Source organism: Pseudomonas sp. KH_050 (genome assembly GCF_057838875.1).
The window spans coordinates 2,505,484-2,559,049 of the sequence record NZ_CM174478.1; the positions used below are offsets into that span (position 1 = coordinate 2,505,484).

Below are 53,566 nucleotides of genomic sequence, written 5' to 3' on the forward strand. Positions count from 1 at the left end.
AACCATCTCACTGAGACCAGGTTGTATGTGCACGACATGGGTAAAAGCGCCTGGGAAAAACCCGACGACAATTATCTGATCGATGCGACCAAAGCCTGGTATGTGGTCGGGACCCAACTCAAAGGTTCTATGGGCGTGGTCCTTGCGTCATTTTCCGAGGAGGCGGCCGCGGGTAAACTGGCCAGCGAACAGGGGGGCAGGGTACTGCGCTTTGAGGATATCGACCTGGCCCTGTTGCAGCAAACTCCTGCGATGTAGCAGGCCAACATGCGGTTTGAAATTCCCGGGCCAGGAAGGGGGCAAGGCACGCCAGCCTTTAACAAACCAGCGAGACCTCAACGCAAAAGGGAGCGAGCTCGCTTCTGCGTTGAGGATGCTTTTAGTTCAGAAGCTACAGCCGCGAATGTTGCATCGCTTTTGACTTGGGTAATCTTATTTCAGAGTTAGAATCCAGTCAGCCAGAGTCTTGGCTTCTTCGTCGGTCACCTGGTTGGCCGGCATTGGTATCGGACCCCATTTGCCGGTGCTGCCTTCTTTGATGCTCTTGATCAGAGTGGCGGAAGCGTCGGCCTGGCCAGCGTATTTGGCCGCTACTTCCTTGTACCCCGGACCGACCAGTTTGGCGTCGATTGTATGGCAGGCAACGCAGGTTTTGCTCTTGAAGAGTGCCTCGCCGTCAATGGCCAGAGCTGATTGAAAGGTCAGCGCTGCACCCAGGGCCAGCAGTGGAGCCAAAATTCTTTTCATCAGTGTTTCCTCAGACTACGAAGCAGATTCGAAACGATCCGCTTCCGGTTTATCCAACAGGCATCGTGTTGGATTTAATTAAGGTTGAATTTACCGACCAGGCAAACTCATTTTTACAGGTATAGCGGCAGCCCCGCCACTTCTTCAAGTTTTAGAGAGTTCCATGACAACCAATCAACCCCCTTGTCAGGTTGAGGTCATAGAGGTTTGCGGGAAACGTCAGGCAATGCAACGACTAACCCTAGTCGAGATTCGAGTTGCTCGCATGACGCTGACCTAAAGTAAGCGTCTGCCCAACACACCTTGCGTGATTAAACGGGCGCCCACCGATGCGGCAGAAGCTCGGTAATCTCACTCGCCCGCTGCGTGGGCAGACGCGTGAGAACGTCCTTCAAGCAAGCATACGGATCATACCCGTTGAGCCGCGCCGACTGGATCAAACTCATGATCGCCGCCGCACGTTTACCGCTGCGTAACGAACCCGCGAACAGCCAGTTCGAACGCCCAAGAGCCCACGGCCGGATTTGATTGTCGGGTAGTCAGACGCGGTCACCCGCGCCCAACCCTCTAAGAACCGTGTATGCGAGTTTCCCAGCAACATTGGCGTACTGCTGATCTCTGGGACAACGCAGATGGTAGATCTCAAGATTGACTGCCGCGTCCGTTCCGCCATTAGCCAGCTTAACGATGTGGCGACTGTGCCACGGCGTGTCTTTGGTAACGGGCTTATGGCAGGCAGAGCACAGGCCGTCTTGCTGCCGCCAGACGCGATACATCTTCGCTCGTCCCTTCGTCGATTTGAGCATTTTCTTGCCCCAGCGGAACTCGAAATACTCATCCCAATTGGGGTCATGCGGATTGGCAGCGGCCTTGATCTTGATGTGCCGCACGATCGGCGTATCCGACTCTTTCAGTAAGGTGTATTCCTTGCCTTACCGTCTGCATGTTTTTCAACGGTGGAGAACACCCACCGGCGTGATCCTCGGACTTTGAAATACCTGTCCTTGACCCACCGTGTTCCTTTGCGCGGATGCCGTCTCACAGCCCAGCGCCAGAGCATTGTCCAGACTTCGCTGTCTACCTGATTGAAGACTTTCTTGGCGACCACGTGGCTATGATAGTTCGCCCCCCCCTCGTAAAGTCGGATTGAGCAGCCCTTTCAAATTGACCTGTTTGGTCGCCTTGTTGGTCTTGATCACTTCCCGGAGCTTGGCGAGGTGTGCCCTGATGTTCGCTTTCGATGGCTTAATCAGGAGCTTGCCGTTGTACTTGCGCAAGTTCCATCCGAGGAAGTCGAACCCGTCCCCTATGTGCGTTATTTTGGTTTTTTCCGGAGAGAGGATAAGTCCGCGCTCTGCCAGGAATTCAACCACTGCGGGCCTGACCTCATTCTCCAACCATTCTTTCGAACAACCGGTAATGATGAAGTCATCCGCATAGCGCACCACGCGCATTTTTCGGGCTGTCCACTTCGCGTTGGGAAATTTCTTCGCCAACATCGTTTCCAACCCATCCAGCGTCATGTTGGCCAACGCCGGGGATATGATGCCTCCCTGCGGGGTTCCGGCATGGCTGGGGAACAGCTCATTCTGGTAGACGTAACCGGCCTTGAGCCATTTCTGCAAAATCGCCTTGTCCATGGGGATATTGGCGATCAACCAGTCATGGCTGATGGCGTCGAAACAGCCTTGAATGTCACCCTCTAACACCCACTCCGCGTTTGCTTTTCGTGACAGCACGCCAAAGCACTGTGCTGCGGCATCCGCAGTTGAGCGTTCCGGTCTGAACCCATAAGAGTTCGGATCGGCGGTGGTCTCCGCTATCGGTTCCAGAGCCAGCAGATGGAGCGCCTGCATGGCCCGGCATTTGATGGTGGGTATTCCGAGAGGTCTCGTCTTGCCGTTTTTCTTCGGAATAAGGACTCTCCGAAGCGGAAGCGGCGAGTAGCCTCGCCGCTTCAACGACGCTATCGCGCAGATCTTGGCCCTCGGTGTATTCCAAGTAACCTTGTCCACGCCGGGGGTATTTTTGCCTTTGTTTTCAGACACCCGTTTCACGGCCAATGCTTTGCCGCTGAGCGAGTGAGTCAGCAGCCATTGCAGGGCTTTCGCCTTGTTATGCCTACCGTCTTGTACAGCCTTCACAATACGTGCTTGCAGCCCTCTTACTCGACGTTGAGCGTCGGCCCAATTGATGCCGTCCCACGACGTGCCGGAAGGTGCACACGCCAATGCTGCTGCGTTCATTTGCTCTCCTTCCGTTGAAAGGGTTCTACAAACTTTCTTGTGAGGAGAGACCATGAGGACGTCTGCCCGCTTTCGCGTGAAGTAATGTTTCAACTTCTATCCAGCCCGTTACAGGCTGACGTTCGCTTTTTCCTCGTTCCTTCGCCCGCACCGCCATGGGCAGTTTTTGCAAACGGCTTTCCCCGGAGGGAGCGATACGGGATGTCCACGTTCCGCTTACTGAAGTACGTCGGGTTAGGTGCCTGCTATCGACCGGGAGGTATATGGGTCATGAACGCGCATGCGAAAAACGCTGTTCCCACCTCCGTTACCGTTTTGGTTCGAGCGTGTACCACCCAAGAAGAGCGCCCAGTGAGCTGCTTTTCCTGGTTGGGGGCTTTATCTCGGTAATGGCTGGATTTTCCAGCCGACCGTCCATCACTTATCGATTTTCATGAATAGGAAAGGAGAGTTACCTACAAAACCTACAGAATTGGCTTTCGTAGGTTTTGTAGGCGAGATCGCAGGCCTTTTTGAGTAAATCGGACGGGTCCAGCCTACGTTCTCCGCCAAACATATCGTGTTGACGGACGTCCTCCTTTCTCGCCGGCAACCTCGTAACCAACAATGAAGTCGTGTTCCAGCAGAATTGCGAGTGCATTGTTCACCGCGTCCTGGGAACCCAATCCCGTCCAGTCCTTCTGGCGTACCTCCCGTGGGGTAAACGGCTCGGGCAATTTCTGCTGTCGCTCCAGGATCAACCGTGCCCCTAGTAGCGGAGCGTTGATTGCAGCGCCGTATAACCTCTGGGCGTGGCTCATAAGATAACCCGCCCACTTGACCGCTCGTGTGGTTGCAGCGCTACGTACCTCCTGCCTTCCTCCGTCGATTAGCTCAAACAGAAGGGCCAATCCAGCAATGGTTTGCGGCATTTTCATGTAGTGAGATTGCAATGCTGTATGCAAATCTCCGCATCTGATTTGCTGCATGTGACGGGAATACCACCCGTTAAATATCTCCTGCGCCTCAGTGCTGAATCGGAGTTCGGAGCGAGGTGCATCGGGGAGTTGGTCTAGTTTTTCGATAACCCTCTCTGCTCGTTCAGCAGCGGCTTTATTGGGCATACGGTCCACGAGTCGCCATTCACGACCATCGTCGGGATACACGGCGAGTTGCATGCGTTGAATGAGACCATCATCCATTTCACCGTTGATTGCTGCACGTACAAGGGATTCCAATCGGGATGGTTGAATACCTCCTATCAACGACAAGCAGCATGACTCGATGAAAATGGTGCCGCGACCGATTCGGTCGTAGGTGAACGATCCATTTCCATCAAAGCACTCCAGGTAGAAGGCCCTGGCTACGGAGCCTTCATCACTCTGTATTGTTGCCAACCAATCACCGAGCTCGTCACGCGCGAGCAACAGTCCATCGGGGTTCTCGTTGAGCAGCTCTCCAAGCTTCTCAACGGAAGAGTCGTTGACAATGTATCGGCGCGGGACGGGAGCCTGCAGGGTACTGGAAAATCTGTTCAACTCAGCCAGTGCTGCACTTTTGTCTCCGCTGTTGAGAAGTTTTTTTGCTTTCTCTCTGGCGCTCTTGCGCTCCATCTCAAGCAGTTCGCAGTTTGCATTGTGGTCGGCGTCAGCTTGACAGTGCTTTGTTCGCTCCCTTGATTCCAGTGCTTCCAGAGGACGTAAAGCTAGCTTTAACGCGGGCGACTTCATCGCTGATGGGCGACCAATGATGACGCCCCACTGGTTGGGAATCACAGTCCAGTCATCATGTTGCTTCGGGCGGATGGAAAACTTGCGACCGACCACAGCGCTGATAGCAACCACCAGCGCCACGCCAACAAAATCTGGCGGACATTGGGTGCGTTCAGCTACATCGCTGACGTGCTCGCACAGGTCCATTGGCAGGAGTTCATCGTACCAAGGCATGACCTTCGGAAGACCGCTTGGGAGTGGGATTGGAACAATGCTTGGGTTCAAAAACAAGGAAAGCGCAGGCTCAGGCATCTCCACTGTACAAGCAGGGAGCTGCTCGTATTTGGTCATTGCTCATCCCGCCTTACGATGTCGAGTGCATCTCCATCTCGCTCGAGAATTTTGTTCTCCAGCCAGGCCTCCACCTCCGCGACGACAAAATATATTGCAGCCTGTTTGCTCTGCCCGAATTTGATTGGGCGGGGGAAGCTGAGATCTGATTCGCGCATTTTTTCTAAGCCGGAGCGGCTTTTGTTAAAGCAACGCTGCAGGGTGGCATGGCTGATTAGATACTTTTTTGTGGGTATGTGTCGGCATGTATGGGTCTCTGTGAGTAAGCCGACACCCATTAAATACGCCCTTCCGGTAGCTGGGGTGCTATTTCACAACACAAAAGCGACTGAAAACATTCGTGAGGACGTGAGGCGGTGAGTGGTTCGCAGGGTAGGTATAGAGGCTGTCATTAAGCTGGCATAACCGAGCCAAAACACCCATTCAGGCACAAAAAAAGGCACTTGCGATAAACGCTAAATGACTGATTTTTATAGATGGCCAAGTGATTGATATCAAGCAGAGCCAAGGATTAGCTCACGCGCGCGGTGACCTCTACGGAACCGCGCTCTCCGATCTATGCGGCGATGTCCTCAAGCGCCAATCCTATTAGCCTCCTGGCTTTCCGCGAGCTTGAGCAGTAATTGACGAAGTTCGGTGTTACGACCCGGCTGGATCAGTTGTGGAAGGTTTCGTACCGGTAGTTTTCGGGTGGTGTTCGGTTGACAGGATGCCGGGGGAGGGAGGGGAGTTGCGGAAATGGCCAAAAAGATGCGGAAACGATCAGCTCTTGACTCGATGGCAGGCCAAACCCCAGAAACGAAAAAGCCCTGAATAATCAGGGCTTTAACGTACAAATATGGCGGAGGCGATGGGATTCGAACTCATGGACCTGTTACAGTCGACGGTTTTCAAGACCGCTATTCAAAGCCGCTGAAACCGTGGATTGTGGCTCTTTTTCGTTACATTACTTTTGTTTTTCAGCCCCTCTGTAGACCGCATTCTACAAGAGGCTCAGTTTGAGTTTTGTAACGCAATTTCCGACTATTTTGACGGCTTCGCAATAGCGCCGATGCGGCGATAAACGCGCTCCGTGATGTCGCCCTTGGTGTGACCCAGGAGCAGGCTAGCCTCTCCGACGTCGATGATCTCTGACGCGGCTTTTGGCCTGATATCTCTAAACTGGAAGCTGCCGATCCTTCCGGCGAGTAGCGTGTCGCCTATCTCTTCAGCCTCCTTCTTGGCTTTTTCTCGTGCCTTGTCCCACCTGTCGCGGAGCATCTTTGCGGTCATGCGCTTGCCGCGCGCACTTACAATCAGATAGCTGCAAATGTGCTGAGCATTGCGCTCGGCCATTTTTGCGATCAGCAGGCCCAGGCTGTTTGCCTCGCCGCCAGCGGTCATCTGAATTCGAAGCTTCTTGTGCGTCTTGTTCTGTTGCACCCCCAAATATCCCCCCTCGATATCATCCTTTCGCATGACTAGAACATCTGCCGGCCGTTGCCCGGTCAGATAAGCCAGGTCCATTGCGTCTTTCAGCTCTAGAGCTGCCTTCTTGTAAACAGCATCCCAAACCACGTCATTCGCATAATAGTCCCGCGGTGTTTCCTTGTTTTTGCGCACTCCTTGGCACGGATTTTCCTTTGTAGTCAGCCCCCATTCCCGGGCGATATTGAAAACGTGGGAGAGGGTGGCGATCTCGCGGTTTGCCCGAACCTTTGCCGTCCGTGCATCCCGGTACCCGGCGATCGTCGCCGGAGTGATCGAGTCAATGGGGGCGCTGTCGAACATCGGTCGCAGTTGCTTGATCTCCGAAAGGTTGTCCTTCTGGGTGCGCGGCGCTTTCTTGGAGACGATGTCGCGGATGTATCTGTCGAAGATCCCCTTCATGGTGCGCAGGTCGAGCGGCTTTTCCTTGGCCTCAAGTTCAGCCCATTTGATCCTGGCTAGGTCCAGATCTTTGCCCAAGGGGATCGCCTTGCCGGTAAGGTCCAGATAGTAATAGGCAATCCAGTCTTTTCCGCTTTTCCGTGGCCGGGTCCACTGGTACATCCGGGGCGGTAAATTGCGTGTTTCGGCCTTGCGGGGTCGCATATCAGTTCACTCGCGAAAAGTCGGGCGTCCATGCCGGCGCCGTGGGAGTAGGGTTGGGGGCGGTGATGGTCGGGGAGATCACGCCCAGCTTTAGGCGGGCGTACATCCGGCCAACCAGTGGGCGTTTGCCCCGGCTTTCAACGAACACCCACTGGCGATCCACCAGCCAGCGCCGCTGGTACGCCCTGGCCTTGTAGCCGGTGAGATCCGCCAGCTCTTCGTCCGAGAGAATTTCAGTTTCCATAGGGATGCTCCGTGCCGCGCGTAGTGGAAGAAGGTGGGGAGGGGGGTTAGGCTGTCGCTTCGAACAATTCGATTTGCGTTTCCGGCGTATTGCGAAGAGTCACCGCGCCGGCGATCCGCTCTTGTGCGGTACCGAAGATCTCGGCGTCCTGCTCGATGCCGATGAACTGGCGCCCGAGCTGCACACAGGCCACGCCGGTGGTGCCACTACCCATAGTGTTATCCAGTACCACCTGCCCGGGCTGTGTATAGGTGCTGATCAAGAAAGCCATCCAGGCGACTGGCTTCTGGGTTGGGTGGAAGCTCCCGGTCTGCTTGTCGCTCGAGAAGAACTGCACCGAGCGTGGGTACCGCTCAGTTGAGTCGTACTCGGTGAGCGCCAGGGCCTTGCCGTAGCACTCCGAGTTGACCGTCTTACGCTTACTAGTTTTGCGTTCGTGTCCGCTCGACATCTGCGGGTTGTACACGGGCTGTTGGCGGTAGAAGACTTGGGCGCTTTCGTGGGCGCGGAGTGGTTGCTTCTTGGCGTTCAGGAATCCAGTGGCGTTGCCTTTCTCCCAGATCCATTCATACCGGTAGTGCTTCGGGTTGCTGGCTACGACCATCGATGCAAACGGCTGGGCCGCGCACAACACAATGGCCGCCTCGGGCTTGGCGATCCGCAGATACTCACGCCAGAGTGGTTCGAAGGGGACGATCACGTCCCAGGCGCACTGGGTTGTTCCGTAGGGGAGATCGGCCAGCACCATGTCGACGCTGGCATCAGGCAACTGCCTCATTACCTCCAGGCAGTCGCCGAGCAGGAGTTGCTGATCCTTCATCGCCAAGGCCCCGTGTAGATGTGCCATGCCATGAAGGCGAGGGCGGGGAGGATCATGGCGTCACCTGATCTGCAACGATTTCGTCGATGAAGGCCTGCGGGAGCGCTGCGCCGAACTTACCCTGCGACCAAGACAGTGGCTCGGACTTGCGGATCATTTCATTGAGCAGGTCGAATGCGGCCACGAGTTGGTCGTCGCGTATCTCTCCATCCTCTGGCAGGTCATCACAGAAATGGTCGGCTGGGTCTATTTCACTTGGATAGTTCGGCTCGCAGATGCACAACTGCAGGTCTGCCAGATCGATTTCGCTGTCGATGATGTAGTCACGCAAACTGCCCGCATCGAAGAAGTACTGGTCGCCGTCGAAGACAACCAGCGGCTCGCCTGCCCATTCCTTGACGGGTAAGGCGGCGAAATTCGCCTGGCGGCTTTCTTGATGGCACTGTGCGCAGTAGCTGCGCACCCCATAGATTGGGTGGTCAGGGTTCTTCTCGCAGCGGCGATGAGTAGCTCCGCAGAATCGGGCAAGGCTCTCGTCCTGGCCGAAGAAGCGACCATCCGCAGTAACCCAACCGGTTACGGTTTGAACACTGGCCGCGTCCGGGGCGTCGAACATGATGATTTGCTTTTGTGCAGGCATGACTGTTCCTTTTCCGCTATAGCGGCTGACTTTGATGGGGGAGGGAGTTACTTGGTATTGAGCCGGGTTACTTCGTCCAGCGCTTCGTTGTAGCCCTTGTTCTTGCACTCCAGTCGCGCGCGCATTTCGTTGTTTGGTGCGGATGCAGATTCTGGTCTGCGCTCAGGCAGCACCACCACAACCGGCGTCACGTGCCCATCCCTGAATCCTTGCGCCGCGGCGGTGGACATGTCGATGGCGGTGAAGTGGGCCGCCTTGTCGAGAGCGCCCCGCGCCTGCCATGCCCACCACGCAGACTGAACCCATTTGCATTCGTAGCGATCCTCGGCGTTTCGCTTGAAAGCCTCTTTGGCATCGAAGCGGTCTTCTCCAAAAGCGGTATAGATCTCCTGCATTTCATTTTTGTATGCGGCTTCGAATGTTGCTCGCTCGACCGGCGCTGGTTGGATCAAAACAGTTTCTTCAGGCATGACTTCGTCCTTTACCGCTATAGCGGCTGACTTTGAAGGGGGAGGGAGTTACTGCGGGGTATTGATAGTGAGCTAGCTGCTAGCGTGGTCTGCGATGGCTTATCGCTTTTTCTAAAACCGAGGGAGAAACCCCTGAAAAGAGGTCTCCTCGAATGCGTCAGTTACAGCCGTATTGGTTGCAGGTGTAGTTGTAAGGGTTTCCTTCGGAGTCCATGCCGTTGTGATAGGTCGTATTTCCGATGGTTTGGCTTGTTCCATTCCATGAATTACCGTCTGCTGACGTGCCATTCTGATAAACCGTATTGCCTATTTTTTGGCTGGTCTGATTCCAGGTGGAGCCTGATGTACTAGACCCCTGAACGTTGGTGGTGTTTCCAAACCGCTGAACGTTGTACGTGTTGCCGCTGTTATCCGTGCATGTCTGAAAGCCCGGCGAGCCGAAACAGCCAGCAAAAGCCAAGTGTGGAGCTAGCGCCAAAAGCGCTCCGACTAGTATTTTTTTCATTAGGGTCGTCCGTGTGATTAACAACCGATGCTAATCCGGAATGTGGCATTTTGCTATTTCAGGTAGATGGACGGAGGGCCTCCTTCCACGGCCTAGCTGTCTTCAGCAATCTCCATCGATACCAGATCATGGGCATTCACAACTGTCGTGTAGATGATTCGGTTTTCTGTGGGCATAGAGGGTCCTCGTCTATATTCAGATGTCTAGTCAAAGGAGTCGCGGTGATGCCGGATTTGGAGCGGCAAAGGTGCTTTAGGCAGAAAACTACTTTGTACTTTGCTCTAAGCGCTGGGATGTTGATTCTTGCAGCGGGCGCGCCAGTTTTCTCGGCGCTTGCGCCTGTGCGACCTGCGGATGAGTTGGTGGCGATCTGGTTTCAGAGGAGCGGCTCTGTGACGACCGTCTTCTCTTTGCTTGCGACAACTGTTCTGACTATTGCCACAAATAAGCTGCATGTACCTGGCACATGGGGAGATGAGGATGGCGCCGTGGTTCTGTACGAGTTTAGGGGTCGATTTAACCTAATTGAATGGCTTTCTTTTTTGCTCTCGATCGCTGGCACTGTCATCTGGGGATACGGAGATGTGCTCATGAGAGCGCTATTCCTTCTGTAGCTCCCGCAAAATCCGCATCCCAATCCACCGAACGACGGTTACCGCCTTGCTGTTCCCGATCGCCTTGTAACGCGGGCCGTCTGGGCATTCCTCAGCAGGCTTGCCGCGCCAAGGGATCAGCGTGTAATCGTCGGAAAATCCCTGGAGGCGTTCGCACTCGCGAGGTACAAGGCGTCGGACGGACGAGCCAACTTGCGCCGACGGCATACCCTGGCCAGCTTTGCCGCCTCCACCGCTGAGTGCGCCAGTGATTCCGCCATCGCCATCCTCATAGCGAAGTTCGGTCCGGGAGTTCTCGGCGAAAGCTGCAATTATGTTGGGCCCGAGTGCTGAGTTGGTATTGTTGAGCTGCTTGCCGTAGTTGCTGGTTATCGTCTGCGCGACATCGCGGCAGAAAAGAACGTTCTCCTGGCCGCTGTTCCGGCCGAGCGTGTGAGCCTGTTCAATTCTGATATCGGGATCTTGTGTGCCGTGGATAACCAGGTGGCTATGACCGTGGTTGGCGTCTTGATGACTGCAACCTTGAAGGCGACCATAACTCGCATCGAGGGGCGGCACCACAAAGAAGGTTTCGCTCTCCATGTCGAGACGAGAGTCTTTTGCGGTCAGCGTGGCAGATCTCTCGATCGAGCCGCCCAGGCTGTGCCCGCCAAAGGCCGGTATGCCGCCGAACATGGTTATCGCAGGCCCGAAGTCGCCTTCGCACTCCGGGCAGCCGTAATGCCCTAGCGCTTCGGGGAAAACGTATCCGCAGCCTTCGCCGCACTGGAGCGCAGGGCCGAAAGGAGCTGTGCCGGTAACGTCTTGCCCCTCGCCTCGGCGCGGCGCAGTATCCCGGCGCACGCCTTCTCGCTCAAAAAGTACTTCGAGGGGATCGAACCCTCTTCGAGCACTTGCGACAACGAACACACGACGGCGTCGTTGGGCCAGGCCGAAATATTGGGCGTCCAGGATCCGCCATGCGATTGTTCTTTTGGGTCCATACACACAACCAGCGTCCGGCCACCGCTTCCCTGAAGGCTGCAATTCGCAGTCTTCCCCAGCAAGCGCACCAAGAAAGCATCCGAAGGCGTTGCCTTTGTCGGAGAGGACACCAGGGACATTTTCCCAGACGAGAACGCAGGGAGGCTTTCGACGGCTGGCGCGAACATAGTCAGTTGCATCTGCAAGCTCCACGTATTTGATGGTTAGGGTGCCGCGTGGATCGGCGAGGCCTTCGCGCATGCCGGCGACACTGAAGGCCTGGCACGGGGTTCCGCCGACCAGCATGTCCGGCGCTTCGATTTTGCCGGCCAGTACCTGGGCAGCGAGCCGGATCATGTCGCCGAGGTTCTTCGTGTTCGGGTAGTGGTGAGCCAGCACAGCGCTGGGGAAGGGCTCGATCTCGGCGAACCAGGCGGCACGCATGCCGAGCGGATGCCAGGCCATGGTCGCGGCCTCGATGCCGCTGCAAACGCTTCCGTATGAGATCATGGTCATCCCGTTTAGTTGAATGAGTTGAGAGTAAACATGTCGATGCTTGCCTATCTGAATCCCGCTACCTTGAGCTGCGCATTTGCGTTTATATCTGCAATGGCCTGGACTAGGTCGGCAACGGTACGGGTGCCTTATAGTCTTAGGAATGCAAATGGAGAGCCCTTGCAGGCGCCAAGCATGGGGATTGATAAGCAAGGCAGATTCAACCTTCAGGGAACTATGTATAAACAAGCATATTGGAATCGGTTGGCCGCTGGCTTCGGGGCAGTGGCTGCCATGTGTCAGGCTATAAAAGAGTTTCCCCTTTGACTGGTCCGTCTTCGCCGACTGGCGTGATTCGTTGAAGTGAGGTATTTATTGCCGCTCTAAAGGGGATAAAGCGTGATAACGAAAAAGATCACTGTGAAGATGACGAGCAAGCTGCTCAGGATTTTTTACAAGGACTACGAGAAAAAGCATGGCCACGGCTCTAGGCACCTTAATGCCTTTCCAATTCTGACCACCGCTGCTGAGGTTTACTTGAAGCGAATGCCGGAACTGGCCGAAACCGAAGGAAACATGGTTAGGCACCGATTGCTTGACGTCCTAATTGAGCTTGAAAAAAAGGGGATGATGAGATCCGAAGGTGGTGTCAGATATTTCCTCACCGACCTGGGATATGAGGAAGCATCTAAGTCCCTGTGGTGCAGGTTTATTGACTATTGGAACAAAAATCCAGGACTTAACACGGTTATCGCAATCTTGAGTATGGTCATCTCCGGCATCAGTTTATGGGTTGCAGTTCTTGCCTTGAACAAACCGGGTTCATAGTTCGCACACCCAACAAGGCGCCGCCCTCCGTGACCGGATGCGACAGTAGGAATGGTGGCAATTTGGTTTTTTATGGGGTATTTGTTGTCGATTGCTTCAAATGGTTTTTGGTTTCTTTGATGAGGCGGAAAGGATGAAATATGTATTTTTACGTTGATGAAAGTGGGCAAACAGGCCTAAATCTCTTCGATGAATCTCAGCCAATTCTTTATTATGGTGTGCTGTCATCTCCGGTTGATTTAAATGTTGAAGCGAAAAAATATATTGAGTCTCTACGTGCAAAGTTAGGCGTTGAGAGATTGCATGCCAATGAATTAGGTATAGATAAGTTGACGTCTATTGTTGGTCAGCTAGATACTATTCAAAGAAAGAACAAAATTTGCTTCGATATCTATAAAATTAAAAAAATTGATCATGCGGCAATTAGCTTTTTTGATCAGGTTTTTGATCAAGGCCTAAATAAAGCGGTCCCTTGGTCTGCTTACTGGACACCGCTCCGTTACATTCTGCTTCTGGAGGTCTCCTCTCTTTTTGATGAAGATACTTTAAAGCTGGCGTGGGAGGCGCGGATAGAAAGAAGACCGGAGCGGGCGAATGAAATTTTAATTTCTGTACTCGAAGTATTGCTGGGTAGGGTTGATTGGCTGGAAGATGTAAGAACGAAAGAGATAATTAGCGATTCATTGCGTTGGGCTATAAAGTTTCCGGAAGAGATTCACTATAATATTTATAGTAAGAAAGATTCCCTGCAGATTTCTCCTAATTTAATCGGTTTTCAATCAGTGTTGCATGGTATCTCCTCGCGTCTAAAGCGGGAAGGCGCCGGGGCCTCGAGCATAATTGTTGATCGTCAATCTCAGTTTAATCGGGCGCAAGAGTGGATTACAGACTTTTACCGAAGCGCAAGAGAGATTCCAATGGAGGTCGGACCTGGTTTGCCGGTAATGGATTTGGCCCACATGCCTGATATTCCAATTACGTGTACGGCGGGGACGGATAATGTTGGGTTGGAAATAGTTGATATATATCTCTGGTTGTTTAAAAGGTTCTTTGAAGGTAAAGATCTCGGCGACCCCCTATATGGACTTATCCAAAAGCAATTCAATGTTGGCTATACAGATCAGGTGTCATTGTCTGCAATCGCAAAACGTTGGAGTGATCATTTTGCAAACCTCCCTGATCTAACTGAGGAGGATCTTGAAAGAGGGCGTCAGTTCAAAGCGCTGCAAGAGGAGGGTCGTAAGAAACACTTGGTAGATCTTTAGTCTGGTAATTTAGTGCTTTGTAGGTACATTAACTTATCAGGTTCAGGTCGAATGATCTCGTCGCCTGGATCACGCTTCAGTTCCGCCAAGCTCTCACTCCGAAATGACCGCGACACCTTTTCGCTAATCTCGTAAGGTGTCGTGACACACTTGAGCATCCGTGCGGCCGTATCGAATTCAGCATTGATCAGGTTGATTAGCAGGCGCTGGTGAATGTCCTGCTGACTGTTGATGCCGTGCTCTTTCATCACCCGCTTGAGGTCAGCTTTGAAAACCCCGGCGACCTCTACCGTAAACTTCTCGATGCCCAGCGCGGCATTCTTGGCTGCTTCCTTCTCGCGCTTTTTGCGCTGCTTTAAGGCTTCCGCCGTCGGCTCCTGCTGTTCCTCGGCCATGGCCGTGTTGGCCGGTATATCCAGCCATGTCTGTCGTTTGCGTTGCTGAACCCTGGTGCTGAATCGGCGCATCAGCAGATCGCCAGCGGGTAGGGGATGTCGTAGTTCTTGATCAGCCTGGTCAGCAGCGAAAAACTGATATCCAGGTGCAGGCGGGCTTTGTTGCGAGTCATGCGCTGGTCCATGCATTCGCGGATGCGAAGGACCAGGGCGGCCTAGGTGATCTCGTCCATCTTCAGCGCCGTCTTGAAGTTGAACCTGTTGTTCGCCGAGATCGTGTAGAGCTGATTGCGGGTGAGCCCGGTCTCGGCGGTGATCTTGGCCTGGGTCATGGTCTTGGCCATTTCCCTGATCTTGGCGATCAGTGCCGACTTCTCGTTGATCGGTACCGGCTCCAGCTCCTGCTTTTGTCGGGCCGGTGGCATCTTGGTGCTGTAGGTGATCGGTCGGGGCACGTAGCCGAATGACTTGGCTTCTTGGATCTCGCCGCCCATGGCCAGGAACAGGGCGACTTTCGCCGCCAGTCCTTCCGATGCCGGCCGGAGCTCGTTGATCATACTGAGGTTATTGCTGATCATGCTGCCGCCTTTGCCAGGGTCACCCCGGCCATGCTGAAGGTTGATCCCTGCTCGGCGACCAGCGCGTCGAGCGCTTCCCAATTGACGGTGAGCACGGATATCGAGGCCAGGCCATCAGCCACAGCCCGAACCAGGGCCACAAGGTCTGTGACTTGAGCTTGCAGATTGACGGGCTTGGCTGCCGGGGTGGTCGCCAGCTTGGTGTGCACTACCGGAGCGGCAGTTCTGGCCGTCGCCGCTTCGCGAACAGGCTCAGGAGCTTTCTCGGCAACCAGCTCAGGCTTGATTGCTGCCAGGCGCTCAGCATCCTGCTCGTCGGCGATGCGTTTCAACTCTTCGGCGCGAATCTTCTGCCGGGTCGCCTCTGCTTTCGCATCTTCGGCCGCCTGATGCTCGCTGATGCGAACTTTTATCAGTGCGATCAGGTCGTCGTTGGCCTTGAGGACCAGTTGCTGGACGTCATTGAACAGGAAGGTGTGATCTGCGGCGAGTTCGTCCAGGCTGGCCAAGTTGGCGCGGATGCTGTCGCCGGCTTGGCTGGCCTCGATCTTCGCCCGGGCCAACTCCGAATCGGCGGCGTCACGCAGGCTGCTGATGCTCTTCTTACCCTTGATGGCGCCGGCGAAGTCAGCGCGCACAGCCGGCATTCGAGCCTTGCCGCTCAGTGAGGTGTTGATCTGATCGATATGAGCCTGAAAAGCCTTTGCTGCATCCATGACGATTTCTTCGCGGATGCTGACCTTGCGAGCCTTGACCAGTTTGTCCAGCTCCAGCCGCTTAGCGCGCGCCTCGGAGCTGATCTCGTCAATTGCGCGAAATAGGGCGTCGATGCTTTCTGTCTGGCTCAGCGCGTGTTGCTTGGCCGCTGCCAGGCGCTCTTCGACATCACCGCGCCACTTGACGGTCTTCTCTGCGTCAGCGAAGTCCTGATCAGTCTGCAGGTCGGTATTGATGGCGCCGAACACTGCCAGCGAGTGAGCCTTAAACTGCTCAAGGTTGCTGGCGGTGACCATGCCGGTGACTTCGATGCGAAGCGCTGGTAGCGACTCAGGAGTCTTGCCGACAGCCTCGATCACTGCGGGAGCTGGTTCGTAAACCGCAAGATCTGCCTCAAACTGCTTCCAGCCCGCAACCAGCTTGACTGCACGCCCTGGAACGGGCATGTATTCCATTGAAACAAAGTTGCTCTCGGTGCCATCCGAGCAAACGAAAATCACTTTTTCAGCCCCGCTCACCAGCAACTGCTGCTCAAGCTGCCAGTAGTAGTGAGGGCCAAGGTCGCCCGCCAGAACATCGGTGGCAAGCTGCTCATTCCACATTTTGTGCTCGAACAGCGTTTCGCCGAGCATGGTGCAGCCGTCGAGCGAGGCCAGAAGGTCGCCTTTTGTGCCGACGATAGGGAAAAGATCTTCGCCCATTCGGGCTTCCAGAATAGGGCGGGCCAAGGCCTCAGCCTCGTGCCCCTTATCGAAGAGGTACTTTTGCACCCACCACGAAATATCCCGGTCCAGGCCGGTCTTTTTGGAGTTGAGCAGTTCCGTGCGCTTCATCTGCTTGGATTCGCCCATCATTGCCGGGGCTTCAGATGCGGTGTGGAAGTCGGCGCGAAGGGCGTGCCAGGCGTCGGAACCTTGCGCTACGTTATGGATGATCATGCGGCTTCCCCTTCGAGTGGTTTCAGCTCGTTAATGGAGTCAATTTGTTCGGCGGTCAGCGTGTACTTGCTGCTGACCGTGGCGATAAGGTGTTCCGGTGACGACTTGCCGTTTTCGATTGCCTTGCGCCATTTCGGCAGGTTTTCGGCCAGCTTCTCGCTTGGGTAGGCAGGCAGCACCATCGGAGCATCGATCTTCGCAACGCTGGCCAGGGTCGCGCCCGCCTCACGCTCTTTCGGAATGTCCATCAACTCTTCAGCGACCGGCATGCCGCGCAGCACGTCCGGGAAAACGTCGCGCAGGGCGAATGCCCGGGCCCGCATCTGGCGCATACGCTTCGGATGCTGCGTCCACGGGCCTTGCTTGCCGGCCAGGCCTGCCGTTTTGGCGTCGTCCATATCGAAGGTGCGACTCTGCTCGTCTTCGCCGCGGCGCTTTACCCGGCAAGTAGCCGTATGTCCGTCGTCGCTTTCGTAGACGTATTCGCAGAGTGGCGAGCCGCGCACCAGGGCGATCACTGCGTCGCCCCAGAGCGCCGGGCGCCCGTTGATGACTGCGATGTTCTGCATTGCCTGAAGAGGTTGCAGGCCGAGCTCAAGGCCCCACTGGATCGCGACCAGAATGTTGCCAGGGTTGCCGAGGAACTCTTTCGGCACGATGGTCGAAGTGGCGAGGATGTCGGCGAACCGCATGGCCTCGTCGAGTGATTGCGGTGTGAGGCTGAAGCTTTGTTTGAGCGCCAAATCGGACACAGGTATTCTCCCGCCGCGCCGAGGCGCAGCCTTGAAAAAAGTGTGGTTATTGAAGGGGTTAGGCGATTTTTAATCGGACGGAAGGGCGAAAATATCCTGTTACAAGTTCTTGGAATCAGATAATATTGCTCTGCGTTCACCACCACGGTTTATGCATTTTGAGTCCCAAGCGTCCATCAGCTGCTTGGGCTTTTTTTTGCCTAAAATTTGCCAATGGCTGGGATCGCTCATACCGCATTTTCACGATGCGGCTCTATAAGCTCGGCTGCTCGGTCAGCAGCGAGCTCTTCAGCGCGGGCCCGGCCATACTCCTCGGCCCAAGGCCGTATTAGTGCTTCGGCGACGTCGTGCAGGGCAGTGGGACCGTGCTTGCCTTTCGGCTGGCCGAGCGCCTCACACACCAGGTCATAAGCCTTTCCGTGAGTCCGGCGGCCGTCGGCGATGATCTCGCACAGCAGGCGCTCAATCGGGTACTCGCGATTGTCGGTCAGCAGTGGAGCAATGTGTTCCTGCGCACCCAGGTGTTCGGCCAGCGCCACCCACAACGATTGCGGAGTGACCAACGCAACCGACTTGCCATGGGCCCGCGGCGCCGTGACATTCTCTCCGCAGATTAGCGTGTTGATTGCGTCATGGAGCCAGTCCGGCCCTTCGACGCTATCGAGAAAATCGGACATAGCAGTTACTCCTGAGATTGCTCGAGCTTTTGTGCATGCACGCAAGCAGCATTGTGTTCACGGCGAAATCCGCGGACTTTGCCGGTGCTGCTATCCACGATATGAAAGAACGCCCTGCCAGCTGGCCGCACGATGAAGCGCGGTTTTGCTCCTGGTGCTTCTTGGCCGATTAGCGCGTAGAAATCCGCGGTGGCAATCCTTGAGCGTTGACGCAATACCGCACGAACCTCGTTACCGAGCTGGATGCTTGGGTGCATGGCAATCTCCGTTTGGTGTGATGGTTCAAAACCACTCGGCTGCACTCATCCGTTCCGCTGGTTGCCGTTGGGCGCGGATGGGAGTGCATGCGGGTGATGTCGGAAGGGAATGGGTGCCGGCGCCCGGAGCTGCCCGGGATGCGTCGAATCTGGCGAGCTATGCCCTCGGACTCGCCTGCGGTACATCGTCGTCGTTTCGTTTGGGCCTGCCAGCTCCCTGGCTGATGCGCGGTCACATCGTCGGTCCTGCTTTCCGCTGCCTGATTAGATGACGGGCGCAGCCTTCAGGCTTTCTGCGCCACACGGGTTTTGGGGCGAGGAAGTCAGTGCCAGAACGCTACGACCCCGATGGATGTTCGCCAGCGCTCACGCACTCGACGCAATGGATCGGCTGGCACACTTCCTGTGCTCTGCGATTCTGGCCGCGTGTCGCTGAGCGTGGCGCCGATCAGGATGATCTGGAGCATGTCGTTCTCCGGTTAGGGGCAATGCAGGTGGCCGGTGTAAGCCGGGGCTTCGTCCGCATCCCAAAGCCCACTCAACGAATGGGCAGTGGTGATGCTGGTGATCAGTCGTCTTCGCCTTGATTCAACATCTTTTCGATTTGCTCGGCCGTGGGCTTCTGCCAGTTCTTGATCTGGCCGGTTTCCAAATCGATGCTGAGGATCAGGTAGTCGCCGTAGTGCTGGCCCGGGAAGAAATCGGGCACATAGCCCTCATAGCTGCCGACCTCGTCGCCCTGCGCATCCTTCAGGCCGGCAGTGAACTGGTCGCGCACCTTGATGTGCAAGTGCAACTCGGTAACGTCGACCTTCTCCGTTTTCTGCTGATTGATTTGCATGCTGCCGTCCTCCGTTGATTTCCAATGCCGCCTCATCGAAGCGACATCAGTAAATCTGTGGGTGTTGCCGTCTCGCTACGCTTATCTGGGTCATTCGCCAGTTCTGTATCCCTCGTCCGCCGCAGGTTCTCCCTGCGTTTCCCTCCAGCACCCAAGTCACTCCCTAGGCGGTAGGTCAAATCGGATCGCCGGTCTCCAGTAGAGGCGTAGCGGCAAATAGTTAGGTTTTTGTTGAGAGCCTTTGCACCGACCCTCCCTGTCTTTGCCGGACAGGAGGCCCGCAGCATCTCAGCTGCGGTAACCTTCTCGGTTGTTAAAGAGCGGCGGGTGTCTCGACCCTTCGCTGCCAGTCCCGATGTGAGGCTGGGTTGCGATGAAGCAAATATAGGCATTCCCATAATAATAGTCAATGGGTATTCCCATATTTTTATGGGTACAATAAAAAGCCCGCTCAGTGGCGGGCTTTGTTCACGCTTCGCAGTACTGTCGCCATCCGATTCTGACGGCACCACCCTCCAACGATTCCACCATCACGCCCGCAGTCTCGCTGATCTCATCGATGAGCCGCTGCCAATCCTCGGCGGTCTCGTGCTCTAGCCTGGACACCGTTACTGCCTGTACCTTTTGAACGCCAGGCGCGGCAATGAGGGCTTGAAGACGTCGGCCGGTTAGCTCATAGGACGTCCGAGTTTTTGTTGTAGGAATCGGGGAGGGGAGCATGCGGTTTTCCTTGCCGTGACTGTATGAATATACAGTATTGGTGCGGATCCAGTTTTGCAAGCCGCTAGGAGTACATCTGTACTCCTTTAGATGGCAGGCGTGAAAAAGCCCGCGAGAGGCGGGCTTGATATTGGTATGGAGGAGCTATCCTTTGGCAGGTTTTTCCTCCTGCGCAGACGCTACGCTTTTCTTCATGGCTACCACAGCGTCTTGGGATAGGCCCTTGTCGGCACCAAAAGCAGATTTCACCGAATCATCTGCAGCAATGAGCCTTTCGATCTTTCCTTTGTTTTCCTCGAGGCTGCTGATCTGCTTATTGAGGACTTCAATCAGCTCGTTACTCGCTCGCTGGTATCTCTTGTGAGCCCAGTCAATTGCAATGGTTGAATCAGCATCATCCAGCTCTTTCTTTGCAGCCTCGGTTGAGTCCCTGGCGCTGCTTTCATCCATGACGAGGCGGGTCTCAGCTTGATCAGCTCGTATGATTGCCTTGCATAGCTCAATGAAAGCCACCGCAACGTCGCGATCTGATGGCTTATGCTCCCATGCCCGAGCATCAAGCCCAGAAATTGTCTGATCAAGTCCTTCCACGGTTGCTGTGCCGCGCTTAAAGTACTCAGCGAAGGTTATGCCGTCCTCGTTCCTTGCTTTCAACTGTCGCTCTGTCTGTTGAGCAGATGCCTGAACCGCTTGGGCCGCAAATTTGGATTCCTGTCCGCTCTGGTACATGGTCCAGCCGAACCAGCCAGCACTAGCGATTGCGATGGCCAGAACTCCCGCCATGACTGATTTCATACCCAAACCCCTCCCTGTTATTGAGCCCGCACTTTACCATTCGTGGCGCACGGCCACCATTAGCGGGCAGGGAAGGGCGGATACGAAAAGCCCGGCGCTGGGCCGGGCTGAGGAATTGTAGGTCGGCTAAGCAACGGCCAATAAACGCTCAGCTGCCTCTGCTGCACTTTGGACTTCCGTGACCCTTACCCTGTGCTCGTCACAAGCCTCTTCGAGGGTATAGAGAGAACGTTTTAGGGAGTCGATTTGCTTCAAACTATAGGTGGGATCGTCAAAGCTCGGGCGGAACACAACTAGCTCAAAGTGGCTCCTTTCAAGAAGATGCTGCTTTTCTCGCGCAACCCGCAAGTCCAAGATTCGGGCTTTATTGTGCTCAAGGTAGCTCGATAGGCCGCGTCCCGGGATAAGGCGCCCAGTATTCATCGCCACCTTTTCGCTCAGAAAGAAAAAGCTAAGCGGCTTAGATGGTTCGGAAATAGAAAATTTCTGGTTGAAGAATCTTTCGAGCCGAGCGTCGCGGCGTACAGCTTCTGCCTGGAATTGCTTAGGCCACCTGTCATCTGTCGTGTTGATGACCAATTCGCCGGGCTCTGTCTCTCCGATATCGTTTAGGTCGAGGGCGGCCAAGCTTGCAGTCATTGAGACCGCTTGGCGCAGCAATCCCGCAATGCTGGACGAGCGAGTTTCCCTCGGAGGCCCCAGCGTTACTCCCGACATCGGAGGCTTCCAGCCGGCAAAGCCTCCAGCAGTGCGAACATGGGCGTTCAGGCTGGAGATCACGACGCCGATCAATTTTGAAAAGCCGGCGTTCTGCGGGCCGAACATGGATTCAAGAACGTGGGGCCGTATTGCTTGGCGCACTTCAATCTCGCCAGACTCCCCAATAGCCGCTACAGCTATCGTCAGACGTTCTCCAGATCCCATCATTGGCTCAAGATAGATCGGCGCCCATTGACCTGCATAGGATGGAGGAGGTGGCAAAGAACCAAGCAACGAATCGAAGTTAATCATTAAGCCTTAACCTCCCTTGCTGGCTGGGCTTGATCCTGTCGTGTAGCAGGTCGCCCAGTATGGCGATCCTGTTTCTTAGAAACGATAGTAGCTCTTCCTTAGGTTTGAGCTCTATACGTTCGACCATTGCTTGGTCAGCCAATTCAATCGAGGATGTTCCAGAGTTTATTGCCCACTCGCGCGCTCCCGAAACAGCTCGCTGCGTTGAGATGTCATCGTTGCAGGTATCAATCTGCAGCTCCAGAAGCTGGTTATTATGGTAATCATCCGATGTGTCAGTAGCTGACATATTGTGCGGAATACACATGCCGTGATCGATTAGGAAGAAGCCAGTACCATCGTAAAGAAGGTTGCCGTCATGTCGATCAGGATTCGCAATAAGCTCGTCAAAGCAGGCTGCATGAAGAAGCGCCGGCCATTTTTCCAGCTCGCCCAAAATTGAAGAGTCGCTAGCGCTCACATACTGGGCAAGATTGGGGTGGCCCATATCCACGCTGCCATAGTGCCAGGCCTGCTGGTCATCCAGGAGCAGCAGCGGCTCAGGGATTGGTAGCCCTGCCGCCCTGCCCACAGCCGCACAAACAACTTCCACAGCAATCTCGCGTACTGGCAGCCTCTTCGCAATGACCGTTACCTCGCCGGAATGAGTCGCCGCAACACAGCGCACCGGCCGATTAGACCCCTCTCCAACCTCGGTTCCGCCGGGTAAAAGGCGGCCAATTCGGACCAAAGAAACACCAGAATTCATCAGAGCATCCCTTGCCAGATATTTAATTTTTGTTCATGCAAGCGCAACAACTTCTGCGCGATATGCAGGATCGCCTTGGCGGGGTGAGACGCTCACCCTATTACTACTACAGACCGGCCCCCTCACCACCTCTTCCGCATAACCTGCCAGCTGATCATGGAGCCCATGATTGCCTTCAGTGAAGAGTCTTAATCCTGCGACTTTCGCCAATCCTGATCCGGTCCAATGCTCGATTCAAAGCGTCCAGGGCATCGAGTAGGGCTTTCGCCTCGGCTTCTCTACCATCTCCCCAAAGACGTTCAGCCATTTTATTCAGGGCTTGGATAGACCTTTCAATGTCTGCAGAGGTTGTTGTCGTGGCGTCTGCCGACGGTTTCTTTGGCATTGTCAGAGCTTCTGAAGCGCTCGAACGACAACACCGACAATCCGGCAGTTCTCCGCGCACATCTCAGTCGGGTATGCAGGGTTGAGCGGCTTCAAGAAACGCCGGCCACCATCGTCGACAAGCTTTTTAAACGTGGCTTGGTCGCTATCTGCCAGCTTCGCCACAACCAGCTTTCCTGACTGAGCATCAGCCTCTGTGTCGACCAGGATCAGCGTTCCCTCTGTGATGCTCGTCCCGACCGGCGATGTCATCGAGTCGCCTTTGACCTCGAGCCAGAATGCCGGACCTTTTGAGTCGTAGTCCGACAATTCGTACCGATCTGAAAATCCTACAGGGTAGGGTTCGACTGCCTCGGCCCAGGCACCGGCGGCGACCCAGCTGATTACTGGATAGCGGAAGGACTCTACAGGTTGGCGTGTTTCGCCTACATTTGAATGGCCAGCGTTGGAGGTGGCGTCAGCCGGTTTCATCGGGCCGATTTCGTCGGAAAGCCACTTGGCACTCACTCCACAGGCGTCAGCAATTTTCACCACATGGGCAGTGGCTTTTGATTTACCGCGCTCAAGGTCAGAAATAGAGGTCTGGGTGATGCCCGCTCGCACAGCCAGTTCTACCTGATTGAGCCCCGCATGCCGCCTTGCGGCCTTTAATCGATCTTTGAATTCCATCACGCGAGTATTACGGGTGCTCCCATATCCTTGCAAATCGGCATTCCCATAAACTACTATATGGGTATTCCCGTATGGAGGGGCGATATGAATACCATCTACAAGGACCTCGTTGCCTTCTTCGGCACTCAGGAGGTCACGGCTGAAAAGCTCAAGGTTGATCAGAGCACTGTTTCCGGCTGGGTTAGGGAAAAACACGGCATGTCTCCAGTGATCGCCAAACGAGCAGAGGCTTTGACCGGAGGCGTGTTCAAAAAAGAATTCCTTTGTCCGTCGTTTCCATGGGCCGAAATGGCCGCCTAAGCGACATCCCTGTCCGCCGGTCCATTGAAGCCAGATTAGAAGAGAGTAGTCCCAATGGAAACGTCCAGTTCAAGACACAGCGCGCAGACCCGTGACCAAGTGCTGGTCGCGCATGCAGCAAACCAGATCGCGCGTACCAGCCTGAGCCAGGACGATTTTGCTCAGGCGCTGAGCCGCGAGTTGCATCTGTCTTGCCCAGAGAAGGCGATCGCCAAAGAGGTTCCTGACTTTGCCGCGCTTACCGAGCAGAACAATGTTGGCGAGTTCGTGAAGGCGACAGGGCGCTGGCTGAAGCGTGTGCAACGCTGGCTTTCCGGCGACCAGGACATGCCGTCCTGGCTGGAAGAGTCGTGGGTGAATGCTCTGGAGTCTGAGTTTCGCGATCACTGCATCAATGAGTTGGCCGGTCGCCACGGCTTGATCGGTGCCCGCCACATGGTGAGCGAGCAGTGCGCGAACAAAAGCTTCGGCGCGCTGATCCGTGCGCTGGGCGACGTGATCGATACCGGCAGCGAAGTGTTCGACGACCAAGTGATGTGTGAAGAAGACTTGCCGCACCTGCCAGCTTTCGTAAAGCAGTGCCGCCAGGTTGAAGCGCGGGCAGGGGAGTTGGGCCGGAAGGCCGACACACTGCTTGCCAAGCACCGACCGAATTTGAAAGTTATCGCCTGAATCCCAGACACAAAAAAGCCGGGATTGCGCCCCGGCTGATTCATTACCACTTGATGAGGCCGATTATGCAGAGCCAACCTAACTCAAGCAATACCCCGTCGCATGTCGCGACACGTTTTGCGAAATCTGAAAACGTGTCGCGTGCCAATTTCATTGGCATCGTGTCGATAGTCGATGACGAAGCCGTGACCACCACGCTGGCAATCGCCACTGGATGCAAAGTCGATCACGCGAGCGTCATCAAGCTTGTTCGCACGTACCAGTCAGACCTTGAAGAGTTTGGTTATGTCGGATTTGAAATCCGACATAACCCGCAGGGTTCAGCCACTGAATACGCCGTCTTAAACGAGCAGCAGTCGACACTGATCCTCACCTACATGCGGAACAGTCCTATCGTTCGCACCTTCAAAAAAATCTCGTAAAAGCATTCTGGAATCTCGTTCGCGGCCAAGCTTTCTCTGTACCCCGGACCCGAGCCGAAGCATTGCGCCTTGCCGCCGATCTGGAAGAGCAGAACGCTGTCCTCGCCATCGAGAATCACCAGCAGGCCGAGAAAATCGCCAGCCTTGAATCGATCTTCCAGGTAGGTATGACGCCTACGCAGTTCTGCAAGCGCCTGAATGGGGTGAACTGCCAGCAGATCAATAACACGCTATTGGCCCGCAACTGGATCTTCAACTCTGAGCGCGACCAGAAGCGCTCAGTGAAATACCGGGTTGGCTGCCAGGCGCGCGACAAGTACCTCACCGAGCGCGTCACCATCATTGAGCAGGAGGGCAAAGATCCATTCCTGAAGTACAGCCCGGTCCTACTGAAGGATGGTGCCAAGCGCCTGCACGATCTGTACATGAAGCAGAAACTTCCGATGAAGACCGCTTGGAATGGTGAGTTCTGCCACACCAAAGTAACTGATCAGGAGGTCGCGTAATGGCCCGAATACGCACTATCAAGCCTGAGTTCTGGTCGAGTGAGCAAGTAATGGCAAGCCGCCCATTGGCGCGGCTCCTGTTCATAGGTATCTGGAATTTCTGCGACGACGGCGGAAATCATCCTCTGGCGCCGCGAACCATCAAGGCCCTGGTATTCCCTGGTGACGACATCACTACCGAGGAGGTCAGCGAACTGCTGGGCGAGCTTGAAGGTTCCGAACTGACCAAAAGCTACACCGTCGACGGTAAGCAGTACCTTCACGTCAACGGCTGGAAGCACCAGAAGATCGAGAAAAAGAACTTCAAGTATCCGACTCCTCCGCTACCAGTCGCCGAAGAGTCGCCGACCCACGAGGGAGCAATCTTCGAGGAGTCGTCGAATGGTCGTCGACCGCTCGACCCCGTAAGGGATGTAGATGTAGATCTGGAAGGGAAGGGAGAGGATCAAAACAACACACTAAGCGCGAGCGAATCCAATTTGGCTGATGTCGAGCCAGAGCAGATCGAAAATCCCGTACCGGTCGAAGAGTTCCCGCTACCTGTTGACCTCAAAGCACCAACCGAAATGACGCTGGATTGGGAGCCGGATCAGAACCTCCTAAAGAACTACGCCCTGCGCATGGCGATCCCGTTGGATACCTTTACGCCCGAGGCGACCGCCACATTCGTCTGCCATTACGCGGCGTCCGGCCGATTCGAAACTCAGATCGCTTGGGTAAGCCTGCTGGTCAAGTGGGTCAAGCGTGATACGGCGACCGCAGCGGCAAGCAATGTTCGCCCATTCCCGAAGCCACAGACTCCATCTCGTCACGCAGGCTTCGAAACCCGTGATTACAAAGCGGGCACCAAGGAGAACGCCAATGGCACATTCCGTCTCTAACATCGGGGAGCGTATGGACCAAAAATTCGGTGTCATCGGTCGCAAGCCGGCCAACTGCGAGATTCATGGTGATTACTCTGCCGTGATTCTGAAAGGCACTGGCGAGCCATCCGGCTGCCCGATCTGTGCCAGCGACAAGCGCGACATGGAGGAACTGCAGCGCAAGCGCTTCGAGTTCCGCATCCAGCAGCATTTGATTGCGCGCATTCCCAAGCGTTTTGCTAACAAGACCTTTGCTGATTACCGGGCCGATATTCCGGCTCAGCAAGTCGCTCTGGATGCCTGTGTCGATTACGTCGCTGATTTCTCGACGCATCGCCGCGAAGGTCGCTGCATGTTGCTGCTCGGCAAGGTCGGCACCGGAAAGACTCACCTGGCCACTGCCTCGATCAATCATCTGATCAGCGAGTGCATGGTCAAGGCGATCTACCGCACCGCTGGCACGGTTATCAGCGACATCAAGGCGACGTTCAGTGATCGCACGGGCGAATCGGAAGCACACATCCTGCGCGAAGTGATCGGCGCCGACCTGTTGGTACTGGACGAGGTAGGCGCTACCAAGCAAAGCGAATTCGAATTGGCGACCCTGTTCAGCATAATCAACGGCCGATACGAGCAATGCCGCCCGACGATTATCGTTAGCAACCTGTCGCCCGCCGAATTGAACGACGCCATTGGAGTGCGCTGTGTGGACCGCATCCGCGAGAACGGCTGCATCGGCGTTCCTTTCGAGTGGGAATCTCAGCGTGGCAAGGAGGGCAATTGATGGCTGAGCTCGCATTGATCTGCACCGCTCAAGGCCTGGTGCCCGCTACCGAAGCCGATCGTGAAGCTGTCCAGAAATGGAAGGCTGGCCAAGTCATCCACGGCAAGTTCACCCGGATGCGCAACGGCAAGTTCCACGGCAAGTTTTTCTCCATGCTCGATCTGGCGTGGGATTACTGGGAGCCAGTCGGCGGGTTGATTCCTCGGCAGGAAATGCGCGGCATCCGGGGGTTGGCCAAGTTTTTCGAGGCGCAGAGCGGGAAGCCGGGCCAGCTCTCCGTAGCTGTCGCAGCCTAGATCTCCGGTCTGGAGGCTGCCCGCGCGGAGCGCTTTCCTGCAGTCGACAAGAGTCGTGAAGCCTTCCGCGAATGGGTGACGATCGAGGCGGGGCATTTCCACCTGGTGCACACGCCGGAGGGGATCCGTAAAGAAGCTAAGTCGATCTGCTGGGCAAGCATGGATGACACCGCTTTCGAGCCGTTGTATCGCGACGTGTTCAACGCCTGCTGGCGCCTGGTGCTCTCTGCGCATTTTGAGAGCGAGCAGGGCGCGTTGGCCGCGTCCGATCAGATGGGGAGTTACGCATGAGGATCGCCCTCAAGGAACTCCGCAAGAAGAAGTGCCGCAACGCTGCGTGTCGGACTGAGTTCGTTCCGGTTCGCTCGCTCCAGGTTGCCTGCAGCGTCCCGTGCGCAATTGCGCTCACCAACACGAGCAAGGAGAAGACTCGTAAATCCCTAGAGCGCCAAGAGCGCGCAGAGACCCGTCAGGCAAAGGTTCGGCTCAAGAGCCGGGCGCAATACTTGAAAGAGGCTCAATCCGTTTTCAACGAGTGGGTGAGGGCGCGTGATGCGGCTCTGCCGTGCATCAGTTGTGGGCGCCACCACCAGGGTCAGTGGCACGCCGGCCATTACCGCACCGTGGGAGCGAACCCCGAGTTGCGGTTTGAGGCTCTGAACGTCCATAAGCAGTGCGCTCCGTGCAACAACCATAAGTCGGGCGACATCGTGAATTACCGCATCAGCCTGGTCCGGTGTATCGGCCTTGAGCGTGTTGAGTGGCTGGAAGGTCCTCACGAAGCCAAGCGATACACCATCCAGGAGCTTCAGGAAATCAAAGCCAATTACCGGGCAATGACCAGAGAATTGAAGAGGGAAGCAGCATGAAACTGATCAGCGCAAGACAGGTATGGACTGAGTCGCAGCATGAATCGAACGCATCGATCAGCGCTGTAGCAATCGACAAGGCTGAATCGGCACCGGTGAAGTCAGGTGTCCGCATTGGTCGGCGCGAGGCGCTATTCCCTGCGCTGGGTGACGAGAAGGGCGAAGAGTCCGCACGCTTCTCTGTGCCGGGTCAGCGGATCAGCATCAGCGAGACACGTCGTACGCCGGTTGGTCGGTCCACCGCCCGTGCCGCACACTTGGCCACGATCGGGAAAGTACTCCGCGCCATCGACACACTGCCGTTCCAAGTGCAGCAGCTCGGTCACTTCCTGTATCACCCCTGCATGACGATGCAGCACGTCATGAACGCGGTGCTGCTGGTCGCGGCAAAGGCTGAGCTGCCCGACTTGACTTCAGTCAAGCGCGTGAAGGCGCAGTACCTGATCACCCTGGCGCTTCAATCCTACAAGGCCCAGGTGAGCGGGGCGGCTGAATGGGGGCCGGCTCGGGTCGCCACCGAGATGAAGTGCTTCTTCGGTGTGAGGATTGATCCGAAGAACTGGACGCGCGACTGGCTCGACCTGTGGGAATCCCTGAAGGAAGTGATTCGGGAGGTGGATATTGAGGCTCAACAGCCGGTGTGGCAGGTGATTCACGCGGAGAAAGACGAGGTGGCGGCATAATCGTATTGACACGATGGGGAATTGCGCGTACTTATTCCCATAATGCGCAATTCACGCAACACGCACACGAATACCTGAACCCGGCCATCTCGCCGGGTTTTTTATTTTGATTGCATTATGATATTGCCTGTTCTCCAGATAACGGATTAACAGGAATCTCTTTATGCGTCGAAATCTTGAACATGTTAAGCATCTGCTTGATCTCATCCAGGCTCATGCCACTGAATACGGAATCAATCTGCTAGATTTGCAACCGAAGTGGGAGGCTACTAGCGGAAAGCAGGACATTCTTCTGCGCGAATCCGAGCTTATCTATCTGCTTGATCGATGCGGCGACGCAGGATTTATCACTATTTCTGGCGGCAACACGATTCAGTTAACTTGGGCTGGTCATGACTATCTTGATTCTGTAACCGCCAAGCCCTCCTTCTGACTGATTGCAAGTTTCAAAAAAGCCTCGTCATTGCACGGGGCTTTTTTGTGCCTCAAATTCACCGCAGCCAGGGCGGCCTCACGGAGGCCTGGACGTCGATAGCCGGACAGTGCGACGTACGGCAAAGGGCTGATTCGCTTCTATTAGCAGGCCGCGTAACGGCGCATACCCTGGCTGCACAACGCATGGTAAGGGTTCAACGGGATATACCTAAGCGCTATCATGCTTGCATCTAAAGCCAAGTGGCATAATCGACAGGATGTAGTGATGCGTAGAGTAATATGGACCGTTACAGGAGGCGCCCTGATGAGTTTGATCACCGCCTCGGCTTGTGGTAACCCGCTGATGCCTTCCGGGCCTGGTAATGAAGTAACAGCACAAAAACAGAACGCACTTATCGGGAGAACGTTTAGCCAGCGGGGCGGTAACGCCTTTGGGTCCGGTCTCGTTTCGGTAGGGTACGCGCCACATTCTCGAACGGTAGTGACGGCCTACTTCGTGAGTGTCGGGATTGATTATGGCAGCTCGACCATTCTGCCCGACCTGGCAACCGACAGCTCACAGCACAGGACTTTGCAGAAAGGTGATGGCTTTGAAATTGCCTATGTCAATTGTAAATCCCAAACGTACTCGTCTCTTGCTTATCCATTGGCAAGCGACCTGAGCAATGCTGAGCGATCTTGGTTCGTTCGCGGAGAAGCGAACAGATGGAATGCCGACACTTCGATAGAGAATAGTCCCAAGTGGGCTCTTGATTTACCCGAATCTTCTAGAGCCGATCTTGTAAGATTTTTTTCAGACTTGTGCGAGGCGACCTACTAGCGTGGGAAATTTCAACATCGAGATTTATAAAGTTTAGCCTCAGCCCCCGCTGGGGCTTTTTCGTTTTCGGCTCCACCACACCCATTGCTCCGAACTGGGAGTGCTGCTGAAGCCGACTTGAACCGCAGGCGAAAGACCGGAAAGACCCTCCTGCCCATTCGCGACAAGAGGATCAACCGATGTCTCACATCACTCGCTGCAAAATGACTCTTCGCACCAAAGGGCCTGTTCATGGCTCCTCGGAATCACTGACTCGGTTGTGCTTCGGCGCAGTATGGTCAGCCAATCCAGCGGAAGAGGATGCGATCTACGGCAAGTACACCCCGTATGGCGAATACATCGTCAACGTGGTTGCCGATCGCGCCGAGCATTTCGAGGAAGGGAAGGACTACTTCAATATCTCGCCAGCTTTTTGAATTCACTGTAGCCAGGGCAGCCTCACGGAAGGCCTGGCTACAGTTAGCTGGTAGTGCAGTGCTACGAGAAAACACCGGCAGCCCGTGCGCCCTGACCTCACACGCTTTTCAGCATGGCCCGAGAACGATCGGCGAGACTGGTGCAGAAGGGCGCCGGCGTCGTGAAGGTCTTTGGCGGACGACGGGAAAGACGGTGCACCTAATCGTGACCTCAGCTTGTATTAGGGCCTTGATGCAATGACATCATGAAAACCCGGCTGCCGCGCCGGGTTTTTTGTCAACGATAGAATCAGTTTCACTTACCGCCAATAGCGCCGCCAGCAGCACCACCAAGCCCTGCGCCAATGGCGCCGCCGGTGCTACCTCCAAGTTTGTTGCCAATTAGTGAGCCACCTGCCGCACCCAGGCCGGCACCAATTGCTGCCTTGGTTTTCTTGCCGTTTTTTGCTGCAATGGCACCACCTGCCGCGCCGCCCAGGCCCGCGCCGACGGCTGCGCCTGTGCTGCCACCAAGCTTCTGACCAAGAACGTTACCCAGGGCTCCGCCCAAACCGCCGCCTACAGCAGTTTGGGTGCCGCTTGCGGCCATAGCGCCTTGGGCAAACAGGGCGGTCAGGGCCAAGACGGAAAGTGCTTTACGCATGTTGCGAACCTCGAAAAATATTGGGCGCTAATTGTCGCTTCCTGCTTGTGGCTAAGTAAATCTTCTTGATTGGTGGGGCGAACCAATTTTTGTTTTTCGCTTAGCTCGTTTGGCTCGGAATAAACACAACCACTTGCAGCCTCGCCATTGTGCGGGGCTTTTTTATTCCTAACTCCCTGAAGGGGAGGAATCCGAGATGCCACATATGCCAGACAAACCAGATACCTGGCTCATCGCGATGGCTTGGCTAAGCCAGAACGCCCCAATGTTCTATGCCGCAGCGCTATCGTGCTGGATCGCTTTCTTGCGCGTTATCTATGGCGGCGGAGGGCGTCGACAGGCGTTCCTTGAGTCTTGCCTGTGTGGCGCGATCACAGCCGGGGCGTTCCCGCTACTGGAATACTTCAGTCTTCCCTCAAGTCTCGCGGCTGCCGTCGGCGCCTGCATTGGCACTCTGGGCGTGAAGAAGGTCGCTTCCCTGGCAGAGCGATTCACCGACATCAAATTTCCCAATCGGCAGGAGTGACCATGAAGCTGATCGACAACTGGAAAAAAGCACTGAGCATGACCAGCGTTCAGGCTGGCGGTGCTATCGCAGTGCTGGGTATCGCTGAGCAGCTGATGCCATCGCTACAGGCAGTCCTGCCACCGGTGGCCTATGGCGTTCTGGGCCTGCTGGTGATGATTGCCCGGGTAGTTCTGCAGCCGAAGCTGAGCAAGTAACGAAATCCGCGACACGTTTCGCGAATCATCAAATTGTGTCGCGACCAGCGACTGAGGGCGAACCCATGAAATCCCGCAAGAAGCCGGTAGTGATCGATGCCATCCAGTACGACGGCACCAAGGAATGTAATCGCGAGATTATTGATTGGACCAAGGGCGGCAAGACGCCAGCCTTGATGGATTCGGCGGTGGGTAGCTGCTCGCCTGAGCATCCAGAGGGCTTCGACTATCCAGTGCTGAAGATCATTACCCTTGAAGGGCTGATGACTGTGAGCACGGGTGACTGGGTGATACGCGGCGTTGCTGGTGAGTTCTACCCCTGCAAGCCGGACATTTTCGAAGTCACATATGAAACGGTGGAATGACCAACATCACCCGCTTGCACCACGCATTGCAGTCCAGCGATCGTGAAAGCGATCAACGAAATGGACGAGGGCCTGCGCAAGGCGATCGACACGGCCAAAGCTGCCGGACTGCCGCAGGGTTTGATCGTCGCGCTGCTTCACGGCCAGGCGCATTCGCAAACCGCGATCTTGGTGTCCTGAGGGTTAGCTACTGACTTTCTGACCTCAGCAGCACACTCATATCGAGAATCCATTTTTGTTGTTTGGGGGTGCTGAAAGGCTGCGGGTGAAGGTAGCCAGTTGCGCTACTACCTTTTAATCCGACCAGTCTTTTTCCTATAGTGGTTACTGACTTTATAGCCGCTTCGGAAAGTGGATCTAAATCGCTGCTTAAACCCCAAGCTGCGATTATCAACCGCGGATGCAAAACCCCTTCAAGTTCGGCCAGGCGATTGGGGTGGAAGATCGTATGTTCTGGTGGGAGGCTTGAGTAGACGCTAAAAAGGCTCTTGCTTTTTGTCGCTCGGTAGTCGGAAAGGTTGATAACTTCAACGATATTCCAGTTCATCACGTTCATCAGCCGCATGATTTGAAACTGGGTATCGTCAGGTTTGGCGGGAACTAACCCCTGTTCTCGAACTAGCTCGATGTCACTGACTGGTTCAGATCCACCGGGGTTCATCATGATAAATGAAGCATCGACAGCATTTTTTGTTTCAGGTGTCGTTTGCTTCCGACAAATGCGCAAAAGATTTCGACACTCATGATTCTCTGGGTTGCCTGGTAGCGAGTAAAAAGCACCACTAACTTCGAATAGCTCGTTGAGCTGAGTCGGGGTCTCTCGCTTCTTATTGGTGTCATCAATGTGCACGCTGGCAACCTTGCTTAGTGAGGGAGGCGTTAAAGATGGCTGTACGCCTCTGGCATTTCAACAACATATTTCTTGCATATTGAGCACCAATGACAATGAAGCAACCCGACTGGGAGGCAATCGAACGAGCCTACCGGGCAGGATTGCTTTCCATCCGAGAGATCGCATCAACCCAAGGCATCACGCACGGAGCCATCAACAAGCGCGCCAAGCGGGATGGCTGGGAGCGAGACCTCAAGGCAAAGATTCAAGCCAAGGCTGATGCGCTGGTATCCAAACGCGCGGTATCCACTCTGGTATCCACCAAATCAGCGGATACCGAGCGGGAGATCATCGAGGTCAATGCTGAGGTCATTGCGAACATCCGCATGGCACACCGCGGCGATATTTCTAGAGGCCGGCGGCTGACCATCAAGCTGCTGGATGAGCTTGAAGGCCTGACCGACAACCGTCAGCTGTTCGAAGAGTTGGGCGAGCTGATGCACGACCCAGATGACAACGGACAGGACCGACGCAACGACCTGTACCAGAAAATCATCGACCTGCCTGGCCGAACCAAGACGATGAAGGAACTGGCTGAGACGCTGAAGACTCTCGTCTCCCTGGAACGCCAAGCATATGACCTCGACACCAAATCTGGCGGCAGTGACGCCGACGAGCTATCGAGACTGATGGACGATCTATCAAAGGAAGCCTGACATGAAGCCCGAGCACTTGAAGCTGCTCCGGGATAAGCGTTGGCGCCTGAACAATCTCTACTTCATCACGGACAAGCAGGGCAAGAAAGTCCGATTCCGGATGACGGACGAGCAGATCGAATACTTCGACGGGATGCACACCCGGAACATCATCCTGAAAGCTCGTCAGCTCGGCTTCACCACCGAGTGTTGCATCATCCAGCTCGACGCCGCGCTCTTTGAGTCCGCCAAGTGCGCCCTTATTGCCCACACCCTGAACGACGCCAAGCGCCTGTTCCGGGAGAAAGTGAAATTCGCCTATGACAACCTGCCTGCTGAGATTCGCGCTGCCAACCCTGCTTCTAACGATGCTGCTGGTGAGCTTGTGTTCAGCAAGGGCGGATCGCTCTACGTGTCCACGTCCTTTCGGGGCGGGACTCTACGGTATCTGCACGTATCCGAGTTCGGGAAGATCTGCGCCAAGTATCCCCACAAGGCCAGAGAGATCGTTACCGGGGCATTCGAGGCGGTCGCCACAAACTGTTTCGTCACCATCGAGTCGACGGCAGAGGGTAGAGCGGGTTACTTCTTCGATTACTCGCAGGGAGCTGAGCGGCAGCAATTGGCCGGCGTTCCCCTAGGTCAGCTGGACTGGAAGTTCTTCTTCTTTTCCTGGTGGAAGAATAAAGGCTACTGGCTCGACCCAACCAACGTGGTCATCCCGCAGCGTCTGACCGATTACTTCAATTACCTGGCAGCCAAGCACGGCATCGTCACGAACGATGGCCAGCGAGCCTGGTACGCGGCCAAAGAGAAGACGCTCGGCGGCGACATGAAGCGGGAATACCCGTCGATACCGGCCGAGGCGTTCCAGCAGTCGATCGAGGGCGCGTATTACGCCAAGCAGTTTACGAAGTTGTACGGAGCTCAGCGCATCGGCGCACTGCCTGACAACAGTCATCTGCCAGTGCATACCTTCTGGGATATCGGCGTCGGAGACTCCACCGCCATTTGGTTCGTCCGGATAGTCGGCGAAGAGTTTCACGTCATCGACTTCTACGAGAACAGCGGCGAAGGCCTGCGCCATTACATGAAGATCCTGAAGGATCGCAAGTACACCTACGGCGATCACTGGGGCCCTCACGACATTGATAACCGTGAATTTGGTAGCGATGGCAAGACCCGCCGGGAAATCGCCCGAGAGGGCTACGAGATCGACGGACAGAAATACAGCCTCAAGTTCAGCGTTGTCCCAAAGATCGGTATCGACGAAGGCATAGAACATACCCGGGAAATTCTCCCGAACTGCGCGTTCAATGACTCCAACTGCGAACTGGGCATTTCCTGCCTGGAAAACTACCGCAAGGAATGGGATGACAAGCGCGGTTGCTGGAAAGACAAACCACTACATGACTGGTCATCACACGGCGCGGACGCATTCCGCTACTTCGGGTAATGATGGGTAGGCGCAAACGCATAGGCGGTGTCCGCCGTATTGGAGGCTTGGCCTGATGCCAGTGCAATCAACAAACCCCGACTTCGACGCGCACATCGCCGAATGGGAAATGATGGACGACTCGCTCGAAGGCGAGGGCGCGATCAAGCGTAACGATCGGAACCTACCAAAGCCCAGCGGTATGGTTGAGGCAGAAAAGCTCGACGCGACCGGCAACAGGTACCTGTATCAGAGCTACACCAACCGGGCTCAGTACGAGCATTGGGTGCGTGATTCGCTGCGGTCGATGATGGGGCTGGTATCCCGGTTGATTCCGGAAATCGAGCTGCCGTCAGGGCTGAAAGGGCTCGAAGAGAACGCCACATCGGATGGCTTTGGCCTGAAGCAGCTTTTCTTCCGCATAGTGCGCCAGGCTATTTCCCACGGCCGAGTGCCGCTGGTAGTGAACATCGACGAAGCTGGTGAGGCGTACTTCTCGACCTACGCCACGCGCAACGCGATCAACTGGAAGGTTGGCAGTCAAGGCGGCCGGCAAGACCTGGTGCTCGGGGTATTTATCGAGTTTCGCGACAGCAAAGAGGACGAGTTCGACCACGAATGCAAGATGGTCTACCGCGTATTCAAGATGATCGGCGATGTCTGCTACAGCGAAGTGCTGGGCGACAACGGCGAGGTCATCGAGGAGCTGAAGCCGCTGGGCACGACGGGCACAGATAACCGCTTGGTGCGAGGCCTTGGGTTTCTGCCGGTGATCTACTGCGGCTCGACGGACAACTCGCCGGAAGTAGACGAAGTGCCGCTGTTGACGATGGCCCGGTCGGCTTTGAAGTCGTACCAGCTCAGCGCTGACTACTTCACCGCGCTGCACCAAACCAGTCATCCGCAGCCTTGGGTTGCCGGGATGGATGACGGTGTGGAGTTAAGCGTTACCGGTCCATCCGCGGCGTGGGATCTCGGGCCGAACGGAAAGTGCGGTTATCTGGAGTTCCAGGGCGCCGGCATTGAAGCTGTCCGCAAGGCGATGGATGACCAGCGCAACGCGGCTGTTGAGGCGGGTGCCAAGGTGATGGACGTGGGCGGCACCGAGTCAGGCGAGGCACGCAAGACGCGCCAGAACGATCAGCACGCCACACTGCACAGCATTGTCATCACAGTGGCCGAGGCGGTCGAGCAAGCGTTGCGCTATGCCGCCGAGTGGAAGGGTTACGACCCCAAGCAGGTGACGTTCAAGGTCAATCCTGAGTTCGTTATCCCCGAGGTCGATGCGCAAGTGTTGGCTGAGCTGCAGAAGGGCGTCATGTCCGGCACGATCAGCGTCGATACGTACTGGCAGTACCTCACGACCGGGAAGCTGCCGGAGCGTCTCTACGATGAAGAAGCCGAACTGATCAGCGACGAGCGCGACTCGGCCGGCCTGAGCCTGGACAAAGAAGATGCCGACCGCAAACCTGGAACAGGCCGACAGCCAACTGCTGGAGCAGACGACACGCCACTCGGTGATGATCGAGCGGCTTAAAGCCGGCGAGGTCAAGAAGTTCGAAAAGTACCTGCGCCAGATCGACACCCTGGTACGGGAGCAGCTGACCCGAAAGGAGCTGACCACCTATAGCTGGGACCGCCTTGAGCAATTCCTATCCCGGGTGGATGGCAAGCTGTTGGAAATCTACAAGGCCTTCGGTGATGTAGTGCAGGCTGACCTGGTGGACATCGCTCTGTATGAGTCGACCTTCGAGGCCAACAGCCTCAGTCATGCCATGTCGATTGATGCCGTGGTGCCGACCAATGCCGCCATTCGAGCGGCGGTGTTTTCGTATCCGCTTCAGGTCAAAGGGCTCGACGGCGGCAAGCTGCTCAAGAGCTTCCTGAGCGGATGGACTCGGACCGAAACGATGCGGTTGACCAACACCATCCGGCTCGGCTTCGGCCAGGGCCAGACAAACGCTCAGATCATCCAGGCGGTTCGCGGTACCGCATCGCAGAACTTCACTGATGGCATTCTCGCGGTGAGCAATCGCAACGCCGCGTCAGTGGTACAGACGGCAATTCAGCATGTGGCCACAACGGCGCGCATGGAAACGCTCAAGGCCAATAGTGATGTGGTGTTGGGCTATCGTTGGGTGTCGACGCTTGACCGTAAGACCTCGCAGCAGTGCAAAGGCCTTGACGGCATGCGCTTCGACTTGGGCAAAGGCCCGCTCCCGCCGGCGCACATCAACTGCCGCTCGACGACGGTGCCGACCACCAGGCTCTCGGAAGCTTTTGCCAAGGGCGCCACGCGCGCATCGGTCGGCGACAACGGCGGCGGACAAGTCGACGCCAGCTTGAACTATTACGAGTGGCTGGCAACGCAGCCAGCGAGCTTTCAGGATCACGCATTGGGGCCGGTCAGGGGCAAGCTGTTCCGCAATGGCGGACTGACGCCAGAGAAATTCGCCATGCTGCAGCTCGACAAGAAGTTCAAGCCGCTGACCCTGGCGCAACTGAAGGAAATCGAGCCTGACATGTTCACCCGAGCAGGAGTTACACTCGGCGCTCAACCAGGTTGAGATCGCGCATGCAGATCATCGTTGAGGATGGTAAGGGAAAATCTGACGCCAATAGCTTCGTGCCGCTGGAGAAGTTGACCTTCTATCGCGACTATTACGGCTTCCGTATCCCTGAGGCAGAGGAAGAGCAGTGCGCTCTGCTGTTGCGTGCAGGCCAAGAGATCAATGCTCGCCAGTGGAAGGGCCGCAAAGCCAGCCCCGAACAGGCGATGGCTTGGCCCCGACGAGACTGCAAAATCGAACACCAGACACTTTCCGAGACGTACGTTCCCTTCGAGCTTGAATGGGGCCAGGTGCGTCTCGCTGTCGAGCTTCATGCCGCTGCGCAGGGTTTTGAAATCGCGGAGCCAACCCATTGCGTTGAGCCAAACGGCAGGCGGACCCTGCTCAAGCGAGCCACACCTGGCCTTCGAATGCGTCCACCGCCATACGCGCCGAGTAGGACTCAGTTCGCCGACTATCTCGTGATGCGAGGGCTCTCGGTCGTGAATTTGGACAGCTAAATTCGGCTGCGCTGCAAACTGTCACATGCTAGTGTCCTTTCGCCGCTTTTGGCTCCGGAAGTAGGGTTTAGGGATGAAAAAGGAAGTCGGTTACTACATGCGCTCCGTCAGCATATGCGCTGGCAGCGAGGAAAAACTGTTGCAGGCATTGAAAAGCACACCAGGCTATAACCTTGCTCCCTTGGCGCGTCCGGTAGGTGGAGACATCAGGTATGAGCTTGTCAGCGATGATGAATCCGTACGTATACATGTGTTTCACGAACTGGGCTCAGAGAGAGCCAGAACAGTGGGCGTGTTGCCGCAAGACAAGATAGCTGTCGATAGTCCGATCGAACTCAAAGATGACGAGCTCGTGAAGTTCGCCAAAGCTTTCAAATCCGTTGATCCAGAAAACGGACCGTCCATCTCAGTTTCGACTTGTGATTACGACCTAGATACTCTCTGATCGAGATATTCTCCGCCCATAGTTTCTGTTTAACGCTTCAAAACCAAACCTCGGCCATGCCGAGGTTTTTTTATGCCCGCAAAGCGGGAAATCGAACCCAAGGGGTGTACCAAGTGGCAGACGAAAACACGATTGATCTTGAAGACCCGGCAGTTAAAACCGCCATCGCTGCCGCAGTTGATGCTGCGACCCTGGGCCTCAAGAACAAAAACACCGAGCTGCTTGGCTCGCTCAAAACTACCAAGACCGAGCTGGATGGCTTCAAGACCCAGTTCGAGGGCTTGGACATCAACGCCGTCAAGGGTCTCCTGAACAAGGTCGGTCAGGACGAGGAAACCCGCCTTCTGGCCGAGGGCAAACTTGACGAGGTCATCACCAAGCGCACTGAACGTCTGCGGACTGACTACGACAAACAGCTGGCTGCCGAGAAAACTCGAGCCGACAAGGCCGAGGCTTTCGCCGCCAACTACAGCGACAAGGTCCTGGCCGACTCTATCCGCGCTGCCGCTATCAAGGCTGGCGCGCTCCCTGAGGCTACCGAAGACATCATTCTTCGCGCCCGGGGCACTTTCAAGCTCAGCGAGGACGGCGAAGCGGTCGCCACCGACCGTGATGGCGAGGTCATCTACGGTAAGGATGGCAAGACCGCATTGTCACCGCTCGAATGGGCGGAATCGCTGCGCGAAACAGCAACACACCTGTGGCCAAGGGCTCAGGGTGCGGGACAGACCGGCGACAACGGTGGCAAGGCCACGAAGAAATGGGGCGAGTACACGGAGACCGAGCGCGCCGCGCTTGCCCGTGACAATCCCGACCTGTTCAAAAAACTTTTGGCCACCAAAGGAACCTAAACCATGGCTTCTACCCAACTGGCGGACATCTTCGTCCGCGATTACTACGGCGCCCTCGCGCCGGTGAACTCGCCGGAAAAGACTGCGCTATTCGAGTCCGGCATTATCGCCAAGTCCCCAGTACTGGACGACATCGCGTCGAACGGTCAAGGCACCTCGGAGATTGCCTACTGGCAGGATCTGAACCAGGACGAAGAGCCCAACATCTCCAATGACAACCCGGATGATTTGGGTGAAGTAGGCAAGGCCGAGCAGGGCGAAATGCGCGCTCGGACTCTCTACCTCAACAAAGCCTATGGCGTGGCCGACTTGACCACTGAACTCGCCAACTCGGAGCCGATGCAGCACATCCGCAACCGCTTTGGCACCTACTGGACTCGTCGCTGGCAGCGTTACCTGCTGGGTGCAGCCCGCGGTGTCATTGCCTCCAACATCCTCAACGATGATGGCAACATGGTCATTGATGCGGGTGCAACCATCAGCGCTGGCGCATTCCAGGATGCTGCGTTTACTTCCGGTGATGCGGCGGACGTGTTCTCTGCAATCGGCGTGCACTCGGTTGTGATGAATCAGATGGTCAAGCAGGACCTCATCGAGTACCTGCGCGACTCCGCTGGCAAGATCATCCTGACCACGTACCTGGGCAAGCCGGTGTTCATGGATGACAGCCTGGTCTACGGCCCGGGCCAGTACCTGTCGGTGTTCTTCGGTGAAGGCGCCTTCGGTTACGGCGAGGGCAATCCGGCCAACCCGGTTGAGCTGGAGCGTAAGCCTTCCGGTGGTAACGGTGGTGGTGCTGAAGTTCTCTGGGAACGGAAGACCTTCATCCTGCAGCCTGCAGGCTTCAGCTGGAAAGGCAGTAACAACCTCAACCTCAGCCCAACCGCTGCGCAGTACGCTGCTGCGGCCAACTGGGAGCGGGTGTTCGACCGCAAGCAGGTGCCTTTCGCGGCGGTGATCAGCGGCACCGTTACCCCGTAAGTCAACTTCGGGGGGCGCTTCGCGGCGCTCCAGCCGAAACGGAGAAAGACATGAAAGTCATTTATACCGACAAGCCGGGCGATGAACCTGGTGTCTGCTATCGCCTAGCCGACGAGTTCTTCGGTGTCATCAGTTCCGCAACCAAGGTAATTGTCGACGGCGACTTCCCTCACATCACTGCCGCCTACCAGCGCGCAGGTATTACGGTAGATGACAGTAAGCAGCCGGCAACTCTGCGCGAGGATGGCCCAACGGCCGCCGAGTTTGTGGCTGCAGGCTATCAGGCGAGCGACTACCCACCTGAAGGCTATGCCTCTCGCAGCACAGCGGAAGAAGTGGCGGATGCTCTGAAGGCGCAGGTCCCTGGCGTCAATGACGGACCCGAGACCGACCCTCTCAAAATGAAGGTCGCCGATCTGAAAGAGTGGCTTACCGGCAAGGGTGTCGAGTTCGACGCTTCCGCGAAGAAAGAAGACCTGCTGGCCCTGGTGCCGAAGGAATAAGGACAAACACATGACCGATTTCATCACCGTTACCGACGCTGACGCGCTGCTGGGTCCTGGCTGGGCTGGCACCGGTGATCCGGTCCTAGCTGTAGCCATGGCCAATGCCTGGCTGACGGCCAAGATCAATCGCCCTGTTGCCGATCCGACCCCTGATGCCGTGAAGCTGTCCGGCGCCCAGGTCGCCAAGGAGGCGGCAGCGGGTAATCTGTACAAAAGCACGCAGAAGGAAGTGCTGAGCAAGACGGTATCCGCTCAATCCGGCACTTCGGTAAGCAAGACCTATGCGTCGGGCTCTACTGATCTGTCAGCCGGCGAGAACTTCGCTTTGGCGCTGCTGGCACCGTGGATCAAGCGATCCGGCGTGATGATGCTCAAAAGGATCTGACCATGGGTATGCGAGAAGAGATCCAGGTCGAACTGGCCGAGGCATTCGATGACCCTGATGGCCTGGCGGACACGGTAAAACCTGTCACCGGCATCCGGAAAGTGAAAGGTGAGTACGACCCAGAGATTGGCGGCTCGCTGGAGGTGATCACCACCTACGCCGGGCGCGGCGTGTTCGGCAGCTACCTAGACAAGGAAGTCGATGGCACGCTGATCCTGACCACAGATGAAAGGTTGTTGGTGCTGCAAAATGAATTGTTCATCACTTTCTTGGGCACGCCAACGGCGGTTATGGCAGCGCCTAAAATCGGCGACATCATCGGCGGGAACGCGCTTTGAATGTCAGCCAGGATCCGGCCGGCGCTACCTGGACAGTTCAGCTCAGGGTTTGATTAGGGAATTATGCCGGCAAGGAGATAGCTACTTCGCTCCGATACGGGCCTTGATGTGTAGACAAAATGAACTCGTCGTAATAGCGTTGTGCCTTAACTTTCCAGCTGTGAGCGAAGTATATGGATATGCGCGGCATCGTTTCGTTGGTTGGCATAGTGGCTTTCTTTTCAGCTGCAGCGTATGCAGACACCGACGTAAAAAAAGAGATCATTGATCGGTGCAAGTCACAGATGGGGACTTACGGATCTGCAATGGTGAAGGCTTGCGTTGATCAAGATCTAGATGCTGTAGCAGGCATCAAGCAAATCCCCGATGAGTACAAGCCGACAGTAGCGCGCTGCATGAAGCAAATGCGCCAATATGGATACGCCATGGTTAAAGCTTGTGCTGATCAAGATATTGAGGCGGAGAAAGCCCTCAACGAATACTGAGCTAGATTATGTGACTCCCTGGGGCTCGCCTAGGAGCATCGGGAAATCAATCCCGCCCTCTAAAACCCGCCATTGAGCGGGTTTTTTATGTCAGCTGCTCCTGTGGAGTTCATCGTGTCTTCCAAACACTCAAGTCAGTCCGGCAGCTTCGCGCTGAGCCTGGCCGAGTTCGCTGCCGAGGCCACCGAAGCCATCGACGCCAGCCTGCGCGAAATCATCATCGAGCTCGGCAGCAGCGTGATCCGCATGTCACCGGTGGGCAACCCTGAAATCTGGGCGGCAAACGTCGCTCACCGTGAGGCGAATACCCGGGCTGCCGATGACTACAATTTCAAGGTCGCCATTCGCAACACAGTCATCAACCTGACCGATACCAACTTCACCAAGACCGGCAAGCTCAAGCGAGGTGTGAAGTACGCCAAGCCGCTGACCAAGACCGAGCGCGACCAGAACTTCAATGTGAACGGGCTGGTCGCCGGCAAGGACTACGTAGGTGGCAGATTCCGGGCCAACTGGCACCTATCGCTGGATACCATTGAAAGCGTCACGTTTGACGAGGTTGATCCGAGTGGACAAGAGACGATCGCAGCATTGGTTTCAGCTGTCAGCGACTTCACCGCCGGCCAGGTTGCCTACCTGATCAACAACCTGCCATACGCCATACCACTTGAGTTCGGGCATTCGACCCAGGCGCCCGGCGGCATGGTCCGCATCACAGTGGCCCGCTTCCAGCAGATCGTCGATGAAGCCATCAGGAACAACCAGATATGAGCCACAAGATCATCCGGTCCTTGCTCGAGGCGCGTCTCTTGGACTGGTCGAAGACGAAGGCCCCAGTCCTGCGCATCGCCTACCAGAACGTGAGCTTCACGCCAGCGGCAAACGAGACTTACCTTCGAGCATTCACGCTCCCGGCCGGTACCGACAGCAATGACCTTGCTGGCGAGCATCGGCTCTATATCGGCGTGTTTCAGATCACGATAGTGACGCCTGTAGGCACAGGGCCGGGCGCTGCAGAGGCGCTGGCCGACGAACTCGCCGCGCTGTACCCGCTGAATGATCGGCTGACCAAGACGGGATTCGCCGTCCAGGTAATGACGCCGATCGAGCCTGGCCCCGAGCAGCAAGAAGACACAGCATTTGCTTTACCGGTCTCGTTTCAGTACCGGGCCGACACCTTCTAACCCCGCCCGTTGGGCAACCCCTGAACCCGCCATAGAGCGGGTTTGTCATTTCTGCAAAGAGGAAAAACCCATGAGCGTCAAGATTCCCAACGGCACCACGTTCGAGATCGCGGCCACGTTGAGCCTCGCGAAACCCTTCACCGCCATCAGCAACGCCAAGCCAGCGGTGCTCACAGCAACTGCCCACGGCCTGGCCGATGGCGACGTGATCGTAATCGATTCCGCCTGGGCGAAACTGAACGGCCGCCCGGCCCGCGTCATCGACTCGGAAACTGGCGAGTTCGCGGCGGAAGGCGTAGACACCACCAGCGTGAAGAACTACCCGGCCGGTTCCGGTGCGGGCAAGGTCCGCTCTGCTTCTGGTTGGACGCAGATCGCGCAAATCACTGAGCCGGCGGCCAACGGCGGCGAGCAGCAGTTCCTCACCTACGGCTTCCTTGAAGACGACGACGACCGTCAGCTGCCTACCAACAAGTCGGCCAGCAGCATGACTCTGCCGGTCGCTGACGATCCGGCCCAGGCGTATGTCGCGATCGTCGAGGCGGCGGACGAAGACAAAGAGCCTCGCCTGGTCCGTGCAAACCTCCCGGGCGGTGCGACCATTTACTACTACGCGTACGTGTCGATCACCGCGACCCCGACGCTGAGCCGCAACAACATCATGACGCGGACCATCACTCTGTCGTTCGCCTCCCGCCCAACTCGCTACAACGCCTAAGGGGCTCCCATGCCGAAGTTTTCCATCGCGCCGAAGCCGACGTTCACCGTCGACGTGGCCATCCCGCAGGTGGGCGGTAAACCAGCAATGGTGCCGTTCACTTTCAAGTACCGCGACCGTACGGCCCTGGCTGAACTGTTTGATTCCTGGAAGGCAAAAGCGGAAGCCATCGGCGAGCGCTTCATGGGCACGGAGCCGACCCTCGTAGACGTGACCGCGGCTGAAGTTGAGCAGGGCGTCGATCAGATCAAGGACCTGGTCGTGTCTTGGGGCTTCGACGACAAGCTCAATGACGATTCAATCACTGCCCTGGTGAAGAGTTGTATCGGCGTGTCGGATGCCGTGGTGAAGGCGTACAGCGAAGCCTTCGGCAAGGCCCGATTGGGAAACTGACAGCCGCTGCCCGTGCGCTATACCAGTCCGATGGTTCAGCCGAGCAGATGGCCTTGTTCGGATTCTCGCCAGAGGACTACGACGAAACCTTCGAAGTCTGGCCGGACAACTGGAAGACCTTCCTCGTCATGGATTCGATGGGGACTCAGTGGCGTACAGGCGCATGCGGCGCGACCGGCCTTGATTACGGCGTATTACCCGATGTGATGAAGCTCGTCGGCGTCCCTGCGAAGGATCGCCCCCGTGTGTTCCAGGACATCCGCGTAATGGAATCGGAAGCTATCGCGGTTATGGCCGAAGTCCGTGACAACAGCCCGTGAAGACGGGCACTTATTCAAGGCGAGTCGATGAACATTGCAGAGCTCGGCATTAAGGTCGACTCGGCTGATGCTGCCCAGGCTGCAACCGATCTCGAAAAGCTGACCAAGGCAGGCGATCGGGCTGAGCAATCTGCCTTCGGCCTAATGAAGGAAATGGAGGCGCTCGAGAAGTCGCTCTCCACTGGCGCCAAGACCACGCAGGAACTGGCGAAACAGCGTGAGAACCTGACGAAGCTGACCAAAACCGGCGCCTACGGTGAGGCTGAGTTCACCAAGATCACCGCGCAACTCGACAAACAACAGGCGGCACTGGTCAAGTCCACGCTGGACGAACAGAAGGCGTTGAACAGTCTGCTCGGCGCCCTTGACCCGGTCCGAGCATCGATGGCCAAACTCGACACGCAGGTCGAGGATCTGGGCAAGCATCTGGACGCCGGCCGAATCAGCCAGGACCAGTACAACTCGGCGCTGGGCAAAATCGACGGCAACTATGCGGCGCTGGAGAAGACAGCCACCGGATTCGACAAGCTGCGACTCGGCAGCCGCCAGGCGCAGGAAAACGTCGTTCAGCTCGGTAACGCCTTATCATCTGGCGACTGGGGCAGCGGCGTTCGCGCTGTTGCTCAGCTGGGTGCTGGTGCAGGCGCTTCGGCTACGGGCTTGCTTGCAATCCTTGCTCCGATCGCACTGGCCACTGCCGCCGTCGGCGCTCTGGCTGTTGCCTATTACAAGGGCAGCGAAGAGCAGGATGCGTACAACAAGGGCCTGGTGCTCACCGGCAACGTCGCTGGCGTGTCTTCCGGGCAGTTGGGCGAAATGGCGCGGCAGGTTAGCGCTACGGTGGGCACCACTGGCCAAGCCGCTCAAGTACTAGCGCTGCTGGCCGGCAACGGCAAGATCGCGGGTGAGAGTTTCACCGGCATCACCCAGGCCGCCGTTTCCATGCAGGAAGCGACCGGCAAGGCTGTCAGTGAAACCGTCACCGAGTTCTCGAAGCTTGCCGACGACCCGGTGAAGTCATCTGCCGCACTGAACGAGCAGTATCACTACCTGACCGCCTCGGTTTACTCGCAGATCGCAGCACTGGAAGAGCAGGGTGATCACGCAGGTGCTGTGAAGCTGGCGACCGAGCAGTACGCGGATGCGATCAACGAGCGCACGCCAAAGATTCTCGAAAACCTGAGCTTTTGGGAAAAGGGCTACAACGCCGTCGCCCGGGCTGCAGATGGCCTGAAGAACATTGGCCGGCCAGATATCGATGCTGATATCGAGCAGGCCCGGCGCAATCTCGCGTCGGCCCAATCCGGCGATGTCGGCTTGTTCCAAAACCAGAAAGAGATGGTCGAGGTCTACAGCAACCAACTCAACATGCTGGAGGATCAGAAGGCCGCGGCAGCCGACATCGCCAAATACGAAGGTGAACAGGCAAAGGCGCAGCAAAGCGCAGTTGTCGCGATGTCGAAAGTCGATGCGATCACCAAGTCCTCGCTGACCAACGAACAGAAACGTGCTGAGGCAATCAAGGACTACAAGAAAAGCCTGAATGACATTCGGAAGGTCAACCCGAACGACTCCCGGCTCGATCCGGCAGCAGTCGCCAAGAACATGGCGAACCTCAATGACAAGTTCAAGGATCCCAAGGCTACCGCCGGCAGTGTCGACCTGACCAGCTTCAATAGCGCGAAGAACGTGCTGGCCGAAACCTTGACCTACTACAAGAACGCCGACAAGGAACTCGAGGCATCACAGCGCGCCGGGGTTATCTCCCAGGCCAGCTACACCGAGCAGCGCATCAGCCTGTTGAAGCAGCAGTCGGAGGAAATTGCCCAGGGCTACGAGGCTGAGATCTCGGCGCTTGAGGCTGCCAAGACCAAGAAAGGTGCCAGTGCAGCGCAGATCATCCAGATTGACCAGAAGATCGCCGATGCACGCACGGCGATGGTCAAGGCTCAGCAGGACACGGACAGCCAGCTCTCGATCATCGCCACCAACGAAGACGGCCGACTGCGTAAGCAGACTCTGACGGTCCAGACCTACACCAATGCCTTGCAGCAGCAAGTCGACACTCTGCGTCAGCAGGGCATGCGTGCTGCGTCAGGGTTTGGCCAGGGTGACCGGCAGCGCGGCCTGACGGATCAGCAGAACGCCATCGACGATCGCTTCAACTCGCAGAAGCTCGACCTGGCCAACCAGTACGGCGATGGCTCCCGCGGCATGAGCCTCGATGAGTACACCGCCAAGCTGGGCGCCCTCAAAGCTACCCAGCAGGATCTGCACGACACGACGCTCAGCAACTACGACCAGATGACTGCGGCCCAGGGTGACTGGAGCGCCGGCGCGTCTTCGGCCTGGCAGAACTATCTGGAGTCGGCAAGGGATGTGGCCGGGCAGACCAAAAGCCTGTTTAGCAACGCCTTTAGTTCGATGGAAGACGCAGTCGTCAATTTCGCCATGACCGGGAAGTTCTCGTTCGGCGACTTCACCAAGTCGATCCTGGCCGATATGGCGAGGATTGCCACGCGGCAGGCTGCATCTGGCTTGCTCAGTTCCCTTGTGGGGCTGGGCGTATCCGCCGCTGGTGTGTACTTCGGCGGCGGATCCACCCCAACTTCGGCGGGCTCCACGTCGGCGGGCTATAGCCCTGATGCACTGGCTGGCTGGTCAGGCGTTGCCCAGGCAAAGGGTGGCGCCTGGTCTGGCGGTGTGCAGATGTTCGCCGACGGAGGAGCCTTCACCAACTCCATCGTCAGCAAGCCAACAGCGTTCGGCATGGCCAACGGAAAGACCGGTGTCATGGGCGAGGCCGGGGAAGAAGCAATCATGCCCCTGACCCGGACTGCCAACGGCAAGCTCGGCGTGATGGCGATGGGTGGAGCTGGCGGCACAAGCATCAGCCTCAGCATGCCGATCATGGTGATGACCGACGAAGAGTCAGGCCGGCCTGATGGCGCAGAGCTTGATACTGAACTGCTTCAGAGAAACATGGCGGAGCGGATGCGCGTCGTCGCGAAAGAGGAAATCGCTAAGTCTTGGCGCCAGGGCGGAACGAGCTATCGACAAGTGAAGGGATGATCTATGGCACTTGAAACATTCACCTGGCAGATCGAGAAGGGCGCCTCGGGCGACATTACCCAGCGGGTGCGCTCCAAGCAGTTTGGCGACGGTTACAGCCAGACTGTTTCTGACGGCATCAACAACAAGCAGCAATCTTGGCCCTACAGCTACACCGGGGCCAAGGAGCGGATCAAGGACATCATCACCTTTCTTGATCGCCACAAGGGCGCGAAGGGTTTTCTCTGGACGCCGCCACTTGGCGAGCTCGGTCTGTACAAATGCAACGGCTACAAGCCAATCCATAAGGGCGGCAACGTCTACACCCTGACCGCCACCTTCGAACAAACCTTCCATCCTTAAGGGAAACCCTGATGGCATTAATCGCGGACATCCAGAAGCTGGAGCCCGGCGGGGAAGTGCGGCTGTTTGAAATCGACGGCAGCGAGTACGGAGCGGACATCCTGCGCTTCCATGCTCACGCAATCCCTCACACACCCGCTGAGCTACTGGCATACGAGGGATCGGCCGAGGAGCTGCCGGCCAAATCAATCTGGTGGCAGGGTAACGAATACGCGGCTTGGCCAGTGCAGATCGAAGGCATTGGCGCCGACAGCAACGGTACCGCGACAAGACCTGTGTTCAGCGCTGGCAACGTCAACGGGCGGATCACCGCCCTGTGCCTGGCCTTTGAGGATCTGCTGAAGTTTCAGCTGACGGTTCGCGAGACTCTGGCCCAGTACCTGGATGCGGTGAACTTCCCAGACGACAACCCGACGGCCGACCCGACACAGGAGGCGCTGGAAATCTGGTACATCGACCAGAAGACCGGCGAAGACGGTGAGGTTGTGCAATGGGAGCTGTCTTCGCCGGGCGAGATCGACAATCACGGCTTGCCCGGGCGCCAGATGACGACTTTCTGCCATTGGGCCATGACTGGCGGTTACCGCGGCCCGAATTGCGGCTACACCGGCTCGGCCATGTTCGATGACGACGACGCCCCGACTGGCGATCCGAGCAAGGACGAGTGCAAAGGCGGGCTGAAGTCCTGCAAGTTGCGCTTCGGCGAGAACAACGAACTCAACCACGGCGGGTTCCCCGCAGTTTCCCTCATTGCTCGGAGCTGACCATGCGCAAGTACATCCTGAGCGCGATGCACGCTCACGCGGCAGCCGAGTACCCGAAAGAGGCCTGCGGTCTGCTACTGGCTATCGGCCGAAAGCAGCAGTACTTCCCGTGCCGCAACACCGCAACTGAGCCGAGCGAAGAGTTTCGGATTGATCCGGAGGACTACGCCGCTGCGGAAGACGTAGGCGAGGTAATTGGCATTTTCCATTCGCATCCGGACGCCACCAGTCGACCGTCACCGCGGGACCTGGCCGTGTGCGAGGCGACAGTATTGCCCTGGCACATTCTGAGCTGGCCGGAGGCGGACCTTCGCACCATCACCCCAACCGGCGATACGCCGCTGCTGAAGCGTCCATTCATGCATGGGGCCTGGGATTGCTGGCAGGTCTGTGCGGATTGGTACAAGCGGCAATGGGGGGTGGAGTTCGAAGCCTTCCAGCGAGAAGACGGCTGGTGGGAAAGTGCTGGGAGCGCCAGCCTATACGAGACCAATTACGAAGCCGCCGGCTTTGTGAAGGTCGACCAGCCGCAGCGCGGCGACATGATCGTCATGGCTGCCGGCCGGACGGTCCACCCGAACCACGCGGGGATCTACCTCGGTACCGATCCGGCACTGCCGGGTGAATCGTCTGACGTATTCGGCCCCGGGCCTTTCCTATTGCACCACCTATATGGGCGACCGTCTGAGGTGATCGTATTTGGCGGGCCATGGCTGGAGCGCACGCGCCTAATTCTTCGTCACCGAGACGCGAAAAAAACTATTCGCACGAATAGGTTGGATCAGTGCGGACAAGAGCTGCGGCGGCTCTCGTAAAGTGGTAGATATTCTTCCCGCTAGGGTTCTTGTCAGGCCTTAGCAGCCCGAGCTCAACCAGGGTTCGAAGATCATCCAGAAGGAACTGCTGATCCTCTGTATCAAATGAGCCTCCTTGACCATCAAGTGCCTGAAGAATTACGAAGCCTTGTAACGGAAGCTCAAGAATTTTGCTGGCACCACAGGCATCAAATTGCCTGAGTATGCTCAATGATTGTTTAGACAGTGTTGTTTCAGGCTTCAATCCCTGACTGACATCAGCGAACCCCTCAAATGTGCTTGCAAATGATGCGAGCGCGGAGTCGATCTTAGAAAGGACTGCAGCAAGGGCTACATTCTGTTGGTTGAGGATTGACTTTATGCCAATCGAAGTGACCTGGTTTGCTTGGATTAGTCCTTTGAGTTCTTCATGGTTTGTTTCAGCCAGCCAAGTCATAAACTCTTCAAAATCTTTACCTTTTTCGGTATCTCTACCCGATTTAAATTGGCCAATGAGCCCGACTAAGGATGCGAAAGTGGTCGCGCCGGTGAGTAAATCCATCGTTGTTAGCTCCGTTTGTGCGCGCCGAGATTGGCGCTATCCCCGTCCTTGGGCTTGCAGGCAAAGGACTGGGGAATCCGTTGCGTGTGGTGGTTAGTCGTTCCAGTCGCGAACTATGTAGAGGTTTGGAGTGCCATTATGCCCGCGCATCCTGAACTCAAAGATTGCAGAGTCAGAACCGAACGCGTTGTGAAAGCGAATGGTTCCATTCCATGGGTCTTTTCCGGAAAGACTGATGCTCGGATCGCCTAAGTCGGGATACCGCTTGGCTATAGCTTCCTCAAGAGCGGCTCGTTCATCTTGTGGCATTACTAAATGTTTGGTCACGGAGACTTCCTTGAGTATGACTGATGGCGGGAAGCTACTATCGAACATTGCTTTATCGCTACTGGGCTTTCGTCCACGCTGGATGCCTGCACAGTACCGCGCTACAGTCGCCACTTTCAGGATGAGGAAGAATCATGCGGATTTTGATAGGGGCGGTAGCGGTGGCGTTGGCGGCGGGGTGTTCGACATCAGGCCTGGAGCAGGATAATCCTGCCTTTTCTGGGCAATCCAAGAAGGCACCACAGCAGTTTGCACGCTGCCTTGCCCCTAAGTGGCAGGAGATCAACCCGTCCACCAGCTCCATCGAGACGGAGTCAGGCTACAAGATCGCAGCATCAGCAGCGTTTTCAGGTGTTGTCGCGCTGGCGGTTGTTGATCGGTCTGGACCAGGGTCGGCGGTTCGGGTGTTCCTGCCGATGGACTGGGCCGGAACAAATGGCTGGAAAGATGCAGCCAAAGCTTGCATCTAAAGTAACAAAAACATCACCGCCTCCGGGCGGTTTTTTTATAGCTGGAGAAAAAGCATGTCTGCACTTGCGATCAACTACCAACCTATGACCACCATTTTGCTTTACGGGCAGCTACGGCAGTTTGGGCGCTCGTTCAGGCTTTCGGTGCGGTCTCCGGCTGAAGCCATCAAGGCGCTGTGCGTCCAGATATCAGGCTTTGAGCGATTTCTTTCGAATGCAAAATCACGTGGGCTTGAGTTCGCCGTGTTCCGAGGGAAGACCAATATCGGGGAAGATGAGCTCGGATTTGGCGGAGAAGGAGACATCCGTGTTGCGCCAATTATTGCAGGCAGTAAGCGCGGCGGCGTGCTCCAGACGATTGTTGGCGCAGTGTTGATCGTTGCCGGCATCATGGTAACGGGCATGTCGTTTGGCGGGGCTGCGCCTTTTGGTGGGGCAATGATCTCCGGGGGGATTGGTCTCGTCGCCGGCGGCGTCATCCAGATGCTCAGCCCGCAAGCCAAGGGTCTGAAGACCAGCGCAGCGCCCGAGAACACCCCTGGCTACTCCTTTGGTAGCGCCAAGAACACCACGGCATCCGGCAACCCGGTACCGCTTTGCTACGGCCATCGCCGTTGGGGTGGGGCAATCATCAGCGCTGCGATCTATGCCGAAGACAAGGTATGATTTGACTTTTTAGAGTTGAGTTGAACATGGAAGCTAAAAAGTTTTTTAGGGGCGCAGCAAACCATCTTTCAAGAGCAAGAGATCTTTTTACGACGGCACAAACAAAGCAGGACTATTATTTTTATTGTGCTCTCGAGCTGAGATTCGGAATAGAGTCTAGGCTTCGAGAGTATCTACAATATCAAGAACATGTGACTGCAAAGAAAAAAAATGGTTGGCAGATCGCTGCATTGGGAAAAGAAGTAGAGTTGGCGTTTTCGGGTTGTGTTCAAGAGGTTCGTATAGAGGTTTGGTCTGGTGGGTTTCCAATGGTGCGGTGTAAGTATACTCCCGTTACTCCTGAATTACGCCATATCGGCGAACAGTTAGGTAACTACCTTCATGCACCTAAAAGCGAAGATCTCCGAGAGTTGGGACAGTGGGAGGACTTTGAGTCTAAGCTCGATTTAGGGTTAAAGCTTTTGACTTACTCTTGCAGTGGTAATTTACTTGGTGTTCCATTAGTGGGGCCAGGTACGAAGGTAGGTATTAAAACTGGACGTATGAATTTGAGTATTTCATCAGAGTACAATGAAGTAATGAAAGAGCTTTTTAGGCAAAATAAAGAAATTGCGTTTAAAGTTAGTTGCGCCGATCCATTAGTTCAGTAGATATTGATATTGTTCAAAAGCCCACTCCGAGTGGGCTTTTTTTCGCCTGGAGGAAAGTATGGGCGCAGCAAAACTGCTCGACATTTACGGGGCCAAAGGCGGCTCGGATAAGCCCAAGACCCCAACTGAAGCGCCTGACAGCCTGCGCTCGGTGGCCGTGGCCAAGATCCTGATCGGCGTGGGTGAGGGTGAGTTCGCTGGCCTGCCGACTGCGCAGGAGATCTTTCTCGACAACACGCCGCTGCAGGACCCGCAGGGCAACATGAACTTCCCGAACGTGAAGTGGGAGTTCCGCAGTGGTTCGGTCGAGCAGGATTACATCCAAGGCATCCCCTCGGTGGAGAACGAAACCTCCCTCGGCATTGAGCTGCGCAGCGGCACGCCCTGGGTGCGCGCCATCAACAACATCGATTTGTCGGCTGTGCGCCTGCGCTTCGCTTGGCCAATGCTGCAATCGGTGGACTCAAACGGCAACGTCAACGGCTACCGGATCGAGTACAAGGTCGAGGTCGCAACTGATGGCGGCGCCTATCAGCAAGTGCTGAGCGAAGCCGTGGACGGCAAAACCACCAGCACCTACGAGCGCACCCGCCGTATTGATCTACCGGCAGCCACTAGTGGCTGGCTGATCCGCGTCACTCGTATCACACCAAACCAGAACAACAACAAAATCGCCGACATCATGAACATCGCCGGCTTCACCGAGGTGATCGACGCGAAACTGCGTTACCCGAACACGGCATTGCTCTACATCGAGTTTTCGGCTGAGCAGTTTCGCAACATCCCGGCGGTAACGATCAAGTGCAAGGGCCGAAAACTTCAGGTGCCAAGCAACTACAACCCAGACAACCGAAGCTACAGCGGGATCTGGGACGGTACGTTCAAACAGGCGTGGACCGATAACCCGGTCTGGATGACCTACGACATCACCGTGAGCGACCGCTTTGGCCTGGGCCGCCGGATCAAACCGTGGCAGGTCGATAAGTGGGAGTTGTACCGGATCGCCCAGTACTGCGATCAGCTGGTACCGGACGGGAAGGGCGCGCA

General features: G+C 56.2%; 71 protein-coding genes and 3 pseudogenes (2 of these 74 running past the window's edge). 44 read left to right on the plus strand and 30 right to left on the minus strand.

Annotated elements, in window-relative coordinates:
* Positions 1-258: the 3' portion of a nitrous oxide reductase accessory protein NosL gene (locus AC3IUA_RS11455; RefSeq protein ID WP_489360950.1), read on the plus strand. 255 nt of this gene lie to the left of the window's left edge; 258 of the gene's 513 nt are visible here — the last part of the coding sequence; the start codon falls outside the window, past its left edge; its stop codon occupies positions 256-258.
* Positions 259-432: 174 nt separating this feature from the next.
* Here AC3IUA_RS11455 and AC3IUA_RS11460 read toward each other — a convergent pair whose 3' ends face one another.
* The 13 genes and pseudogenes from AC3IUA_RS11460 to AC3IUA_RS11520 all read right to left on the minus strand — a co-directional run bounded on the left by AC3IUA_RS11460 (position 433) and on the right by AC3IUA_RS11520 (position 11,880).
* The gene (locus AC3IUA_RS11460; protein ID WP_489360951.1) at positions 433-747 is read right to left on the minus strand and encodes a c-type cytochrome; all 315 of its coding nucleotides are present in this window, start codon (positions 745-747) and stop codon (positions 433-435) included.
* 311 nt (positions 748-1,058) lie between these two features.
* Positions 1,059-1,280, minus strand: a pseudogene (locus tag AC3IUA_RS11465) (transposase domain-containing protein); the annotation flags it as partial.
* 6 nt (positions 1,281-1,286) lie between these two features.
* Positions 1,287-1,637, minus strand: a complete 351-nt coding sequence (locus AC3IUA_RS11470; RefSeq protein ID WP_489360953.1) for an HNH endonuclease signature motif containing protein — start codon at positions 1,635-1,637, stop codon at positions 1,287-1,289.
* Positions 1,638-1,657: 20 nt separating this feature from the next.
* Positions 1,658-1,855 carry a group II intron maturase-specific domain-containing protein gene (locus AC3IUA_RS11475; protein ID WP_489360955.1) on the minus strand — a complete coding sequence of 66 codons (198 nt, stop codon included), beginning with the start codon at positions 1,853-1,855 and terminating at the stop codon, positions 1,658-1,660.
* A gap of 4 nt (positions 1,856-1,859) precedes the next feature.
* Positions 1,860-2,993 carry a group II intron reverse transcriptase/maturase gene (gene ltrA / locus AC3IUA_RS11480; RefSeq protein WP_489360956.1) on the minus strand — a complete coding sequence of 378 codons (1,134 nt, stop codon included), beginning with the start codon at positions 2,991-2,993 and terminating at the stop codon, positions 1,860-1,862.
* Between the two features lie 536 nt (positions 2,994-3,529).
* Positions 3,530-5,035: a YfjI family protein gene (locus AC3IUA_RS11485; protein WP_489360958.1), complete on the minus strand. Its 1,506-nt coding sequence runs from the start codon at positions 5,033-5,035 to the stop codon at positions 3,530-3,532.
* A gap of 1,023 nt (positions 5,036-6,058) precedes the next feature.
* On the minus strand, positions 6,059-7,108 hold the full coding sequence (locus tag AC3IUA_RS11490) for a tyrosine-type recombinase/integrase (protein WP_489360960.1): 1,050 nt from the start codon (positions 7,106-7,108) through the stop codon (positions 6,059-6,061).
* A gap of 1 nt (position 7,109) precedes the next feature.
* Positions 7,110-7,352: a DUF4224 domain-containing protein gene (locus tag AC3IUA_RS11495; protein WP_489360962.1), complete on the minus strand. Its 243-nt coding sequence runs from the start codon at positions 7,350-7,352 to the stop codon at positions 7,110-7,112.
* A 46-nt stretch (positions 7,353-7,398) separates the two neighbouring features.
* The gene (locus tag AC3IUA_RS11500) at positions 7,399-8,172 is read right to left on the minus strand and encodes a DNA-methyltransferase (protein ID WP_489360963.1); all 774 of its coding nucleotides are present in this window, start codon (positions 8,170-8,172) and stop codon (positions 7,399-7,401) included.
* A 52-nt stretch (positions 8,173-8,224) separates the two neighbouring features.
* Positions 8,225-8,812: a hypothetical protein gene (locus AC3IUA_RS11505; RefSeq protein WP_489360965.1), complete on the minus strand. Its 588-nt coding sequence runs from the start codon at positions 8,810-8,812 to the stop codon at positions 8,225-8,227.
* A 47-nt stretch (positions 8,813-8,859) separates the two neighbouring features.
* Positions 8,860-9,282 carry a hypothetical protein gene (locus tag AC3IUA_RS11510; protein WP_489360967.1) on the minus strand — a complete coding sequence of 141 codons (423 nt, stop codon included), beginning with the start codon at positions 9,280-9,282 and terminating at the stop codon, positions 8,860-8,862.
* A gap of 157 nt (positions 9,283-9,439) precedes the next feature.
* Positions 9,440-9,787 carry a hypothetical protein gene (locus AC3IUA_RS11515; protein WP_489360969.1) on the minus strand — a complete coding sequence of 116 codons (348 nt, stop codon included), beginning with the start codon at positions 9,785-9,787 and terminating at the stop codon, positions 9,440-9,442.
* Positions 9,788-10,386: 599 nt separating this feature from the next.
* Positions 10,387-11,880: a DNA cytosine methyltransferase gene (locus AC3IUA_RS11520; RefSeq protein ID WP_489360970.1), complete on the minus strand. Its 1,494-nt coding sequence runs from the start codon at positions 11,878-11,880 to the stop codon at positions 10,387-10,389.
* A 378-nt stretch (positions 11,881-12,258) separates the two neighbouring features.
* Between AC3IUA_RS11520 and AC3IUA_RS11525 the strand changes: the two genes are divergently transcribed.
* Positions 12,259-12,687: a hypothetical protein gene (locus tag AC3IUA_RS11525; RefSeq protein ID WP_489360971.1), complete on the plus strand. Its 429-nt coding sequence runs from the start codon at positions 12,259-12,261 to the stop codon at positions 12,685-12,687.
* A gap of 140 nt (positions 12,688-12,827) precedes the next feature.
* Positions 12,828-13,952: a DUF3800 domain-containing protein gene (locus tag AC3IUA_RS11530; RefSeq protein ID WP_489360973.1), complete on the plus strand. Its 1,125-nt coding sequence runs from the start codon at positions 12,828-12,830 to the stop codon at positions 13,950-13,952.
* Here AC3IUA_RS11530 and AC3IUA_RS11535 read toward each other — a convergent pair.
* The 13 genes from AC3IUA_RS11535 to AC3IUA_RS11595 all read right to left on the minus strand — a co-directional run bounded on the left by AC3IUA_RS11535 (position 13,949) and on the right by AC3IUA_RS11595 (position 23,434).
* A complete protein-coding gene (locus tag AC3IUA_RS11535) occupies positions 13,949-14,347 on the minus strand; it encodes a hypothetical protein (protein ID WP_489362314.1) in 399 nt (132 codons plus the stop codon). The two genes, AC3IUA_RS11530 and AC3IUA_RS11535, sit on opposite strands and share 4 nt — an antisense overlap.
* A gap of 215 nt (positions 14,348-14,562) precedes the next feature.
* Positions 14,563-14,925, minus strand: a complete 363-nt coding sequence (locus tag AC3IUA_RS11540; RefSeq protein WP_489360975.1) for a hypothetical protein — start codon at positions 14,923-14,925, stop codon at positions 14,563-14,565.
* Positions 14,922-16,580 (minus strand): YqaJ viral recombinase family protein, encoded by a 1,659-nt coding sequence (locus tag AC3IUA_RS11545; RefSeq protein ID WP_489360976.1) that lies wholly within the window; start codon positions 16,578-16,580, stop codon positions 14,922-14,924. The genes AC3IUA_RS11540 and AC3IUA_RS11545 overlap by 4 nt, the downstream gene beginning before the upstream one ends.
* Positions 16,577-17,332 carry a recombinase RecT gene (locus AC3IUA_RS11550; protein WP_489360978.1) on the minus strand — a complete coding sequence of 252 codons (756 nt, stop codon included), beginning with the start codon at positions 17,330-17,332 and terminating at the stop codon, positions 16,577-16,579. Before AC3IUA_RS11550 ends, AC3IUA_RS11545 begins: the two co-directional genes overlap by 4 nt.
* A gap of 227 nt (positions 17,333-17,559) precedes the next feature.
* The gene (locus AC3IUA_RS11555) at positions 17,560-18,009 is read right to left on the minus strand and encodes a hypothetical protein (RefSeq protein ID WP_489360980.1); all 450 of its coding nucleotides are present in this window, start codon (positions 18,007-18,009) and stop codon (positions 17,560-17,562) included.
* Positions 18,010-18,014: 5 nt separating this feature from the next.
* Complete coding sequence (locus tag AC3IUA_RS11560; RefSeq protein WP_489360982.1) at positions 18,015-18,266, minus strand: hypothetical protein; 252 nt, start codon at positions 18,264-18,266, stop codon at positions 18,015-18,017.
* Positions 18,267-18,834: 568 nt separating this feature from the next.
* On the minus strand, positions 18,835-19,107 hold the full coding sequence (locus AC3IUA_RS11565) for a hypothetical protein (protein ID WP_489360983.1): 273 nt from the start codon (positions 19,105-19,107) through the stop codon (positions 18,835-18,837).
* Positions 19,108-19,575: 468 nt separating this feature from the next.
* Complete coding sequence (locus AC3IUA_RS11570; RefSeq protein ID WP_489360985.1) at positions 19,576-19,827, minus strand: DUF1654 domain-containing protein; 252 nt, start codon at positions 19,825-19,827, stop codon at positions 19,576-19,578.
* A 144-nt stretch (positions 19,828-19,971) separates the two neighbouring features.
* Entirely contained in the window at positions 19,972-20,622 is a 651-nt protein-coding gene (locus AC3IUA_RS11575) for a hypothetical protein (RefSeq protein WP_489360987.1), read from the minus strand.
* A 126-nt stretch (positions 20,623-20,748) separates the two neighbouring features.
* A complete protein-coding gene (locus AC3IUA_RS11580; protein ID WP_489360989.1) occupies positions 20,749-21,633 on the minus strand; it encodes a hypothetical protein in 885 nt (294 codons plus the stop codon).
* Positions 21,626-22,381: a hypothetical protein gene (locus tag AC3IUA_RS11585; RefSeq protein ID WP_489360991.1), complete on the minus strand. Its 756-nt coding sequence runs from the start codon at positions 22,379-22,381 to the stop codon at positions 21,626-21,628. The genes AC3IUA_RS11580 and AC3IUA_RS11585 overlap by 8 nt, the downstream gene beginning before the upstream one ends.
* 175 nt (positions 22,382-22,556) lie before the next feature.
* A complete protein-coding gene (locus AC3IUA_RS11590) occupies positions 22,557-22,766 on the minus strand; it encodes a hypothetical protein (protein ID WP_489360992.1) in 210 nt (69 codons plus the stop codon).
* Between the two features lie 2 nt (positions 22,767-22,768).
* Positions 22,769-23,434, minus strand: a complete 666-nt coding sequence (locus AC3IUA_RS11595; protein WP_489360994.1) for a LexA family protein — start codon at positions 23,432-23,434, stop codon at positions 22,769-22,771.
* A gap of 87 nt (positions 23,435-23,521) precedes the next feature.
* Between AC3IUA_RS11595 and AC3IUA_RS11600 the strand changes: the two genes are divergently transcribed.
* The 12 genes and pseudogenes from AC3IUA_RS11600 (at position 23,522) to AC3IUA_RS11655 (ending at position 30,503) form a co-directional block, all read left to right on the plus strand.
* Positions 23,522-23,737 carry a hypothetical protein gene (locus AC3IUA_RS11600; protein WP_489360996.1) on the plus strand — a complete coding sequence of 72 codons (216 nt, stop codon included), beginning with the start codon at positions 23,522-23,524 and terminating at the stop codon, positions 23,735-23,737.
* A 54-nt stretch (positions 23,738-23,791) separates the two neighbouring features.
* Entirely contained in the window at positions 23,792-24,409 is a 618-nt protein-coding gene (locus tag AC3IUA_RS11605) for a hypothetical protein (RefSeq protein ID WP_489360998.1), read from the plus strand.
* A 65-nt stretch (positions 24,410-24,474) separates the two neighbouring features.
* A complete protein-coding gene (locus AC3IUA_RS11610; protein ID WP_489361000.1) occupies positions 24,475-24,831 on the plus strand; it encodes a Rha family transcriptional regulator in 357 nt (118 codons plus the stop codon).
* A gap of 62 nt (positions 24,832-24,893) precedes the next feature.
* Positions 24,894-25,337 (plus strand): hypothetical protein, encoded by a 444-nt coding sequence (locus AC3IUA_RS11615; RefSeq protein WP_489361002.1) that lies wholly within the window; start codon positions 24,894-24,896, stop codon positions 25,335-25,337.
* The gene (locus AC3IUA_RS11620; RefSeq protein WP_489361004.1) at positions 25,337-26,218 is read left to right on the plus strand and encodes a DnaT-like ssDNA-binding domain-containing protein; all 882 of its coding nucleotides are present in this window, start codon (positions 25,337-25,339) and stop codon (positions 26,216-26,218) included. The genes AC3IUA_RS11615 and AC3IUA_RS11620 overlap by 1 nt, the downstream gene beginning before the upstream one ends.
* Entirely contained in the window at positions 26,199-26,984 is a 786-nt protein-coding gene (locus AC3IUA_RS11625) for an ATP-binding protein (RefSeq protein ID WP_489361006.1), read from the plus strand. Before AC3IUA_RS11620 ends, AC3IUA_RS11625 begins: the two co-directional genes overlap by 20 nt.
* Positions 26,984-27,571, plus strand: a pseudogene (locus AC3IUA_RS11630) (DUF1367 family protein). Before AC3IUA_RS11625 ends, AC3IUA_RS11630 begins: the two are co-directional and overlap by 1 nt.
* Positions 27,568-28,149 carry a recombination protein NinG gene (locus AC3IUA_RS11635; protein WP_489361008.1) on the plus strand — a complete coding sequence of 194 codons (582 nt, stop codon included), beginning with the start codon at positions 27,568-27,570 and terminating at the stop codon, positions 28,147-28,149. The pseudogene AC3IUA_RS11630 and the gene AC3IUA_RS11635 overlap by 4 nt, the downstream one beginning before the upstream one ends.
* On the plus strand, positions 28,146-28,832 hold the full coding sequence (locus tag AC3IUA_RS11640; protein WP_489361009.1) for a hypothetical protein: 687 nt from the start codon (positions 28,146-28,148) through the stop codon (positions 28,830-28,832). Before AC3IUA_RS11635 ends, AC3IUA_RS11640 begins: the two co-directional genes overlap by 4 nt.
* 163 nt (positions 28,833-28,995) lie before the next feature.
* Positions 28,996-29,265 (plus strand): hypothetical protein, encoded by a 270-nt coding sequence (locus tag AC3IUA_RS11645; RefSeq protein ID WP_489361011.1) that lies wholly within the window; start codon positions 28,996-28,998, stop codon positions 29,263-29,265.
* Between the two features lie 306 nt (positions 29,266-29,571).
* Entirely contained in the window at positions 29,572-30,087 is a 516-nt protein-coding gene (locus AC3IUA_RS11650; RefSeq protein WP_489361013.1) for a hypothetical protein, read from the plus strand.
* 179 nt (positions 30,088-30,266) lie between these two features.
* Positions 30,267-30,503, plus strand: a complete 237-nt coding sequence (locus AC3IUA_RS11655; RefSeq protein ID WP_489361015.1) for a hypothetical protein — start codon at positions 30,267-30,269, stop codon at positions 30,501-30,503.
* Between the two features lie 295 nt (positions 30,504-30,798).
* Here AC3IUA_RS11655 and AC3IUA_RS11660 read toward each other — a convergent pair whose 3' ends face one another.
* Entirely contained in the window at positions 30,799-31,146 is a 348-nt protein-coding gene (locus tag AC3IUA_RS11660; RefSeq protein WP_489361017.1) for a bacteriocin, read from the minus strand.
* A gap of 196 nt (positions 31,147-31,342) precedes the next feature.
* On the opposite strand from AC3IUA_RS11660, the gene AC3IUA_RS11665 reads away from it, so the two are divergent.
* From AC3IUA_RS11665 to AC3IUA_RS11680, 4 genes are all read left to right on the plus strand, one after another.
* Complete coding sequence (locus AC3IUA_RS11665; RefSeq protein ID WP_489361019.1) at positions 31,343-31,672, plus strand: phage holin, lambda family; 330 nt, start codon at positions 31,343-31,345, stop codon at positions 31,670-31,672.
* Positions 31,673-31,674: 2 nt separating this feature from the next.
* The gene (locus tag AC3IUA_RS11670; RefSeq protein WP_489361021.1) at positions 31,675-31,869 is read left to right on the plus strand and encodes a DUF7940 domain-containing protein; all 195 of its coding nucleotides are present in this window, start codon (positions 31,675-31,677) and stop codon (positions 31,867-31,869) included.
* Between the two features lie 65 nt (positions 31,870-31,934).
* The gene (locus tag AC3IUA_RS11675; protein ID WP_489361023.1) at positions 31,935-32,234 is read left to right on the plus strand and encodes a hypothetical protein; all 300 of its coding nucleotides are present in this window, start codon (positions 31,935-31,937) and stop codon (positions 32,232-32,234) included.
* A gap of 42 nt (positions 32,235-32,276) precedes the next feature.
* A complete protein-coding gene (locus tag AC3IUA_RS11680; protein ID WP_489361025.1) occupies positions 32,277-32,414 on the plus strand; it encodes a hypothetical protein in 138 nt (45 codons plus the stop codon).
* Positions 32,415-32,421: 7 nt separating this feature from the next.
* Here the strand turns inward: AC3IUA_RS11680 and AC3IUA_RS11685 are convergent, their stop codons facing one another.
* A complete protein-coding gene (locus tag AC3IUA_RS11685; protein ID WP_489361026.1) occupies positions 32,422-33,084 on the minus strand; it encodes a DUF1643 domain-containing protein in 663 nt (220 codons plus the stop codon).
* 89 nt (positions 33,085-33,173) lie between these two features.
* Here AC3IUA_RS11685 and AC3IUA_RS11690 point away from each other — a divergent pair, with 89 nt between their 5' ends.
* From AC3IUA_RS11690 to AC3IUA_RS11790, 21 genes and pseudogenes are all read left to right on the plus strand, one after another.
* Positions 33,174-33,782, plus strand: coding sequence for a hypothetical protein (locus tag AC3IUA_RS11690; protein WP_489361028.1), 609 nt, complete (start codon positions 33,174-33,176; stop codon positions 33,780-33,782).
* A 1-nt stretch (position 33,783) separates the two neighbouring features.
* A complete protein-coding gene (locus AC3IUA_RS11695; RefSeq protein WP_489361030.1) occupies positions 33,784-35,217 on the plus strand; it encodes a terminase in 1,434 nt (477 codons plus the stop codon).
* 55 nt (positions 35,218-35,272) lie between these two features.
* Entirely contained in the window at positions 35,273-36,733 is a 1,461-nt protein-coding gene (locus tag AC3IUA_RS11700) for a DUF4055 domain-containing protein (RefSeq protein ID WP_489361032.1), read from the plus strand.
* A complete protein-coding gene (locus AC3IUA_RS11705; protein ID WP_489361034.1) occupies positions 36,651-37,763 on the plus strand; it encodes a minor capsid protein in 1,113 nt (370 codons plus the stop codon). The genes AC3IUA_RS11700 and AC3IUA_RS11705 overlap by 83 nt, the downstream gene beginning before the upstream one ends.
* A gap of 8 nt (positions 37,764-37,771) precedes the next feature.
* A complete protein-coding gene (locus tag AC3IUA_RS11710; protein ID WP_489361036.1) occupies positions 37,772-38,266 on the plus strand; it encodes a DnaT-like ssDNA-binding protein in 495 nt (164 codons plus the stop codon).
* A gap of 73 nt (positions 38,267-38,339) precedes the next feature.
* Entirely contained in the window at positions 38,340-38,711 is a 372-nt protein-coding gene (locus AC3IUA_RS11715; protein ID WP_489361038.1) for a hypothetical protein, read from the plus strand.
* 113 nt (positions 38,712-38,824) lie between these two features.
* Positions 38,825-39,562, plus strand: coding sequence for a hypothetical protein (locus AC3IUA_RS11720; RefSeq protein WP_489361041.1), 738 nt, complete (start codon positions 38,825-38,827; stop codon positions 39,560-39,562).
* A 3-nt stretch (positions 39,563-39,565) separates the two neighbouring features.
* Positions 39,566-40,543 carry a major capsid protein gene (locus AC3IUA_RS11725; protein ID WP_489361043.1) on the plus strand — a complete coding sequence of 326 codons (978 nt, stop codon included), beginning with the start codon at positions 39,566-39,568 and terminating at the stop codon, positions 40,541-40,543.
* Between the two features lie 50 nt (positions 40,544-40,593).
* Positions 40,594-41,046 carry a HeH/LEM domain-containing protein gene (locus AC3IUA_RS11730; RefSeq protein WP_489361045.1) on the plus strand — a complete coding sequence of 151 codons (453 nt, stop codon included), beginning with the start codon at positions 40,594-40,596 and terminating at the stop codon, positions 41,044-41,046.
* 10 nt (positions 41,047-41,056) lie between these two features.
* Positions 41,057-41,434 (plus strand): hypothetical protein, encoded by a 378-nt coding sequence (locus tag AC3IUA_RS11735; RefSeq protein WP_489361046.1) that lies wholly within the window; start codon positions 41,057-41,059, stop codon positions 41,432-41,434.
* 2 nt (positions 41,435-41,436) lie between these two features.
* A pseudogene (locus tag AC3IUA_RS11740) lies at positions 41,437-41,825 on the plus strand (hypothetical protein).
* A 120-nt stretch (positions 41,826-41,945) separates the two neighbouring features.
* Entirely contained in the window at positions 41,946-42,257 is a 312-nt protein-coding gene (locus AC3IUA_RS11745) for a hypothetical protein (RefSeq protein WP_489361048.1), read from the plus strand.
* An 87-nt stretch (positions 42,258-42,344) separates the two neighbouring features.
* A complete protein-coding gene (locus tag AC3IUA_RS11750; RefSeq protein WP_489361050.1) occupies positions 42,345-43,028 on the plus strand; it encodes a hypothetical protein in 684 nt (227 codons plus the stop codon).
* A complete protein-coding gene (locus tag AC3IUA_RS11755) occupies positions 43,025-43,441 on the plus strand; it encodes a phage tail terminator-like protein (protein WP_489361052.1) in 417 nt (138 codons plus the stop codon). The genes AC3IUA_RS11750 and AC3IUA_RS11755 overlap by 4 nt, the downstream gene beginning before the upstream one ends.
* Before the next feature lie 70 nt (positions 43,442-43,511).
* Entirely contained in the window at positions 43,512-44,159 is a 648-nt protein-coding gene (locus tag AC3IUA_RS11760; RefSeq protein WP_489361053.1) for a phage tail protein, read from the plus strand.
* Between the two features lie 9 nt (positions 44,160-44,168).
* Positions 44,169-44,552, plus strand: coding sequence for a phage tail assembly chaperone (locus tag AC3IUA_RS11765; protein WP_489361055.1), 384 nt, complete (start codon positions 44,169-44,171; stop codon positions 44,550-44,552).
* A gap of 47 nt (positions 44,553-44,599) precedes the next feature.
* Entirely contained in the window at positions 44,600-44,872 is a 273-nt protein-coding gene (locus AC3IUA_RS11770) for a DUF1799 domain-containing protein (protein ID WP_489361056.1), read from the plus strand.
* Between the two features lie 27 nt (positions 44,873-44,899).
* Positions 44,900-47,944, plus strand: coding sequence for a phage tail tape measure protein (locus AC3IUA_RS11775; protein ID WP_489361058.1), 3,045 nt, complete (start codon positions 44,900-44,902; stop codon positions 47,942-47,944).
* A gap of 3 nt (positions 47,945-47,947) precedes the next feature.
* Entirely contained in the window at positions 47,948-48,286 is a 339-nt protein-coding gene (locus AC3IUA_RS11780) for a phage tail protein (RefSeq protein ID WP_489361060.1), read from the plus strand.
* An 11-nt stretch (positions 48,287-48,297) separates the two neighbouring features.
* On the plus strand, positions 48,298-49,050 hold the full coding sequence (locus tag AC3IUA_RS11785; protein ID WP_489361062.1) for a phage minor tail protein L: 753 nt from the start codon (positions 48,298-48,300) through the stop codon (positions 49,048-49,050).
* A 2-nt stretch (positions 49,051-49,052) separates the two neighbouring features.
* Positions 49,053-49,865 carry a C40 family peptidase gene (locus AC3IUA_RS11790; protein ID WP_489361063.1) on the plus strand — a complete coding sequence of 271 codons (813 nt, stop codon included), beginning with the start codon at positions 49,053-49,055 and terminating at the stop codon, positions 49,863-49,865.
* Here the strand turns inward: AC3IUA_RS11790 and AC3IUA_RS11795 are convergent.
* Positions 49,810-50,406, minus strand: coding sequence for a hypothetical protein (locus AC3IUA_RS11795; protein WP_489361065.1), 597 nt, complete (start codon positions 50,404-50,406; stop codon positions 49,810-49,812). The two genes, AC3IUA_RS11790 and AC3IUA_RS11795, sit on opposite strands and share 56 nt — an antisense overlap.
* Before the next feature lie 93 nt (positions 50,407-50,499).
* Positions 50,500-50,733, minus strand: coding sequence for a hypothetical protein (locus tag AC3IUA_RS11800; RefSeq protein ID WP_489361066.1), 234 nt, complete (start codon positions 50,731-50,733; stop codon positions 50,500-50,502).
* 134 nt (positions 50,734-50,867) lie between these two features.
* Between AC3IUA_RS11800 and AC3IUA_RS11805 the strand changes: the two genes are divergently transcribed.
* The 4 genes in view from AC3IUA_RS11805 to AC3IUA_RS11820 are tightly spaced (at most 58 nt apart) and all read left to right on the plus strand, a layout consistent with a single transcriptional unit that may run on beyond the window.
* On the plus strand, positions 50,868-51,203 hold the full coding sequence (locus tag AC3IUA_RS11805; RefSeq protein WP_489361068.1) for a hypothetical protein: 336 nt from the start codon (positions 50,868-50,870) through the stop codon (positions 51,201-51,203).
* 54 nt (positions 51,204-51,257) lie between these two features.
* Positions 51,258-51,869 (plus strand): tail assembly protein, encoded by a 612-nt coding sequence (locus tag AC3IUA_RS11810; protein WP_489361070.1) that lies wholly within the window; start codon positions 51,258-51,260, stop codon positions 51,867-51,869.
* Positions 51,870-51,895: 26 nt separating this feature from the next.
* Complete coding sequence (locus AC3IUA_RS11815; RefSeq protein WP_489361072.1) at positions 51,896-52,519, plus strand: hypothetical protein; 624 nt, start codon at positions 51,896-51,898, stop codon at positions 52,517-52,519.
* A 58-nt stretch (positions 52,520-52,577) separates the two neighbouring features.
* A protein-coding gene (locus AC3IUA_RS11820) for a TipJ family phage tail tip protein (RefSeq protein WP_489361074.1) crosses the window boundary here: on the plus strand, positions 52,578-53,566 show its start. It continues 2,650 nt past the right edge of the window; only the first 989 of its 3,639 coding nucleotides appear in the window; it begins with the start codon at positions 52,578-52,580; the stop codon falls past the right edge of the window.

Coding starts and splice junctions, on each gene's coding strand:
- AC3IUA_RS11765 (WP_489361055.1), top strand. CDS start 44,169: ATGCCGAAGTTTTCCATCGCGCCGAAGCCGACGTTCACCGTCGACGTG.
- AC3IUA_RS11795 (WP_489361065.1), bottom strand. CDS start 50,406: ATGGATTTACTCACCGGCGCGACCACTTTCGCATCCTTAGTCGGGCTC.
- AC3IUA_RS11620 (WP_489361004.1), top strand. CDS start 25,337: ATGGCCCGAATACGCACTATCAAGCCTGAGTTCTGGTCGAGTGAGCAA.
- AC3IUA_RS11815 (WP_489361072.1), top strand. CDS start 51,896: ATGGAAGCTAAAAAGTTTTTTAGGGGCGCAGCAAACCATCTTTCAAGA.
- AC3IUA_RS11535 (WP_489362314.1), bottom strand. CDS start 14,347: ATGGCCGAGGAACAGCAGGAGCCGACGGCGGAAGCCTTAAAGCAGCGC.
- AC3IUA_RS11495 (WP_489360962.1), bottom strand. CDS start 7,352: ATGGAAACTGAAATTCTCTCGGACGAAGAGCTGGCGGATCTCACCGGC.
- AC3IUA_RS11540 (WP_489360975.1), bottom strand. CDS start 14,925: ATGATCAGCAATAACCTCAGTATGATCAACGAGCTCCGGCCGGCATCG.
- AC3IUA_RS11565 (WP_489360983.1), bottom strand. CDS start 19,107: ATGCAAATCAATCAGCAGAAAACGGAGAAGGTCGACGTTACCGAGTTG.
- AC3IUA_RS11585 (WP_489360991.1), bottom strand. CDS start 22,381: ATGAATTCTGGTGTTTCTTTGGTCCGAATTGGCCGCCTTTTACCCGGC.
- AC3IUA_RS11490 (WP_489360960.1), bottom strand. CDS start 7,108: ATGCGACCCCGCAAGGCCGAAACACGCAATTTACCGCCCCGGATGTAC.
- AC3IUA_RS11665 (WP_489361019.1), top strand. CDS start 31,343: ATGCCACATATGCCAGACAAACCAGATACCTGGCTCATCGCGATGGCT.
- AC3IUA_RS11660 (WP_489361017.1), bottom strand. CDS start 31,146: ATGCGTAAAGCACTTTCCGTCTTGGCCCTGACCGCCCTGTTTGCCCAA.
- AC3IUA_RS11460 (WP_489360951.1), bottom strand. CDS start 747: ATGAAAAGAATTTTGGCTCCACTGCTGGCCCTGGGTGCAGCGCTGACC.
- AC3IUA_RS11530 (WP_489360973.1), top strand. CDS start 12,828: ATGTATTTTTACGTTGATGAAAGTGGGCAAACAGGCCTAAATCTCTTC.
- AC3IUA_RS11485 (WP_489360958.1), bottom strand. CDS start 5,035: ATGACCAAATACGAGCAGCTCCCTGCTTGTACAGTGGAGATGCCTGAG.
- AC3IUA_RS11515 (WP_489360969.1), bottom strand. CDS start 9,787: ATGAAAAAAATACTAGTCGGAGCGCTTTTGGCGCTAGCTCCACACTTG.
- AC3IUA_RS11595 (WP_489360994.1), bottom strand. CDS start 23,434: ATGGAATTCAAAGATCGATTAAAGGCCGCAAGGCGGCATGCGGGGCTC.
- AC3IUA_RS11690 (WP_489361028.1), top strand. CDS start 33,174: ATGACAATGAAGCAACCCGACTGGGAGGCAATCGAACGAGCCTACCGG.
- AC3IUA_RS11545 (WP_489360976.1), bottom strand. CDS start 16,580: ATGATCATCCATAACGTAGCGCAAGGTTCCGACGCCTGGCACGCCCTT.
- AC3IUA_RS11625 (WP_489361006.1), top strand. CDS start 26,199: ATGGCACATTCCGTCTCTAACATCGGGGAGCGTATGGACCAAAAATTC.
- AC3IUA_RS11745 (WP_489361048.1), top strand. CDS start 41,946: ATGGATATGCGCGGCATCGTTTCGTTGGTTGGCATAGTGGCTTTCTTT.
- AC3IUA_RS11750 (WP_489361050.1), top strand. CDS start 42,345: ATGTCAGCTGCTCCTGTGGAGTTCATCGTGTCTTCCAAACACTCAAGT.
- AC3IUA_RS11715 (WP_489361038.1), top strand. CDS start 38,340: ATGAAAAAGGAAGTCGGTTACTACATGCGCTCCGTCAGCATATGCGCT.
- AC3IUA_RS11500 (WP_489360963.1), bottom strand. CDS start 8,172: ATGAAGGATCAGCAACTCCTGCTCGGCGACTGCCTGGAGGTAATGAGG.
- AC3IUA_RS11710 (WP_489361036.1), top strand. CDS start 37,772: ATGCAGATCATCGTTGAGGATGGTAAGGGAAAATCTGACGCCAATAGC.
- AC3IUA_RS11555 (WP_489360980.1), bottom strand. CDS start 18,009: ATGTCCGATTTTCTCGATAGCGTCGAAGGGCCGGACTGGCTCCATGAC.
- AC3IUA_RS11775 (WP_489361058.1), top strand. CDS start 44,900: ATGAACATTGCAGAGCTCGGCATTAAGGTCGACTCGGCTGATGCTGCC.
- AC3IUA_RS11580 (WP_489360989.1), bottom strand. CDS start 21,633: ATGATTAACTTCGATTCGTTGCTTGGTTCTTTGCCACCTCCTCCATCC.
- AC3IUA_RS11810 (WP_489361070.1), top strand. CDS start 51,258: ATGTCTGCACTTGCGATCAACTACCAACCTATGACCACCATTTTGCTT.
- AC3IUA_RS11655 (WP_489361015.1), top strand. CDS start 30,267: ATGTCTCACATCACTCGCTGCAAAATGACTCTTCGCACCAAAGGGCCT.
- AC3IUA_RS11645 (WP_489361011.1), top strand. CDS start 28,996: ATGCGTCGAAATCTTGAACATGTTAAGCATCTGCTTGATCTCATCCAG.
- AC3IUA_RS11520 (WP_489360970.1), bottom strand. CDS start 11,880: ATGACCATGATCTCATACGGAAGCGTTTGCAGCGGCATCGAGGCCGCG.
- AC3IUA_RS11760 (WP_489361053.1), top strand. CDS start 43,512: ATGAGCGTCAAGATTCCCAACGGCACCACGTTCGAGATCGCGGCCACG.
- AC3IUA_RS11605 (WP_489360998.1), top strand. CDS start 23,792: ATGGAAACGTCCAGTTCAAGACACAGCGCGCAGACCCGTGACCAAGTG.
- AC3IUA_RS11755 (WP_489361052.1), top strand. CDS start 43,025: ATGAGCCACAAGATCATCCGGTCCTTGCTCGAGGCGCGTCTCTTGGAC.
- AC3IUA_RS11635 (WP_489361008.1), top strand. CDS start 27,568: ATGAGGATCGCCCTCAAGGAACTCCGCAAGAAGAAGTGCCGCAACGCT.
- AC3IUA_RS11730 (WP_489361045.1), top strand. CDS start 40,594: ATGAAAGTCATTTATACCGACAAGCCGGGCGATGAACCTGGTGTCTGC.
- AC3IUA_RS11575 (WP_489360987.1), bottom strand. CDS start 20,622: ATGAAATCAGTCATGGCGGGAGTTCTGGCCATCGCAATCGCTAGTGCT.
- AC3IUA_RS11600 (WP_489360996.1), top strand. CDS start 23,522: ATGAATACCATCTACAAGGACCTCGTTGCCTTCTTCGGCACTCAGGAG.
- AC3IUA_RS11785 (WP_489361062.1), top strand. CDS start 48,298: ATGGCATTAATCGCGGACATCCAGAAGCTGGAGCCCGGCGGGGAAGTG.
- AC3IUA_RS11570 (WP_489360985.1), bottom strand. CDS start 19,827: ATGCTCCCCTCCCCGATTCCTACAACAAAAACTCGGACGTCCTATGAG.
- AC3IUA_RS11700 (WP_489361032.1), top strand. CDS start 35,273: ATGCCAGTGCAATCAACAAACCCCGACTTCGACGCGCACATCGCCGAA.
- ltrA (WP_489360956.1), bottom strand. CDS start 2,993: ATGAACGCAGCAGCATTGGCGTGTGCACCTTCCGGCACGTCGTGGGAC.
- AC3IUA_RS11705 (WP_489361034.1), top strand. CDS start 36,651: ATGCCGACCGCAAACCTGGAACAGGCCGACAGCCAACTGCTGGAGCAG.
- AC3IUA_RS11650 (WP_489361013.1), top strand. CDS start 29,572: ATGAGTTTGATCACCGCCTCGGCTTGTGGTAACCCGCTGATGCCTTCC.
- AC3IUA_RS11675 (WP_489361023.1), top strand. CDS start 31,935: ATGAAATCCCGCAAGAAGCCGGTAGTGATCGATGCCATCCAGTACGAC.
- AC3IUA_RS11640 (WP_489361009.1), top strand. CDS start 28,146: ATGAAACTGATCAGCGCAAGACAGGTATGGACTGAGTCGCAGCATGAA.
- AC3IUA_RS11805 (WP_489361068.1), top strand. CDS start 50,868: ATGCGGATTTTGATAGGGGCGGTAGCGGTGGCGTTGGCGGCGGGGTGT.
- AC3IUA_RS11610 (WP_489361000.1), top strand. CDS start 24,475: ATGCAGAGCCAACCTAACTCAAGCAATACCCCGTCGCATGTCGCGACA.
- AC3IUA_RS11590 (WP_489360992.1), bottom strand. CDS start 22,766: ATGCCAAAGAAACCGTCGGCAGACGCCACGACAACAACCTCTGCAGAC.
- AC3IUA_RS11505 (WP_489360965.1), bottom strand. CDS start 8,812: ATGCCTGCACAAAAGCAAATCATCATGTTCGACGCCCCGGACGCGGCC.
- AC3IUA_RS11770 (WP_489361056.1), top strand. CDS start 44,600: ATGGCCTTGTTCGGATTCTCGCCAGAGGACTACGACGAAACCTTCGAA.
- AC3IUA_RS11790 (WP_489361063.1), top strand. CDS start 49,053: ATGCGCAAGTACATCCTGAGCGCGATGCACGCTCACGCGGCAGCCGAG.
- AC3IUA_RS11560 (WP_489360982.1), bottom strand. CDS start 18,266: ATGCACCCAAGCATCCAGCTCGGTAACGAGGTTCGTGCGGTATTGCGT.
- AC3IUA_RS11780 (WP_489361060.1), top strand. CDS start 47,948: ATGGCACTTGAAACATTCACCTGGCAGATCGAGAAGGGCGCCTCGGGC.
- AC3IUA_RS11735 (WP_489361046.1), top strand. CDS start 41,057: ATGACCGATTTCATCACCGTTACCGACGCTGACGCGCTGCTGGGTCCT.
- AC3IUA_RS11725 (WP_489361043.1), top strand. CDS start 39,566: ATGGCTTCTACCCAACTGGCGGACATCTTCGTCCGCGATTACTACGGC.
- AC3IUA_RS11510 (WP_489360967.1), bottom strand. CDS start 9,282: ATGCCTGAAGAAACTGTTTTGATCCAACCAGCGCCGGTCGAGCGAGCA.
- AC3IUA_RS11670 (WP_489361021.1), top strand. CDS start 31,675: ATGAAGCTGATCGACAACTGGAAAAAAGCACTGAGCATGACCAGCGTT.
- AC3IUA_RS11695 (WP_489361030.1), top strand. CDS start 33,784: ATGAAGCCCGAGCACTTGAAGCTGCTCCGGGATAAGCGTTGGCGCCTG.